Source organism: Alloprevotella sp. (assembly GCF_057240785.1).
Genome location: NZ_DBHHRH010000038.1, coordinates 115344 through 173014, shown reverse-complemented (window position 1 = coordinate 173014; position 57671 = coordinate 115344). Strand labels below are relative to the sequence as shown.

The window sequence follows — 57671 nt, the reverse complement described above, 5'->3', positions numbered from 1 at the left end:
AACTTACAACTTATGCAAGATCCACGACATATACACATCAAAGACTTTTCTTACGACTTGCCCGACGAGCGCATTGCAAAACATCCGCTCGAGAAAAGAGATGAGGCCAAGTTGCTCCTTTATAATCAAGAAGGCATCAGAGAAGATGTTTTCCACAATCTGACAAACTATCTACAGCCAGGACAACTCATTGTGTTCAATAATACGAAGGTGATCTATGCTCGTCTTCATTTTCGCAAGGCTACGGGTGCTCTCATCGAGGTCTTTTGTCTCGAACCGCACACGCCGTCCGACTATCAGGTGAACTTTTCCACCACGCGCCGTGTCACTTGGACTTGTCTCATCGGTAATATGAAGAAATGGAAAGAAGGACGTTTGGAGCAGGAAATCAAGGTAGGAGATAAGTTGCTCACGCTGACGGCCGAGCGCGGAGGAGTTTCTGGTACGGGCTTCGAAGTAACTTTCGATTGGAACGATGATACCGTTGCTTTCTCCGAGATTCTCGATGCGATAGGTGAATTGCCCATACCGCCATATTTGAACCGCGATACGGAACAACGGGATTTGGAAGAATACCAAACGGTCTATTCTAAGATAAAAGGTTCGGTGGCAGCTCCCACTGCTGGCCTTCATTTCACCGACGAGTTGTTGTCACAATTAGATGCCCACGGCATAGAGCGTGATGAGATTACGCTCCACGTAGGTGCTGGCACGTTTAAGCCTGTCAAGAGCGAAGAAATCGAAGGGCATACGATGCACAGTGAGTGGATTGCTGTGGCGCGCACTTCGATAGAGAAACTGATAGCTCACGGCGGGCAATGTATCGCTGTAGGTACTACATCGGTGCGCACCCTTGAGAGCCTTTACTATATAGGCGTAATCTTGCAGCAGCATCCTAATGCTACCGAGGAAGAATTGCGTGTGCCGCAATGGATGCCCTATGAATATGCAGCGCAAACTGTTGAACCGATCACCACCTTGCAGGCTTTGCAAAACATTCTCGACTATCTGGAGCGCAACAATCTACCTACGCTCCACACCAGCACGCAGATAATGATTGCTCCGAGCTATGAATACCACGTTGTGCGGACGATGATAACGAATTTCCACCAGCCGCAGTCCACTCTTCTCTTGCTCGTTTCGGCCTTTGTCAAAGGAGATTGGCGGCGCATCTACAACTATGCGCTGGAGCACGACTTCCGTTTCCTTTCCTACGGCGACGGCTGTTTGCTCAACTTTTGATGTGTTCTGCCTTCTTTGTCTTGCTGACGAAAGAAGGCATACCCAACTGCTGAAAAAATGGAAGAAAACAAAAACGAGATATTTCCCATAGTTAATGAAGCGGGGCATGTTGTTGGACAAGCCTCGCGCGGTCATTGCCACGATGGGTCTAAATTGCTCCACCCCGTGGTTCATCTCCATGTGTTCAATACAAAAGGAGAACTGTTCCTGCAAAGGCGTCCCGACTGGAAGGACATACAGCCAGGGAGATGGGATACGGCGTGTGGCGGACACGTAGATTTTGGCGAGAGTATAGAGGATGCTTTGGCGCGGGAGGTTTGGGAGGAATTGGGCCTTCGTCCTACGGATTACCAGCCCGAATTTGTGACCAGTTATATCTTTGAGTCCAGCCGAGAGCGCGAACTTGTGAATGTCTTTCGCACTACAACTGCTGCGCAGCCTCATCCTTCCGACGAATTGGACGGAGGGCGTTTCTTCTCACCTGAAGAAATCCAACAGCGTTTAGGTTCTGATTTTTTCACACCTAATTTTGAATCTGAATACACTACTAAATTGAATTCATAGGTTTGTACCTTTTTTAAAGCAGCTACTTCTTCTGAGGTAGCTGCTTTTGTTTTGTAAACAAACTTCTTATTTTATGGCTGTGAGAATGGCTTGTAATCCAAGTTCTCGTAAAGTAATTCTCCAATCAGTCCGCCTCTTCCGACCAGTCCGATAAAGATGTTTGAGAATACAATAAGGATGTTTGATAATTTCCTTATTGCGTCAGCCCACGCGATAAGGAAGTCGGCTGGCAGCCTTATTCTGTTTTTGGATGAGATAAGGCCAGAAAATCCTTAGACGAGGCTTTTAGTCCCTCTTTTTATGTTGTTGGCGCATATTTTTGAGGTGTGTTTTCAAAAATCAATCCTTTTTTGTTCGATTTTTGAGAAACGAATGAGCAGAAGGCAGCGATTCTGATTCTATTTTGTTCTATCCTGTTGTAAAAATATCGGGCAGTTTTCTATCTCTGTTTTGTTCCAGTTTTCAAGAAGAACGCCCACTGAAACATAGGGCATTTCAGCAGGCGTGAAGAAGTAATATAAGATTGAAATTATCTGTTTTGTGAGTGCTCTGTCTTTATCTGAGAATCAGAAAGAGAATGTCGCCGATGGTAAAGAGAAACCCACCGATGAGAAGGGCAAGACTGCGTTTCTCATAACCGCGACGGAACTCGTTAAGGCCAAAAAAGAAAGTGCTGACAGGGATAATCCACAGCAGGTTACTCAGAAGGTAGAACAGAAAGGAGAGAATGGCGTTTGGGCTATAGCCAATGGTGGCTCCCCCAAAGAGAAAGAACACGCTAAGCAGGGCCGGGATGAGATTGAAGAAGGCCAGCGCAAGCAAGTGTTTTGGAAATTCGTTCATGATAGGGATGTTTAGAACTGGAATGGATTCTGTGCCCGATAGCGTTGTTCCATCTTGTTTTCGATATTGGAGTATTCACCGTCAAGTTCTTTCGCGCTCTCCGGTTGGAGCTCTAAAGATTTCTTTAGGTCGTCTTCAGCGCCGAGTTTGTCGTTGAGCTGGAGCTTTACAGCCCCGCGAAGTTTGTAGGCAACGGCGTTGTCGGGCTGCAACTCTATGGCCTCATCGTAGAGAGCCAAAGCCTTATCCAACTGATGGTGGAGAGCATAGAATGCCCCTAATTTCTCCATCGCTTCCATACTGAAAGGATTCATTTCGCGCACTTTTAGATACGCCTCCTCGGCTTCTGTGTCGCGGCCTGTGCCTTGCAAAGCATCTGCATGAAGCAGAAGGTATTCTTCATTCTCATTGTCGAGCGCCAAAAGAGCTTCGGCATCGGCGAGCACTTCGTTGTATTGTCCCATAGAAGCCAGAATCTGCGCGCGAAGTAGGAGAGCGGCTGGATAATGTTCTTCCTGTTGAAGAGCCTGCGTGAGGAAAGCGATGGCCTGAAAGTCTTGTCCCAGCCCATGTGCAGCTTCGCCCGCAAAATAGAGGGCGCGAGGCTCATCGGGATGCTGCTCTCTGATTTTGTCGGTAAGAGCTTGTTCTGATTCGTAGTTCTTTGTCCGTCCGTAGGTGCTAGCCAAGAGGAGGGCTACTTCGAGATTGTCGGGGGCAGCATCCAGCAAATGTTGGAGTTGCGGCACTGCCTCGTCGTACTGTTGAAGAAGGATGAGCACTTCCACCAGATAGCTGCGCGTAGGTGCATCATCGCGAATCTCCAGAGCTTTTGTGAAGCACTGTTCTGCAAATTTGAGTTCACCCATGTTCTTGGCGCGCACGCCGTCGTCATGGAAAATATTGAACATCTTTTCTGTGTCGTTCTTTTGATCGGTTTCCGTTTTAGGTTCGGAAGTTCCAAAGAGGTTTTTGAAGAATCCCATTTAGTTTTATGTCTTTTCGTTCTATTATCAAATAAGAGTTGTCAGTAGGTAAATCCAATGCGCCACGAGAGCAGCTGCAATGCCGCCGAAAGTATGTGAGATGATAGCCTTCGACGTAAGCTCTCTGTAACCCAGTGAGTCAAGCATGGCCGTATGTGTGCTCAAGAATCCGCTCCAGCACATACCGATGGCCGTGAAAACGGCAATAGCATTTCCGTCGAGCCAACCGTGTTGTGCAAAATTAGGTACAAGTCCTAAGGCCGCTCCAACAGCTCCAAGTGCCGTGATAGGGAAAGCAATCTGATGGGGATCGGAAAAGCCGAAGAGCCAGTCAAAGAGCCAGTCCACTTTATCGGCCAGCATGGGCAGCAGTTGAGTTCCCTCGTAAGCTCCGCCAGAGTATTGGCCCGATGCAGCAGGGCCAAAGGTCAGCATCATAACGAGCGTGGAGATGATGAGTACGCCGGGGATAATGGCAATACCGATGTCGACGCCCGAACGCCCTCCGTCGAGCAGTGCATTCAGGGTGCGTAAGAATATGCCGTTTTCTTCTTGGTGTTCCACTTGTGCAGCCAAAGCGCGCTGGCCTTCGCGTGCTTCGGGGTTTACTACGGCGCTCTCTTCGGCAAAGTTGGGGTACTTCTTGATAATGAAGCGCTGCATTAGTCGTGTGGAAACGATGCACCCGCAGAAGGCACCGAAGAGTCCGATAAGAGGTTCGATGAAAAAGCCTTGCCCAATCATGAAGATGATAACGATGAGGCCCATTCCGAAGGCTGTACCGAAGTTGGTGAGGGAAATAAATTGGTATTTCTTAAAGTAGCTGGCAAACCGCTTGTCTTTGGACAGCGTGATGATGGCTGGATTGTCGGACAGGAAAGTCAAGACCGCTCCCAAAGAGGCCACGCCAGGCAAGTTGAATAGCGGACGCATGAGTGGACGCAAGAGTTTTTCGAGCATGTCCACTACGCCAAACTCCACAAAGAGTTTGCCGATAGCTCCCGTAATGACGCAGATGGCCATCAGGTAGAAGCACGTGTTGAGTAATAAGTCGTGCGCCGTCTTCATAATGGTGTTGAGCATATTTGCTGCACCCATTTTGCTGCCCATATAACAGAACAGAGCGGTGATAAGGACTAAGCAAATGACACCTGAAGGAATTTTGGTGAAGATACTTACTTTGGAGGTCTTTTTCATATTGGTATTTTATTTTTAGTCTTTCAGATTGATTGCCACGAGTAAGCTGTTAATGCGCAAAGCCTACCAGCGTTGAAACATTGCTGCTTATGGCTGCCGCTATCCTTGGGGTATCTTTGACTGTAAAGTTCCGATGAAGTGAGCGTTTCGGTTGTCTTCATTTCTTGCGTAAGGGAAGTTGACAAGATGATTAACATAGGCGCGAATTTACGAGATTATTTTTACTCGCATAATAATTCGGTCTAAAAATGAGAAAGAGATGCAACAAAATGTCACATCTCTTTTTGTAAGTTGGATTATGCGGCTTAGAAACCTCCGCCTTCTGTGCTTTCCTCTTCCTCTCCTGCTTGCGCACCGGGGAAGTCTCCCACGTTGTAGCGTATGTTGTCTTTCACGTATTTATTCTTCGGCTGAGCATCACCTTTAGGATGGCCGAGTGCAACAATGCAGAGTGGCTTCAGATTTGAAGGAAGTTTCAAAGTGTTACTAACTGAAGTTACGAGCGTCTCGGCTGGATAAACGCCCAACCATACTGCATCCAGTCCTAAACTATGTGCAGCGAGCAGCATGTTCTCTGTGGCTGCGGAGCAGTCCTCCACCCACCATTCCGTAGGTTTATGCTCTTTGTCCATGAGAGTAGGATCGCCACAAACAGCTATGGCTGCGGGAGCCGTTTTCAAAGCCTGAGCGTAGGGTAGAGCTTTAGTCAGTTCTTGCAGCACAGCTTTGTCGTCGATGACAACAAACTTCCAAGGGCGTTTGTCCATGGCTGTTGGAGCTGCCATAGCTGCGCGGCAGAGCGAATCAAGCATGGTGCGCGACACGGGCGCTGTGGTGTACTCTCGGATAGAGCTACGCGTCAATATGTTCTGAAATACAGCCTCGGAAGTGCTCACCTCTTGCGCATTATTACCCATGAAAAGGCGCGCTTCTGCTGCCAGCAGAGCGATGGCAAGGAAGAACGAAATGATTTTATACTTGTTCATATAGATTTGACGATTGTGTTTGAAGTTGTGATACTCTCAGTCGTTGTTGTGCGGCTTTATTTCTTCACTTTCTTTGTTGGGATGGTGCGATCTTCAGCTGTGTTGAGCAACATGCCTACGGGGCAGAGAGCTTGACACCAGAGGCGTGGGGCGAAGAGGCTCAGAACAACGAACGCGGCCGAGAAAATCACCACGCCGATAGGAGCGCTCGTGAACATAAAGGCTGTAAACGGTTCGTAGTTTAAGATTTCCGCACCTATGCCCATCCAAAGCATCAGCAGGATAATCCCCAGCACCACGATGCGCAGTTGTTTCATTCGGCGGAATACTTTTGCGTTTACTTTGATCTTGGGAAGCGGAAGCATCCAAGCCAGCTCCTGAAAACTACCATAAGGGCAAACCCATGTGCAATAGAAATTCTTACGACCAAAATAGGGGAGCAGAATGGCAAAAGCCACCATTGCTACAGCAGGAAGGGCACCTATCCAATCAACTCCGTTCTCCATCCAGCTTCGCAGGAGCGAGAGAGAAATAAACTGCCCCGTCCAAAAACCAAGTACAAGGACATTGAGCACCAACATCGTGATGCGCACGCGCTTGTTTCCTCTAAATTTCCATGCAGCAAGGATGCCGAACAGCATCACGGCAATGACCACCACCGTCTTTGTCCAGCCCAACAACGGAGCCTTACCTATTGCAGAACTTCCCGTTTCCAATGCCGAAAAAGTGGCTTGTACGTTACCGATAATAGCCCGCGACGAATAAGTGGCACCACTTATGGCGTCCACTTTCTGGCTCAGAGCTTCAGCCGGAGTCTTTCCATTCCAGGCGTGGAGCAACTGTGACGCTTGCCCGAAGTAACCTTCCGTTTCCTGGTTGGCTTGTGCTGTTATATGGAGTACTCGCCCGTTGGTGTCGGTCAGTATGAAGAGCGGTGTAGGACCTGCAAAGCCAATGATGTTCTTACCCCAGCGCGCCGAGTTGTAGAGTCTGCCGACGGATTTTCCATCACTTGTCGTTACATCCCATATAGCTGAATCGCGCTCGGATAGAGTTGCGTTCGGATACCCCAAATCTGCCAATTCCTGCGGCGTGGGCAAGGAGTAAGTAGGTGCGGCTTCCGCCTGCGATGTAGCTTTTGCTGTGATGTCTTTTCCAAAGAGCCGGCCCGATGTAAGGGCTACGGAGGCCAGCATCAAGAACACAATCATCAGCGAAACCGCTTGTGACAAAAGATCTGTCCAGCGCGTTTTGCCAGCAGTGCCTATCTGTTTCTTTTTTGGAATATTCATCCGTTAGACATTACTTGCAATACTTATTATAAGCTGCGAGAGCTGCCTGAACATTCTTATTCAAGGCATTGCTACTATAAGTAGCTCCACTGACAGCATCTACCTGCATGTTGGCATCCTTCTTGGCGCTAGCATCTTTCCATTTGATCAGATTAGCAGAAGCCATCTTAAAAAATTTGGGAGTTTCCTGATTGGGCAATGTATAGATGTGTTCCACCTTACCCGCCTTGTTGACGTAAACAAGTACGGGAGTGTATCCGTTGTAGCCGGTCACTTTCTTCGCGTAAGAGGAACTGTTGATGACGTACCCCGCTCTCTGGCCGTTTAGACTAACGCTCCAAATGCCTTTGCGTACTGAAGTGAGCTGCGCATTGGCCAAACCGAGGCGTTTTAACTGTTCGGCGCTGGGTTGATCGGATGTATTGTTTTGTGAAAGAGTTGTAGTAGCTTGTGCCACCTCCGTAGAGGGCAGCATGATACCTGCCAGCAAAGCTACGATAAGTACGATTTTTTTCATTGTTATATCTATTTTTAGTTTTCTGAATCAAAATGATGTCGGCTCTATTCCGACAGAATTCTCTCAGCCTTCTCGCAGAAAATCGAAGGCTTCAAACACTTCTTCTTTCGTGGCGTGTTGGTCGATGAGAATATCGCCCACATCACGCAGTAGGGTGAAGTTGATAACATTTCCCACATTCTTTTTGTCGTGAAGCATCAGCTGATAGAGATGTTCGTAGTCGTTGCAACTAAAAGGAAAATTTCCATAGTTTTCACGAATGTAGCGAACCGTTTGCCGCATCTTGTCGATAGGGAAACCTTGGGAGCAACTCAGATAGAGTTCGCAGATAAGTCCCCAAGCCACAAAGTAACCGTGAAGTCCCGTGCGCTGTTGCAACATCGCCAGCGATTCGAATGCATGACCGAAGGTGTGCCCCAAGTTGAGGGCTTTTCGGATGCCTTTCTCTGTTGGGTCTTTAGCCACAACGGCACGTTTCACCTCGATGCTTTGACGCACCATTTCTTGGAGCTGCACAAAATTAGGTTTGCAAAGGTCGAATGTTACATGACTTGCCCACATAGCGGTATCCTTCAGCAAGGAATGTTTCAGCATCTCAGCATAACCCGAACGCAGGTTCTGGCTGTCGAGCGATCGCAGGAAGGAAGTGTCGATAATAACCTCTCGAGCATCGCGGAAAACGCCTATTTCGTTTTTGAAGTCATTGAAATTGATGCCCGTCTTACCTCCAACGGCCGCGTCGACCATGGCAAGCAGCGTTGTGGGTATGTTAACGAAGTCTATCCCTCGTTTGAAGGTGGAGGCCGCAAAGCCTCCGAGGTCCGTGACCATACCTCCGCCCAGATTGATGAGCAGCGAGTGGCGACTGGCTTTGCGCTGTTGCAGTTCCGTCCATACTTTGCTGACGGTTTCCAATGTCTTGTTGTCGTCGCCAGCTGGGATAACGATGCTTTTCTCAAGGCCATTTATGTGTCCGAGTAAGGGGCGACAGAGTAGCTCCGTTGTGTCGTCTGTCAGGATAAACATCTGGTCGTAGTTCTCAGAGCAAAGTCGGTCGATGTCTTTGCGGATGTCCAGCGTATAGGTTATGACTTGTGACATGAGTGAAAGTTTAATTTTATAGGTAATGCCCTACTGGAGCAGGGCATTAGGAGAGGTTTTCTTATTTCTCGAGCGGGAATTTTGTATGTTCAAACTCCTCGATGGCACGGCGGAAAGAGTCGGGGACTTCTACCGAGATTTGGTCTTTTAGTGAGAAACACACCATAACAGAACGGCAATGGCAAACCACGTTGTTGTTTTTTCGGTTGATGGCCCTTTGCTCAAGCGTGAAACTCTTACGCCCCACATGGCTCACACAAGTTTCCATGACAATATCATCACCATAGAGAACAGGAGCTATGAAGTCCGCATTGATGTTAGCAATCACAGGTACTACATCCGGCTTCCCGTTGTAGATTTTCAAAACTAAATTGAAATAATCCACCTTGCCCAAATCATAGAAAGAGAAGTAGGCATTGTTATTCACATGGCCGTAGCGATCAACATCGTTGAAGCGAAGCTGAATAGGGAGTTGGTGGTGATATTTAATATTTTCTTCCATACTGTTTTTGATCTGTTAGTCATTAAAATAGTTTCGAGCCACGGCTCTGAGCCTTGCCCGGTTCACTTGTGTCTCAAGTGTGTCAACATCGATGTGCAGGAGATCGCGTAGCGCATAGATGTTGGCTTCCTCATCTGTGGCGCGCTCACCAGCAGAGCGGAACAAATGATTGCGGGCATCCACAATTTCCAACGCTTCATGCGTGTATTCGGCCGGTTCTAAGCTTTCGCGTAGAGCGGTATTGATGTAGCTTTCCAGCGCATCAATGAAATCCTGTATTTCTTCGTGCATAGTGCTGCGAAGTTAAGCAAAAGTTTGTTTCCTTCCTTTCTATTAACGTCTTTTACATGCAGAAATACCCCTAAAAGGCTACTATCTGTCAGTACATGAGAGAGGTTGAATGCTCTCTTTGGTGCGTATTATCTTTACATTGGTGAAACACAAAATAGATGTTAAGAAAATAAAAATGCGCGGTATCTGTTCAAAAATCCTCAAAGCGAAGCTATGAGGATGTGCGCAAAAAACTCTGTTTCGGAGGGAAAAAGACGCGTTTTTCTCCTTTTTGTTGAAAAATGCTCTATCCTCTTCCATCATTTTCCTTATCGTGTTCGCCAATATCCTTATTGTGTTAGCCGAAGCAATAAGGATGTTCGCGGATTGTCTTATTGTATCCTCAAACATCCTTAGTGGATGGGGCGGATGAGTCGGACAGGTCTGAGAATAACTTTGTTTCAAGTTGGATTTCGAGCCATTCTCAGGTCAATAGAATAAGAGATTTCTTGACGAAAATAGACAGAAGGCTTCTTTGTCATAAAGTGTTCTTGGGGCGAAAAGAGGAAAAGATAAGTTTCTTTAGGCTTTCTTAGAAAAAAAACTTGTTTTTGTTTGGTGCGTCCGTATGAAGTACTACCTTTGCAGCATTAACAAGTACATTCGATAGATATATGACACCCAATAAAGGTTTTAACTTTTACTTTTATTATTACTTTGCTGAACAAGTGAAGCGGGATGTCGTATGCATAAAATAAGAAAATGAAACCTATTAAATGTCCCGCCCGATAGAGCGGGATTTTTTATTATCTTTCAGTTCCTATCCACCACCGAAAGAAGACAAAGAAAATGAAACGAGTAGCGATACAAGGCATCAAAGGTTCTTTCCACGACATTGCAGCCCATCAGTTTTTTGCTGGTGAGGAGATAGAGCTCGTTTGCTGCGATACGTTTGAAAGTTTGTTTGCACAGACTCGGCAGGACAACGATTTGCTCGCACTGGTAGCCATAGAGAATACCATAGCAGGAAGTTTGCTCCACAACTACGAACTGCTCCAGCAGAGCGGCATGACCATTGTGGGAGAACACAAGCTCCATATAGAGCACAGTTTGATGTGTTTGCCCGACGATAGTCCTGAGATGCTGAAGGAAGTGAACTCACACCCTGTGGCTTTGGCCCAATGTCGCCACTTCCTTTCTCACCGTCCCCATCTGAAAGTGGTGGAGGCCGAAGATACGGCAGGTGCGGCGGAGAAAATAGCACGGATGCAACTCCATGGACACGCCGCCATCTGCCACGCCGATGCAGCCGAACTCTACGGCCTAAAAGTTCTGGAACGCTCCATAGAGGACAACAAGCACAACTACACCCGCTTCCTCGTGCTCAGTAATACTTGGGCCGCTGAGACCCTGCGGAATGTTCACCGCTCCACCAAAGCCTCCATCGTCTTTTCTCTGCCTCATGCTGAAGGCAGTTTGAGCCAGGTGTTGAGCATCTTTAGTTTCTATCACCTCAGTTTGACAAAGATTCAGTCGCTCCCCATCATTGGACGAGAATGGGAATACCTTTTCTATGTCGACGTGAGCTATTCCGATTTCCACCGCTACCGCCAAAGCATAGATGCCGTGCGCCCACTGACCCGACAGTTGAGGATTCTCGGAGAATACGAAGGAAAATAAAACAGACCAACACATAAACTACCGCACATTATGGATACTGCTCAGAAAGTTAAACCCGCCAACCGCCTTTCAGCAGTCAGTGAATACTACTTCTCGAGGAAATGCGCAGAAGTGGCACACATGAACGCCGAAGGAAAGGACGTGGTTTCGCTCGCAATAGGGAGTCCGGACAATCCGCCCTCAAAGGAAACCATCGAAGTGCTTTGCACCGAAGCGCGCAAAGCTTCAGCCCACGGCTATCAGCCCACCCGCGGCATACCAGAACTGCGCATGGCGATGGCCAACTTCTATGAGCGTTTTTATGGCGTTAGTCTGAATCCAGACACGGAGGTGCAACCGCTCATTGGCTCAAAGGAAGGCATTCTCCACGTTACGCTGGCTTTCTGCAATCCTGGCGATAAAATTCTTGTGCCCAATCCTGGTTATCCCACCTATACTGCTCTGCCCACGCTGCTGGGCGTTGAGGTGGTCTATTATAATCTGAAATCCGAGAATGATTGGCAGCCCGATTTCGACGAGCTGGAAAAAATGGATTTGACGGGCGTGAAGATGCTGTGGAGCAATTATCCCCACATGCCAACGGGAGCACCTGCTCTGCGGAATACTTACGAGCGTCTTGTTGACTTTGCTCGCCGTCACGCCATAGTAGTTGTCAATGACAATCCTTATAGTTTCATCCTGAACCACGAACCTATGAGCCTGCTCCAAGTGGAAGGAGCAAAAGAGCATTGTGTTGAATTCAATTCGATGTCGAAGAGCCACAACATGCCAGGCTGGCGCGTGGGAATGTGTGTGACCAACGCCGAGTGGACAAAATGGATATTGAAAGTAAAGAGTAATATAGACTCCGGCACATTCCGCGCCTTGCAGTTGGCGGCTGTTCAAGCCTTCGACAACTCCGATGAATGGCACAGCGAAAACAACTTCGCCACCTACGACCGCCGCCGTCGCTTGGCTTGGCAAATCATGGACACGCTCCGCTGCAAGTACGATACCGATTCCGTTGGTATGTTCGTTTGGGGGCGCATACCCGACGATTACGCCGATGTAGAAGATCTCACGGAAAAAGTACTCCACGAAGCCCGTGTGTTTCTGGCTCCCGGTTTTATCTTTGGCAGCAACGGACGCCGTTATATCCGCATCAGTTTGTGTGCGAAAGAAGAAAAGATGGCAGAAGCCCTTCGCCGAATCCAAGCCGTGTTTGAATAAATACAAATAGAAATAAATAACGATAGAATATGGAACTCGAATTAGCCCCTCTGAATCTGGAAGGAATAGATGCCACACATCGGCCCACCGTAATAGCCGGTCCTTGTTCGGCAGAAAGTGAGGAACAAGTGATGACCACGGCCAAACAATTGGCAGCTGAAGGCATACGCATATATCGTGCGGGAGTGTGGAAACCTCGCACAAAACCCGGAGGCTTTGAAGGTCACGGCGAACCAGCTTTGGAATGGCTCAAAGAAGTACACGAAGAAGTGGGGATGCTCACCGCTACGGAAGTGGCTACAGCTGCGCATGTGGAACTGGCCTTAAAATACGGCATCGACATCCTTTGGATAGGCGCGCGCACAATGGCCAACCCCTTCGCTGTGCAGGAGCTGGCCGATAGTTTGAAAGGCGTGGATGTCCCCATCCTTTGTAAAAACCCCGTTAATCCTGATTTGGAGCTCTGGATAGGCGGTCTGCTCCGCTTCAATCAAGCTGGCTTGAAACGCTTGGGCGTTATCCATCGCGGTTTCTCGACCTACGAGCAAACTCTCTACCGCAACCTGCCCATGTGGCACGTACCTATAGAATTGCGCCGCCGCATTCACAATCTGCCCATCTTTGGTGATCCCAGTCACATAGGCGGCCGCCGCGAACTCATTGCTCCACTCTCTCAGCAAGCTATGGATCTCGGTTTCGATGGTTTGATTATCGAATCGCATTGTAATCCCGATGCAGCGTGGAGCGATGCCAAGCAACAAGTGACTCCCGACGTACTCAACTTTATCCTTGACAAACTTGTGATTCGCGACTCTGCTGCCTCCACGGAGAACCTCGAAGCACTCCGCAAACAGATTGACCACATCGACAACGACCTCATCCGCCTGCTGGCAAAACGTATGCGCGTCAGCAGAGAGATTGGCGCTTACAAGAAAGACCACAATATGACCATCGTGCAAACGGCGCGCTACAGTGAGATTATCAACAAGCGCGGAGCGCAAGGCGTGTTGAGCGGTATGTCGAACGATTTTATGAAAACCGTTTTTGAAGCTATCCACGAAGAAAGCGTGCGCCAGCAAGTGGACATACTGAATCGAGAATAGAAAGGAGAAAATGCTCGCTCTCTTTTTATTGCATGAGAAGGGGAATAGCGTGTTCTTTATTGTGTTGTGGAAGCCATCCGTAGCTTTGAAGGGGTGGCGAGGAACATATACTTAGAATTATGAGGATTTTAGTTTTAGGTGCAGGCAAGATGGGATCGTTTTTTGTAGACCTTCTTAGTTTTGAGCACGAAACAGCGGTGTACGATATCAACCCCAAGCGGTTGCGCTTCATGTATAACACGCAGCGCTTCACGCAGTTGGAAGAAATCGATGCGTTTAAGCCCGAACTCGTTATCAATGCAGTGACGCTGAAATATACGTTGAGCGTTTTCGAGGAAGTATTACCGCATCTCACGCCCGACTGCATTATCTCCGATATAGCTTCAGTGAAAACAGGGCTACATGAATTCTACGAAAAGTGCGGACAACGCTATGTCAGCACACACCCCATGTTTGGCCCGACATTTGCCAACTTAGGAAAATTGACAGAAGAGAACGCCATCATTATCAATGAGGGCGACTACATGGGGCGTATCTTCTTTCGCGATCTGTACAGTCGGCTCGGTTTGCACATCTGCGAATATACATTCGAAGAACACGATGAAACGGTGGCTTACTCCTTGTCCATTCCGTTTGTCTCTACTTTCACCTTTGCTGCCGTAATGAAGCATCAAGATGCACCAGGCACCACCTTCAAACGCCATTTGGTCATTGCTCGAGGGGTGCTCAGTGAGGATGACACACTCCTGCGCGAAATTTTGTTTAACCCGCGCACAGGGCGGCAGGTGGAGAAAATCCGAACAGAACTCAAGGAACTGCTCGAAATTATAGACCGCCGCGACGAAGACGGCCTAAATGCTTATCTCTGCCGCATTCGCGAAAATATCAAATAGCAATACTTTTCTTATCCAGCAAGGGATTTGTCGAAACGTTGATTTATTCGACAAATCCCTTGCTTTTGTTTGCATAATATACGTATTATACTGATTTTGTGTGATTTTATTTTGTAGATTTTGCATCAATACAAACTCTTTCTTACCTTTGCCATAATGATTCAAAGATCTTTTTTATGAAAAAAACATTTTTGATAGCTGCTTTACTATCGTGTTCTATATTTGCTACGGCACAAGTAGCAGGTGATTATACTATTCATGGTGTTGTACAGGACTCACTGAGCCAACAGAAAGAGCCTTATGCCACAGTACGTCTCTTTCGCAAAGGAGAGGGAAAGCCTTTGGTTGTGGCGACTACGGATGCCCGTGGTAAGTTTACCTTGCACTATACAAAACCAGGAACATATATCTTGCAAACAGCCATTATTGGCAAGTTGCCAACAAAGAAAGAACTGGTGCTGGATGCAGACAAAGTGGTTGAACTCGGTACTATTCTGACTCAAGATGCAGGAAAGTCGTTGGCTACGGCAGAAGTAGTAGCTGCTCGTCCGTTGGTGAAAAGTCAGATAGACCGTTTGGTTTACAGTATGAGTGACGATCCTGATGCGCAGACCAATACCATGTTGGAAATGCTTCGGAAGGTGCCTCTCGTTACAGTAGATGGGCAAGACAAGATAACTGTCAATGGAAAAGCGAACTTTAAGGTTTACGTCAACGGAAAGCCCAATAAGATGATGAGCGATAATCCGTCGGTGGTTCTGAAGAGTTTTCCCGCCAGCGTAGTAAAGAAAGTGGAAGTTATCACCGATCCTGGTGCAAAATATGATGCGGAAGGCACATCGGGCATACTGAATATCGTCACTGCCACGGAGGCGACAACGACTGGTTATACTGTAACGCCTACGCTTTATTGGAGCAATCGCGGATGGGGAGGAAATTTTTTTGGTATGGCGCAGATAGGTAAACTGACGCTTTCTGCGCATGGAGGAGTAAATGGCGAAAATTCGTTGCGCAATACGACGGAATCTGAACGTGAACTCATCCTTGATCCTGTTAATCATTTGCTGAAAACAAAAGGAGAGTCCTATAATCATGGGACTTCTGGTTTTGGAGGCTTAGATGCCAGTTATGATATTTCGAAGCATGATTTGCTGAGTGTTAGTAGTAGTATTTATGCTGGCAGGCAGAAGGGACATGGCCTTTCTTCAACATTCCTGACGGGAAATGCAGGGACTGTTTATTCTTATGACAATGTGAACCATAGAGACAGTCGATATCATGGGATAAACACCAGTGTCGACTATCAGCATCAGTTTGGTAAAGAAAATCAGAATTTGACCGTTTCTTATCGGTTTAGTTCGGATTTGAGAAACAATAAGACTCTCAATGTTTACGACAATTTGCAAAGCGTGCCTTTCGCGCTGAAAGATCGCCGTATCGACCCTGATAATAAATCGCAAGAACACACAGCACAGATCGACTTTACCTCTCCGCTCGGAGAGAATCATACGCTGTCTGTCGGGGCAAAATACATCTATCGCCTGAATCGTTCTGATAATGAGGAATACTCTCGTTTGGCAGGGACAGCAACAGATTTCTTACCTGATGTCGCTCAAAGCTTGCTTTATCGCCATCGTACGGATATTTCGGCGGGCTACACGGAATACATCTATAGGTTGAAACGTTTCTCTCTCCGTTCGGGGCTTCGTTTTGAGAGTTCTCATATTCGTGTGACCTATCCCAATGGGACTCGTGCGGCTTTTTCTACGCGGCTCAATGACTGGGTTCCCAGTTTGAATCTGGGCTATAATCTAACCGATACACAGCTACTTCGTCTTGGCTATAACTTGCGTATCGGTCGTCCAGATATTTACTACCTTTCTCCGTATGTTAATCATCTTTCCCCCGAGAAAATAAGCTATGGTAACCCCAATTTGGAGAGTGAGACAGCGCATAATTTTCAACTGAATTATAGTCTGTTTAGTCAAAAGTTTAGTGTTAATTTTTCTGCAACTTATTCTACATCGTATAATGGTTTGACATTCTATAGTTTTATGAAAGATGGTGTGGAGCATTCAACAAGTGGCAATTTCCTACATTCTAAGCAATGGAGTTTTGATACTTATCTGAATGTGAACCCATGGAAATCGACAGCTTTTACATTGAACGGAAATCTGAAATACTCAGATTTGAAATCTTATAGGACAAGCGACCATAATTATGGCTTTTCGGGCAATATCTTTGCGATGCTTCGACAAGACTTACCCTGGAAACTAAAATTTGCTCTTGGTGCAGGTGCTACTTGGGGCGATATTAGTCTGCAAGGACAAGGTTCTGAGTTCAAATACTATTTCCTGGATCTTTCTCGCTCTTTTCTTGAGGAAGACCGTTTGACAGTTACACTCAATGGTTTCAATATCTTCAATCCTCGACAAACATTGAAAAATACGACTCAGACAACGATGTTCAGAAGTTCGGAGAGTTATGTGATTCACGGTCTTTCGAGAATTTCTCTTGGCATTAGTTGGCGCTTCGGCAAATTGCGAGCAGTGGTGAAGAAAACGGCTCGAAGCATTGAAAATTCAGATGTTAAGACGGGTAGTTCCTCACAAGAAAGCGGTTCTAATATGGGCAAATCTGGCGGCAATTAAACTCACGGACAGATGTGAGCGATTTTATTATCTTCTTCTATGAGGAGAAGCACGAAATGAATCTGCTCAAGCGCCTATATCCTTATTGCGTTTTCAGATACAATAAGGATATCCGCTGACATTCTTGTTGCGTCAGCTAACGCCATTAAGTAATTATATATCAATACTTTTCGCCCTCTGCGATAACGTGACAACAAAAAATAAGTTTTTCTGGGAGGGGAGAGTGAAAGATACAGCCGGTGGAGTTGTCAATAAGGACTATACACACAATGATAGATTGGAGGCGTGAGTAATCTTGCTCTTCTGTACCACTACTTCGATTGCAGCATACATCCTTTTTAGAACTTGCAGTCTGTGCATGTTTGGCCATGAGCAGAATCTTGTTGCAGCGATAGTCAAAATAAAACGTTAGAGGCGAAGGTTTGAGCATTTATTTTGTGAGACTAAAGTTTTTAACGTTCCGCTACTTTTTCGTTGAGACAAAAAAGTGGCCCGTTGCCTACGGGCCACTTTTGTTTTGAAAGGTCAATGAGAACTTCGCCTAAATTTTTTCTGCAGCGCGACGAATGCGGTTAGATAGATCGATAAGTGCATCACGCATCTGCTCGGCTTCTTGTGGGTTGAAGCCTCCTACACCTCCGTTGCCATCGATGCCGTCCATCTTATGATAAAACCAGGATGAAGATTTCTGAAAGTAGGTGCTGGCAAAGTCACGCCATGAAACCGACATCAGAATATCTTCTACTCTTTTTTTCATATCGGTAACTACTACGGGGGTTGTCCTTACTGTTCCCATTGCTATTGTGTTTATAGTATTTTATTTTATTCTACCTCTTCCTCTTTTTTAGAACAGACTACGGATGCAAAGATAAATCATGGGGAGCAAGAGAGAGGGAAGGAGATTAACCGTCTTGCAGTCCTTGATGTGGAGAACTCCCAGACCTGCTGCAGCGATAAGGACGCCGCCCACGATGTTGGTTTCGGTGATGATTTGTGCGCTCAAAGAGTCGGGCGACATAGAGATAGAGCCTTTGAACATCCATCCAATGAAATAGAAGAATGACATCCAAAGCAACACGGGGATGCTGGAGAGCGCCGAACCAAACCCATAGGTGGAAGCTACAATAACGAGGGTGACGAAGTCAAGCGTGGCATTGGTGTAAAGATAGGTGTCATCGCCATAGATTGCGCTGAGTATGGGGCCCATCATGGCAAGCGTGCCCACGCAGCAGAGCAATGTGGCTGTCGTAATACCTTCGGCCACCGAAGGGGCGCCATCTATTTTCGACTTTTTGCTCTGTATTTTTTTGCTTGCACGTTCCATGTTGCCGTCAAGGTTTAGCATGGTACCGATAAGGCCACCAGCCGCCAGACAAAAGATAAAAAGTACAGGGTTGTCACTCTTGCTCATATTTTGCATGGCTACATTGATACCCATCACTAAGATGGCGATACCCATACCCGTAGCAAGAGCATTGAGATACTTCACGTTGAGGCTGCGCTTGGTGATAGAACCAACAAAGCCACCTGCAATAATGGCGAGGACATTGATGAAAATTGCTAACATAGTTCTGATTTTGGCGCGAAGATACGATTATTTTGTGGAAACAAATATGGGAACTGACTGTGGAATATAAAAAACACGGAAAAGCAATTCTGCTCTTTCCGTGTTTTATATAGAGAGGGAAGTTGTACTTATTTATTTGGAAATAGCAACTTCGAGATTGTTCTGAATAACATCGTTGCCAGGATATCCGCCCTCAGTGAGGTTGGAGAAACCTACGCTACCATCCTTGTTGAGAAGGACATAAGCAGGAATACCAGGAATGTTGAGATCTGTGCAAAGGTTTTGCCACTGCTGCTTCGTGAGGCGGTAGTGATCGCCAGAGATGCTGGGAATCATAGCCTGCCATTTATCTTGAGGAGAGGTTTCGCCTGTGAGATAAACGAAGACAACGCCCTTGTTTTGATAGGTGGGTTTGATGGCGTCAATATCCTTGAGTGCTGCACGGCACGGAGGGCACCAAGTGGCCCAAATGTCGATGAGGACAACTTTGTTAGGATAGTTGGCTTTGATAGCATCAATGATTGCTTGTCCGCCAGTGATGCTTGTTGGGACTATTTTTACTGTAGAGGGAACGCCTGTAGTTGTTTCTACCTGCGTGGCTTCGGCTGCTTCAGCTTTTGGAGCTGTACGTGCACAACTGGTTGATGTGAAACCCAGTGCTACAGCCATGAGAATTAGAATCTTTTTCATTTTGTTCTTTCTTTTTTTGTCATGTATTGTAGGCGCAATAATGCGCACACTTATTGGTAAGACGGATATAGCGGAGAAAAGTTACAGTGGGTGACTCTTGTTGATTGCTTTCCCCCTTTGATGAGGTGAGGCAATATGGAGAGGTTTTTACACAAATCTTATATTCTATATCCAAAAGGTTGCGTTAATCAATGCGTTTCACCATTTCGCGGAAGATGTCTGCCATAAGTGGCTGCACAGCGTCTGCGGCGCGTTGCACTTCCTCATGAGTGATGTTTACAATCTTTCCTTCAACGCCCAAGTCGGTGATGACACTCACACCAAAGCAGCGAATGCCAGCATGGCGGGCAACGATGACTTCAGGAACTGTACTCATGCCGACAGCATCAGCACCGAGGATGCGGTACATCTTGTATTCTGCTGGCGTTTCATAGGTGGGGCCTTGATCGGCAAGATAAACGCCTTCGACAACTTTGATGCCTTTCTCACGCGCAATGCTGCGTGCCAATTCGAGGTACTCATGGTCGTAAGCTTCGTGCATGTCAAGAAAGCGAGGGCCACCGGGGTAGTTGGGGCCGTGTAGAGGATGTTCCGGTTGGAAGTTGATATGATCTGTGATCAGCATCAAATCGCCAATCTCAAAGTCTGGATTTGTACCTCCGCTGGCGTTGCTGACAAAGAGAGAGCGGATGCCGAGTTCTGCCATAACGCGTTGGGGGAAAGTGACCTGCTGCATGTTGTATCCCTCATAGTAGTGGAAACGTCCTTCAAGCGCCATCACCTCTTTGTCGCCGAGGTGGCCGAAGAGAAGGCGGCCGCTGTGTCCTTCCACTGTTGAAACGGGGAAGTTGGGGATTTGGTCGTAGGGAATCTCGTCTACAATATCAATTTCTTCAGCCAAGTGGCCGAGTCCAGTGCCGAGAACAATAGCTGTGAGAGGGCGCAACTTTGTGTGCTCCTTAATCCATTGTGCAGTCTCCTTAACTTGTTCGATGTAAATCTTAATGTTCATTATTATGATGATTATTTATTTTGTTTGTCGAGATATGAAAAGATGAGTTTCTTAAAAGCAGGTTCTCCTCCCAGGAGGAAGTCGACTTCAATAGGAAGAGCGAAGAGGTGAACTTTGAGTAGCGGACTGAGTCCTGCCATATCGCGTAAGCGAGCGGCATCCTTTTCTGTTGTGATAGCTAGGCAGGGAGGCTCCCATAGTTCGTTGAAAGTCTTGTTGATGCGATTGATGTCATTATCGCTGAAAGTGTGATGATCTGGAAAGGTTAACGGAGTGACTTCTGCGCCTTCTTCTTCCAATTGTTTGAACATGGGTTCAGGATGCGCAATGCCAGTGATGGCCAGTACACGACTTCCTTGCAGTGTTCCATCAGATTCTGCTCCGAAAACAGGGTAGGGGTGGCGGTAGCGAAAGGTGGTGAAGAACAAGTGTTGCTCTGGTTGTACGTGTAACTCTCGTCGAATGACCGCTGCTTCTTGTCTGCTTAGATCTTCAGGGCACTTTGTCACAATGATGATATTGCTGCGTTTAGCTCCTTGGGGGGCTTCGCGTAACCGGCCTGCAGGGAGAACGAGATCGCGAGTATAGAGCCGCGAATAGTCGGTGAGCAAAATGTTGAGCCCCGCTTGCACATAGCGGTGTTGCAGGGCATCATCGAGGATGAACACCTCTGGGATGGGAATGCGTGAAAGTAGTTGCTGAATTCCTCGACGCCGATTTTCATCCACTGCCACTGCCACGCAAGGAAATTTATGCTTCATCTGTAGCGGTTCGTCACCGCTCTCGGCAGCAGTACTTTCTTGTTCTACTATTCTGAATCCCTTGCTTTTTCTACCATATCCGCGACTAAGCGTAGCTACTCGGAACTTTTGTTCTAAGAGGCGGAGCAAGTACTCCGTGTGAGGCGTTTTCCCCGTACCACCTACCGCGAGATTCCCTACGGTAATAACAGGGACAGAGAAACGTTGCTGTGGCAACCACCCCCAATCGAAAGCTTTGTTTCGTAGGGTTGTCACAAACTCGTAGAGCCAACTTACAGGAAGTAGCCACGGCCATAATCGAGGGTGGGGCAGAGGGCGCATGGAGCCGTTTGTGTGTGTTATTTCAGGTTGGGCTCAAAGAACATACGCGCTTGGAGAGCGTCTCTGCCTCTTATACTTTCTGCAAAGCGCAGAGGATCATAGTATGTGCCCAATACTGTTTTTAATTTACGTTCCAGATAGTCCTCTTGTACGTTAGAAAGAAAATCACTGAAGAGGTTCGTTTCAATATCGGAAGTGGTTACTTCATAATCGATGAGTTTCGCGCGCTTAGCTGCTTCTACAATAGCGTCGTCAAGTGTTCCTAAGCGATCGACAAGTTTGAGTGCTAATGCTTGTTGACCAGTCCATACACGTCCTTGTCCTATTTCATTAACGCGTTGTGCTGTCATGTGTCGGCCTGCTGCAACACGACTGATGAAAAGTTTGTACCCTCTGTCAACATAGGCTTGCATAGCTGCACCTGCTGCTGGAGAAAGGTGTCCCGTTGCTGGTTCCAGATCATAGGCTTTATTGGTGCTGACAGCATCGAAATGTAAACCGAGTTTCCCTTCGAGCAAACCAGAAGCATCAGGAACCATACCAAAAATGCCAATACTACCTGTGAGTGTCGTAGGTTCGGAAATGATATAATCGGCACCGCAACTGATGTAGTAGCCGCCACTGGCAGCATAACCGCCCATAGAAACAACAACAGGTTTCTTCTTTTTGAGTAGTTCAACAGCGTGCCAAATTTGTTCTGAAGCATAAGCTGAACCTCCCGGTGAGTTCACGCGAAGTACAACGGCTTTTACATCCTTATCGTTAGCAAGAGCATCTAAATCTTCAACAACGTTCTTACCGATAATTTGCTCACCATTCAGTCCGTTCATATTCCCTTCCGCTCCAAAGATTTCTCCTGAAGCGTAATAAACAACAATTTTGGAGGACGAAGAACCTTCTTCATAGAGTTTCGCTAGTTCTGAAGCTTCAACAAGATTCACTTTCTGTCCGCCGAGCTGATCGCGCAAAGTTTTGCGTACTTCATCAATATAGGCCAAACCATCCACGAGTTTCTGCTTCACATAGTTGCTCGGCTCTGCTAAAGCTTGGTAGCGATCCGCATAAGCATTGAGACTGTCGATTGAGATATGTCGAGATGCGGATACCTCCTTGCAGATATTTCCCCATAGGCTGTTGAGCATAGATTGCGTCATTTCGCGATTGGCGGGGCTCATACCAGAGAGCATATAAGGTTCAACGGCACTCTTGTAAGTGCCAACACGGAAAATTTGCATCTTGACGCCCACTTTTTCCATGAGGTCTTTATAGAAGACGGGTTGAGCAGCGAGGCCGTGCCAATCCACCATTCCGCTAGGATTAACCAATACTTTATCGGCCACAGATGCCACATAGTAAGCTCCTTGTGTGTAGTTTTCGCCATAAGCAATGATAAACTTACCGCTCTCCTTGAAATCTAACAGAGCTTTGCGGAGTTCTTGCAGCGTGGCAAAGTCGGATTGGAGCATACCTCCTTCAATGTAGATACCTTTAATATCTTCGTCTTCGCTGGCCACTTTGATAGCTTTGATCATATCGTCAAGACCTTGTTGCTCAGCTAAGTCGTTGCCTAATAGTATCGCCCATGGATTGCTGCTGGCGCGATCTGAAATCGTTCCAGAAAGAGATATTCTCAAAATACTATTGTCTTCAATCATTGGTTTCTGATTGTCGGAGATAGCCAATGATACGAGCATCATGAGCCCCATAAAGAAAGAGAAAATCCCTACGAGCATAATGCCGACAACAGTTGCTAAAACATATTTGAAGAATTCTTTCATAGCTTGTTCTTATAATGTGGAAGGATAAAAAAGAGGAAAATTTCCCTCTGTTTGTCCTTGCTTATATATTTATGTATTACTTCAATACGACTTCAACTGGACAATGGTCCGAACCAAAAATCTCATTGTGGATGGAAGCTGAAACTAACTTGTCATTCAGACTGTTGGAGACGAGGAAATAGTCGATACGCCACCCCGCATTTTTTTCTCGAGCACGGAAGCGATAAGACCACCATGAGTAAGCTCCCGTCAAGTCGGGATTAAAAAAGCGGAAAGTATCAGTAAAGCCAGCATTAAGAAGCTGTGTCATCTTTTCGCGCTCTTCGTCCGTAAAACCTGCATTGCGACGATTGGTCTTCGGGTTTTTAAGATCTATTTCTTGGTGAGCTACATTCAAGTCGCCACAAACAATCACAGGCTTCTTCTTGTTCAACTCCAAGAGGTATTCTCGGAAAGCATCTTCCCAGGTCATGCGATAGTCAAGGCGGCGCAACCCATCTTGAGAGTTTGGAGTATAAACCGTAATTAGGAAAAAGTCGTCCATTTCCAGCGTGATAACACGTCCCTCATGGTCGTGTTCCTCACAGCCCAATCCGTAGGTCACATTGAGCGGATGATGTTTTGTAAAGATAGCCGTTCCCGAATAGCCTTTTTTCTCAGCGTAGTTCCAGTAACTTTCGTACCCTTCAAAGTTGATATCGAGTTGTCCCGCCTGCATTTTTGTTTCTTGCAAGCAAAAGAAGTCTGCGTCTAGGTTTCTAAAAGCTTCGCGGAAACCTTTTCCATCGCAAGCTCTTAGTCCATTCACATTCCAAGATATAAATTTCATACGTTTTTTTATAAGTGTAAGATTTCACTACCTCTACAGAGAGTGGGGTAAAATCTAAGTTTGAGAGAGTACAAAAATATGAAAGTTCTCTCATATTTGCAAAGTCACATGGCGAAAAATGACTAATTTTGCGCAGTACACAGTGTTCTGTGGCTTTTTATCAACCCGCAAAAGAAACAATGAGAAAGTATATATTTTTATCTCTTGCTGCAGCTCTTTTCTCCCTCGGGATGCAGGCTCAGCCAAGAATTAGTTTTTCTGAGACCCAGCACGATTTTGGTCAAATCATGTGGCGTAATCCAGCACAAACTATTTTTCGTGTTCGCAATACAGGCAACCAGCCATTGGAGATAAAGGCTGTGGAACCAGATTGCGGTTGCACGTTGGTGAGTTGGGACCAAACCTCGATAGCTCCAGGAGCGGAGGGCAAGATTATTGCTAAATATGACGCTGAACTTCTTGGACATTTCTATAAAGGTATTGCTGTTTATACCAATATAGGCGAGAATCCTTATTATCTCAATCTTGTTGGCCATGTGGTGATGCCAAGTGAAGGTAAAGCAGACAACTTTCCTGTTCACCTTGGCGACAAATGGCTCTCTACGGAGAATGTGGAGTTTGATGATGTGCGGCGTGGCGATCGTCCCGAACGTACCGTGGAGGTTTTCAATGCAGGGAAGAAACCTATGACGTTGGGGCTGATGCACCTCCCTCAGTATTTAGATGCTGATATTCAGCCCACAGTTCTTCATCCAGGTCGTAAAGCAAAAATAAGACTCACCTTAAAGTCGGATGCAGTTATGAGTATGGGCTTAACGCAGGCTTCCATTTATCTTTCCACTTATACGGGCGAGCGCATCAATCGTAACAACGAAATAAATGTGAGCGTCACGCTTCTTCCTGACAATAATTATTCGGAAGCTACTTTGGCATTAGCTCCCATTGCGCACTTGGATAGTACGCATGTAGAGCTCGGTTCGTTAGGAAACAAGAAACGACTTCATACTCAACTCTTTTTGTCGAATGAAGGGAAAAGTCCACTTTCTGTGAGTGCTTTGCAGGTGTATAATGCAGGAATCTCTGTCAGTCTCGACCGTCGAGAGATTAAACCAGGTGAGAAGGCAAAGATGAAAATTATTGTAAATAATTCAACACTACAGTTCAAAGGTCGCCGTCGTATTCTGCTCATTACCAATGACCCGAGAATACCGAAGTTAGCGATAGATGTGAACGTAAAAAAGTAAAGGAATAATTTGGTAGAACAAAAACAAAACTCTACTTTTGCACCCGCAATCGGAAAGTAGCGCAGTTGGTAGCGCACTACGTTCGGGACGTAGGGGTCGGGCGTTCGAGTCGCCTCTTTCCGACAAAACGCGGCAGAAGCTTTGAAGAAAAGTGGACGCCGCGTTTTTTGTTTTACTTTTTGAGTTCCTTCTTTCTGGTGGAAGAGTTTCTTTGATAAGGCGAATTGCTTCTAATATGTTAGCTTTGTACTCCGCTATGGTATCGCCCGCTCCAAAGATACCATCACAATTGCTGGAGTAAGCTCCGAAACTATCCCTGCGCGCACATATTGTGATAATTAACGTTTTCATTTATTTTTAGACGATAATGCGTTGCAAGATTTCTGCTTTTGTTAAAAAGCAGAAATCTATGTCCGTTATATCTTTATCCTCTTGCAGTCTCCTCCTTACCAGAAAAAACAACATATAAGGGAGGGAGAGAATCCTCCTATATTCCACATTCCTCCATTCCCTCTCTGCTACAATAAGCGAGTTGGCTGACGCAATAAGGCTATCGGCTCACATCCTTATTGAATCTCCATACGCAATAAGGATATTTATGCTCACCACACTTCTTCTCCAGAAAATGTTTGGGACAAGCTCAAGGAGAAGTCATAATGAAGTTACGGCTCTTATTCAGAAGGTGTATGCTTTTGTTTTCTGTATAAGTTGATTTTGTCGAGTGGTAGCTGTTTCGAAATATTGTTTTGGATGGACTGTTTTGGGGGAGAGTATACTTTCAGTTGGGAAGAATAGAGAGCTGTAAATTTGTAAAAGTCAGCTATTTTTCGGATATTTGCGGACGAAGTGTTATATTTTAAACCTCTCAGAGCAGTTTATGATGAAACGTATTCTCAATATTCTCTTTCTGTTTATAAGCATAGCGGCAAGTTGTCAAGCAGCATTGCCTGATTCTATTGCGAATCGCTGTGCAATGTTAGCAGCACGTGGAGAAGTGAGGCAGTTGCGCCCTCTCTATCGTCAACATAAGGCAGAACTCCCTACCTATGTGCGTCTTTTCTGCGATTTGTCCATTGCGCGTGCTGAGGGAGATAATCATCGCACGAATCAGTGTGTGGATTCACTTGTTAATAATTTTCCAAAACAAGTGGGGTCGGTAGGGCGCTTGGCCTTGACCGAACTGAAAGCAGAGAATCTTCTCAACGATGGACTTTATGAAGAGTTACAGGCGTATGCCGATCAGCAAATTCGCTATCTTAAACGTCATAATTTTAGAGCCGTACGCATCGATGTGTTTCGCGACTATGCGCAAAAGGCCGTTCGCTATGGAAGTAGCGGATCGAGTGGACGCATCTTAGGATTGGCCGAGCGCAGAAGCGATTTTGAGTTGCTAAAAGCTTATCGCTCCGAACCATCGCTCACGGCCTTTGCTCGACTCACCGCGCGAGCAGAACTGGCGCGTGCATTTAATCGTCCCGATGTGGCGTGTGCGTCGGCCGATAGTTTGCTGCGTTTTTATGCTGATTCGCTGAATGCTGAAGTGCAAACCACTTATGCTACAACTTGCATAGAAAATTATATCTCTCAAGGGCTTTGGGAGAAGTTTGCTGATTTCTGCGAATTTGCCACAACACTCCCCCAGTTGCGCGCTGTTCCTATGGAGACTTTCGCGAGTATCGCTCGCGAATTGCGCAATGAACAACCTTTTGTTCTTGAGCAACCCTCAACGCCAACATCCGTCCCCACTACGCGCGACTGGCCTTTGCTTCTGCCTGCATCTATTAACGGAGGAAGTAATGTGTATTTTCACCTCAACACTGGACAGCATCGGACCATTATCACCGAAGCCGATGCTCGACAATTTGGAGCGCGCGTGCTCAATGTGACATTAAGCGTGAACACCATGTTTGGGAAAGTGGATGTTCGGCCAGCTTTCCTGCGCGAGCTTCGTGTGGGGAGCGTTCGCTTCCGGAATCTTTTGGTCTATGTATTTCCAGCAGCGGCAATGACTGCAGATATAAAGCCCGAAACCTGTCGTATTCTGGGCAATCGTGAGTTGATGCGCTTGGGCGAGATATGTATCTATCCAGAAAAGATTGTGTTTGCTCCTTCTCGGATGGATTTTAGTAAGAGCCAACCCAATTTGCGTCTTAATGATAATTACAGACTTCAGCTTCAGGCTGAATACGAGGGTGCAACTTGCGGTTTGAGTTTGGAAAGCGGTTCGCCGGGTAATGTGTTGTCAGCAGTGGTATTTCCTCCTGAAGAAACCGATACGCTCGATTTCCACCTTACGCTCAATGGTGAGTGCGCCCTTGTGCCAGCAGTAGAACTCAGTGAGGTAAAAGATGGAAACTCTTGCGGTATTTTAGGCTTGCCCTTCCTGCGTGGTTTTTCTCTTGTACGCTTCGACTTCGGCGGGATGAAACTCACGATTGAAGGAAAGCAACAGTACAACCAAAGATACTTGGCCGACTATACCGCAGATGGAGATCTTTTCGGGTTAGAACGTAACGCCCCTGCTTTGCAGGTCGTGGCCGATGATTCTGTGACGTCTGATTTTCTCCGATTTTTGGTGGATAAAGGAAAGAATGTTCCCAATTCTGTCATTTCGTTAGCACGTCGTCTTGAGCCAGCTTTGTTCGGAAGTAGGACAGAAGAAGAACTGCTCATGGTAGAAACCGAAAAAGTGCGCGCTTTAGGGGTTATAGGGCATTATGCGGAAGCCTCCGCAGATTGCCGTAAGTTGCTTGATAATAACGCCTTTTCGGGTTCTGCCCGATTGAAGATACAGCGCTATGAGCAGTTGCTCCGCGCTGCTATTCCATTTGGTGTTCCACAATATCTCTCCACGGTCGATTCCCTTACAGTGCCTTTCAATCAAACGGATAAAACAGTGAGTGTACAAGTAGGGGCGAAGCCTTATGCTGCCTGCATTGATATCACACAGCCAATAACAACCATATCGATGAAAGCCGTTCAGAAATTAGGCGCTCATATCTTTTTCCACGATGCTCATGACACCTACGCTATATTGCCTGAATTAAGCATCGGTACGGCGCGCTTCCGTAATATATTCTGTAAGGTCGTTGATGGTAAAGATATTAAAATTGTGTTAGGTTTCAATCTCTTCCGTTTGGTTCCGCAACTCACATTAACGCAAAACCAACTTATCTTGAGCAAACGGCAAACGAGAAATGGTATTCCTTTGCGTTTCGATAAATACCTCTGTGCACAAGGTGAAACCAATGCAGGCTATGTGACATTGCGGTTAAAGATGAATGGGCAGAACTCACTTCTGTATATGAAAGAGACTCCCGTGAGTGTGGCAGGAGCGAAGATTCAAGCCTCTGATGCAGTGCCTGGCGACTACAATGAACAGGAAAATCCCTATCAAGGCGAAATCTCTATCGACTATCTCATCAACCGACAAGGACGCGTTACATTCGACTGGGAAAAGATGAAAATGGAGTAGGGGAGATGCGGCAATGGATTATAGAACCCATAAGTTGTCCTCCCATAGAAAAAAGAAAAAGAGTATCTTTGCAGAAGAAATAAAAATAGCAATAATGAGAACATTGAATATCTTGTGCTTTGTCACTTTGTGTTTCCTTTTTAGCACTCCAGTTGTTGCACAGCATCAATCAAAAATGCAGGCGATGCCTAAAACTTATCGCTTCCGCGTGACGCTTACGGATAAGAAAAATAATACATATTCGCTCAAGCGCCCCCAGGAATTTCTCTCAGCAAAAGCTCTTGAGCGTCGTCAACGCTATAAGATAAAGGTGGATCACTATGATCTTCCCGTTTCGCCCAACTATCTCCAAGTGTTGCGCCAAGAAGGACTGAAAATCCACAATGTGTCAAAATGGAACAACACAGTGGTGGTAGAAACTACTGATACGCTGAAAATGGCCGCCATTCGGATGCTTCCTTTTGTCAAAGCAACGCGTCTTGTCTGGATTGGTCCAGACTCAATAGATGCTTCCTCCAATGAAGAACGTTATGAACTTATAAAAAATATAGAAACAGACACGCTCGACAATTTTTATGGTTATGCACAAGAACAAGTGGAGATGCTCAACACGCAGAAGCTTCATCAAGCAGGATTTCGTGGAGAAGGTATGACGATAGCTGTACTTGATGGAGGCTTTCTCAATACCGATATTATACCAGGTCTTCGTAGTGCAAAGATTCTTGGTACACGCAACTTTGCTGAGCCGGGCAAGTCTGTTTACGACTGGCAATCTCATGGAACAATGGTTCTTTCATGTATTGCTACTAATCATCCCCATTTCCTTGTTGGTACTGCTCCTGAAGCCAGTTTTTATTTGCTTCAGAGTGAAGACTCTAAGACGGAACAACTTGTGGAAGAGGACAATTATGCAGCAGCTCTTGAATATGCCGATAGTTTGGGTGTTGATGTGGTGACAGCTTCTTTGGGTTACTATAATTTCGACTATCCCGAGATGAATCATACTTATGCCGATCTGAATGGTCGCACAGCTGTTAATAGTATTGCAGCATCATTGGCAGCTTCTCGTGGTTTGCTCGTTCTCAACTCTGCGGGAAATGAAGGTAACGGCCGATGGAAGAAAATCAACTTTCCCTCTGATGCTACCGACATCTTGACGGTTGGCGCAGTAGCTGCAGATAGTATCAATACAAATTTCTCTTCTTTGGGTTATACTGCTGATGGGCGCGTGAAACCTGATGCGATGGCGATGGGGCGTGATTGTGCACTTTTCTATCCCAGCGGAAATGTAGATACGGCAAACGGAACAAGTTTCTCTTGTCCTATCCTTGCTGGTGCTGTCACTTGTCTCTGGCAAGCTCATCGCGATAAAACTCCGCTTGAGATCATGAAAGCGGTTCGTGAAGCGGGCAACTATTACAAAAAGCCGAATGAAGTTTTCGGTTATGGTATTCCTGATTTGTGGAAAGCTAATCAAGCTCTTAAATAAAACGTTGCTTAATGCGTTAATTAAGTATATGTCAAAAAATAGCATTAACACATTAACACATTAACACATTAACACATTAACACATTAACACATTAACTTCTCCTTATGACTTCCATTTCCCTTTCCGAACTTAACGCCCTTGTGAGGGATACCCTGCACTACCAGATGCCAGATAGCTATTGGGTTGTGGCTGAAATCGCCAGTGTTAGTGTGAGGGGAAATGGGCATTGTTATCTGGAGTTTGTGGAGCGCGATCCCCACGATGGCTTAGTTGCTAAAGCTTCGGCTCATATTTGGCGTAATACCTTTGCACTGCTTCGCTCCCACTTTGAGCGTGCCACGGGGCAAACTTTAGCAGCAGGAATGAAGGTGCTTGTTGAGGTAGAGGTAGACTTTCATGAAGTATATGGTTATAGTCTGAATATTCTTGATATTGACCCAACCTACACAATGGGAGATATGGCACGTCGTCGCCAAGAAATTTTAGAACAGTTGCGAGAAGATGGCGTGTTGGAAATGAACAAAGCACTCGTGCTCCCACGCCCGCTGAGTCGTATCGCTGTTATTTCGAGCGAGACAGCAGCTGGATATGGCGACTTCTGCAACCAAATGAATCAAAAGCCCTATAAGTTTACGTTAAAACTCTTCCCGGCTATCATGCAGGGAAATACTGTTGAGAATAGCGTGATTGCAGCTTTGGAGAAGATAGCTGCCGAAGAGGAAAAATGGGATGCTGTAGCAATTATTCGCGGTGGAGGTGCAGTGAGCGACCTTAACGGTTTCGATTCCTACTTGCTGGCTGCTAATGTGGCACAATTTCCTCTTCCCATCCTTACAGGTATCGGCCATGAGCGTGATGATACGGTTATTGACTTTGTTGCACACACACGATTGAAGACACCAACAGCTGTCGCGGCTTTTCTCCTTGACGCGCGTGAAAAAGAAATCCGAGAGGTGGAAGCGTTGGAAGAGACTTTGCAGCGTGCAGCTACTCTCTTTCTGCGTGATTGCAACGAACATTTCCAACAATTGGCCCATCGTTTCCAGTTGGCTTCCGAGCAGTTTTCCAATTTGCGCCGCGAACGCTTGCTTCGTCTGATGGGGCGACTCGAATTACTCACGCAACAACGTTTGCAGAATGAGCAGCATCGTCTCGATCTCATTCCCGAACGTATTACTGCAGCGATAGAACATCGCTTGGAGCGCGAAGACCGAACATTGAAACTGTTAGAGCAAAATGTGCGACTGGCCAGTCCGGAACGCATTTTGAAATTAGGTTTCAGTATAACAACGCTCAACGGGAAAGTCGTAAGGAAAGCATCCCAACTGAAACCTGGCGACCGCTTACAAACGCAGTTTGAGGATGGAGCAGTAAGCAGCATTGTTGAATAAAAAAAGAAAGCTATACGACATAAGAAATATGGCAAAAGAACAAACTTACGAAACGGCATTGGCGCGATTGGAAGAAATCGTGGAGAGTTTCGAGCAGAATACGCTCGAACTGGATGAGCTGAGTGTTCGCCTCAAAGAGGCACAAAAACTTCTTAAGTTCTGCAAGGACAAACTTGTCAAAACTGATGCAGATGTAAAAAAGATACTTGCAGATGGGAAAGAATAAACTGGCGAAATTCGCCGATATGGAACGTTTTGAGAATGTGTTTCAATGTCCAGAGCGCGAACTCTGTAATGGAGTGTCGATGACCAATCCTGTTTACGATTTGAAACCGGGACATTGGCACGATACGTATTTCAAGAACAGCAACCCCATCGTTCTTGAATTGGGGTGTGGACGTGGAGAATACACGGTGGGCTTGGCACGACTTTTTCCCGATAAAAACTTCATTGGTGTGGACATCAAAGGTTCGCGGATGTGGACTGGTGCAAAGGATTCGTTGGAGAATAATTTGAGGAATGTGGCATTCTTGCGTACAGGGATAGAATTTATTGATCGTTTCTTTGAGGCTGGCGAAGTGAGTGAAATCTGGCTGACATTCTCAGACCCTCAAATGAAGAAGCCCACAAAGCGTCTCACTTCTACTTACTTCCTGGAGCGCTATCGCCGTATCTTGAAAGATAGCGGCATTGTTCATGTGAAGACGGATAGCAACTTCCTCTTTACCTATACGAAGTATATGATTGCTGCTAATAATCTCCCCGTGGACTATCGCACCGAAGATCTTTATCAAACAGAACTCAGCGAGGAGGACAAAGCAATTTTAGGTATTCAGACTTATTACGAGCAGCAATGGCTCAGTCGTGGTTTCACGATTAAATACCTCAAATTCCATCTTCCGCAAGAAGGTGAACTCCAAGAGCCAGATGTAGAAATCGAACTGGACTCTTACCGCTCCTACAATCGTAACAAGCGTTCCGGACTCACGACCGCAAAATAATATTTTAGAACATAACAAATAGAACATGACATTATATCCCAAAATGATTACCGATGTTTTGGAAAAAGTTCACTATCCAGGCAATGGTAAAAACCTCGTTGAGGCTAATATGGTAGAGGATGATATTCGCATCAACGGAATGAACGTCTCCTTCTCCCTTATTTTTGAAAAGAGTACAGATCCCTTTATTAAATCCGTCGTAAAGTCGGCTGAATCAACCATTCACGCGTTTGTAAGTAAGGATGTAAATGTGGCGATCAGTGTGAAGAGTTTGCAAGCAGCACGTCCCGAACCTGGTAAGATGCTACCAGGCGTGAAGAATGTCATCGCGGTGAGCAGCGGTAAAGGCGGAGTAGGCAAAAGTACTGTATCGGCCAACTTAGCCGTAGCTCTGGCGCAGATGGGCTATAAGGTAGGACTTCTCGACGCAGATATTTTTGGACCGAGTGTACCGAAGATGTTTCATGTAGAAGGTGCGCAGATTTTTATGGAGAAGAAAGAAGGGCGCGAACTCATCATTCCTGCCGAGAAATATGGTGTAAAACTTCTCTCCATCGGTTTCTTTGTCAATCCAGATACTGCAACGCTTTGGCGAGGCGGTATGGCTTCCAACGCTCTTAAGCAACTTATAGCTGATGCCGATTGGGGCGATCTCGACTATTTTGTGCTGGACACGCCGCCGGGCACAAGCGACATTCACTTAACGCTACTTCAATCTTTGGCCATCACGGGAGCCGTAATCGTTTCCACGCCGCAGAATGTGGCTCTAGCAGATGCGCGCAAGGGTATTGATATGTATCAAAACGATAAAGTGAATGTTCCTATCTTAGGACTTGTAGAAAATATGGCTTGGTTTACACCTGCCGAACTCCCCGAAAATCGCTACTATATTTTTGGTAAAGAGGGGGTGAAACGTTTGGCAGAAGAGATGAACGTTCCACTACTTGGCCAAATTCCCATTGTGCAGAGCATTTGCAATAGTGGAGATGAAGGCGAACCCGTAGCCGTTCATGCTGATAGCCTCACAGGTACAGCCTTTCGCAACCTTGCTGAAGCTGTGGTGCGCGAAACGGAACGCCGCAATGCAGAGTTGAAGCCCACAGAAATTGTGAAGATAACAACGAAATAAAGCTCCATAGTAGTTTAAATTCCTATGTAAACACAAACCCTCCACACTGAGTGCAGGAGGTTTGTGTTTTTATAACCGTTTGTCCAAGAAGTGATGATCTGAATAACGTGAGTTCAACGAACTCACGTTAGATACATAAGTATAAAATATGAAAGCAGTTAAATTAATATTTTTACTGACCTTGAGCCTTGTGCTTGTTGAAATTCAAGCTCAAGAGACTAAAGATCACTATTTTTATGGTGGTGTTTTTGATGTCCTTACTCGCCAAATTGTAGATAGTGTAACGGTTGATTTATTGGACATTGACGGAAATGTGTCAAGAAGTATGACTACTAAAAAAGATGTTATAGTTGGTTATGACAATGCTACTTGGTATTTTTATTGTAATCAACATACGCAAAAACAAAGAGCTCGTTTTTCTGCAAAAGGGTATGAAAGCAAAGAAGTAGATATACCCGCTTTACATTTTTCCAAGCGTGAATTTAGCCGTCAATTATTTAATGTTTATCTCCACCGTTCTAGGGAACAACAACTCGGAGAAGCAACCATTGTTGCCACCAAAATAAAATTCTATCATCGTGGTGACACATTAATATATAATGCTGATGCCTTTCAACTGGGAGAAGGTTCTATGTTAGATGTTCTGATTCGTCAACTTCCAGGGACAACATTAAAGAAAGATGGGCGCATATTCGTTAATGGCCGCCAAGTGGAATCTCTTCTTTTGAATGGAGAAGATTTCTTTGGAAAAGATGGAGGCATTTTACTGAATAATTTGCCTGCTTACATGGTTAAGCAAGTACAAGTCTTTGAAAAACAAGGAAAACTAAATGAGCGCGTTGGTAAAGATGTGGAAAAACGTGAATTTGTAATGGACGTGCGTTTGAAAAAACAATATAATATTGGCTGGGTAGGCCAAATTCTTGCAGGTCTTGGCACAAATGAACGCTATCTTTCTCGACTTTTTGCACTACGCTTTACCCCTCAATCACGACTCTCTTTTTATGGAAACGCAAACAATCTAAGTACGTTACGGCAGCCTGGTCAAGATGACGGCTGGACGCCTGATGATATGGACGACAATAGAATTACTACACAGCAAGTAGGAATAGACTTATTGGTTAACGGTCGTGATGGGCGTTTCTCTGTAAATAGTAATACTAAAGTAGAACATCAGTTGACCAATGGTTTAGAAATTATTAGTCAAGAGTTATTTTTGCCACAAGGCAATTCTTTTAAGCAGAGTTGGAATAATAGCCACACCAACAGGCTATCTTTTTCTTCCGAAAATAGATTAGAGTTACATCCTTACAAACAAACATGGTACAATGTTTCGTATAATTTATCATACGGCAAAAGACATCAAAACAGCGCTGGGACTAATGCAACTTTCTTAGAAAAACCGAATAATTCTTTCTCGTACAAGTTACGCGATTCACTACGATTACAGTCGCTTCCCGAATACATAAGAAAAAACACACTAAATCGTAACTATCAAGAAAATATAGGTAGCAATCGAGACTTTGCTACGTCTGGTCAAGTGACGATGCAGAAAAGAGTTTTCTCAAATGATATGATATATCTCTCGGGAAGTATTTCGTATGCCCAAGCAAAGGGGAAAACTTTTGAAACGTTATTAACAGATATGCCTTATAGCTATCTGCTAAATACGGATTTCCGAAACCGCTATGCGAATCACTCACCTAATCGGACTACTAACTTTAATTTCACGACCTTTTACTTCTATTGGCTAAATAACAATGTTGTCTTGATACCTCATTATAGCATTGATGCGCAAACCTCGCGCTCTCGTTACGCATTATACAACTTACATAAGCTACCCGGATACGCTTATCCCACATATCCAACACTTGGAACGATTCCCAATGATGATTTTTCAAATACGATAGACACACAAAACTCCTACTGCTTAAAAGAACACACTCTTTTACAGACATTTAAGGTTTCCACGAAATGGCAAACGATATCTTGGTTTGCGCAATTGGAACTTCCTCTAAAAATAACAAATAAACACCTCACTTATGCCAAAGGTTCTTTCGATAATACATTTACAAAAAACTATTGCTTTTTTGAACCAACTCTGGATATATATTATAAATGGGGAGAACAAATTAAACGTAAACTTGAATTCAAGTACGTTTGGCAGCATAACCTTCCGCTAATGACGGATTACGTAGAAGAGATAAACAACGCAAATCCTCTTGTTCATTATATCGGTAATGTCTCTATAAAGAATAGCGATGAACATTCGTTGGAGTTTACTTATGAAAAGAACAACGAAACAACGAAAAGAAGTATCAGAACAGGTTTGCAAGTACTATTTAGTCCAACAGACATAAGCGATATAACTTCTTTCGATTACACATCTGGTATCACGCTCTACCAAAAAGGAAACACACACGGCAGTTATTGGCTTTGTCATACCCTTTCTTATACATCGCCAATTAGCTCTCCAAATTCTCCTTGGAGTTTCCAAAACGATTGGTTGCTACAATATGTACACGGAGTTGATCTAGCTCAACAAAACAAAAAAAATATTCGAAGCATTGTACGCACAACTTGGTTAACTAACAATGCCTCATTAGATTATACTAAAGGGGAATGGCATTTCTCTTTGAATCTTGGGGGAGAATGGAATAGTGCAATTAGCAAGCAGCAGAATTTTTCTACTATCAACATTGGTAATTTAAAGTATGGCCTTAGCCTTACTATTCCAAAGATTTATGGCATTCAATTGTCTACAGATTTCTTTGTTTACAATCGTTTTGGTTATACGCAATCTTTGAAAAAACCTGAATATATTTGGAACGCAAGACTTAGCCGTAGCTTTGGAGAAAACTGGTTAGTCTACTTCGACGGCTTTGATTTGTTGCACCAATTATCAGGTATCTCTCAAACTATCAATTCACAAGGACGAACTGAAACTGTCCGCTATCCGATCAGTCGTTATGGTATGTTTCACCTTGTTCATAAGTTTAATCCATCAAGAAGGAAGAAATGAAGGTTCATCCCCTAATTGTGCTGGTACTTTTCTTTGCTCATAAATACCTGTACAATTCGGGGATGAACCAAAAATATCCTTATTGCTTTTGAGGATGCAATAAGGAAATGAGCTGAGAGGCTTATTGTGTCAGCTGATACGCTTATTGTAGTTGGGGATATGATAAGTAATACGAAAACCAACTCCTCCTTACATATTGCTTTTTGTTGTCACGTCGTCACACTTCTTAGTTAACGTATAGAAATAGTATCTGTTATAGGCGTGACAATGGTATAAAAACAGCGTGACAATGAAATTTTGTTGTCATACTGTATAATATTTTGGTTATCAGAGTGCTCTCTCCTTTGTGACGACGTGACAACAAAAAATGAGTTTTTTAGGTAGGAGTAAAATAGGATGAGAAGAAAGAAAGGAAAACATTGTATATTCCAGTTTTCAATATAGCGAAAGTAAAGGGCAGAGAACGCGAAAAACGAGTGTACAATCTTGATTGCTAAAATAAATTGTTAAATTCGCGTCCAAATAATAGATTGTAATATATGACAGCAAAACGTAAAATCCAGTTCAGCCTTGTCTATCGTGACATGTTCCAGTCCTACGGTAAATTTCAGCCGCGCAAGGACCAGTTGGAACGCATTGCACCTGTTATCATCAAGATGGGGTGTTTTGCTCGTGTAGAAACCAATGGTGGTGCTTTTGAGCAAGTGAATCTTCTCTACGGCGAGAATCCCAACGATGCAGTACGCGCGTTTACAAAGCCTTTTAACGAAGTGGGCATTAAAACGCACATGCTCGACCGCGGTCTCAACGCTCTCCGTATGTTTCCCTGTCCTGACGATCTCCGTCAGTTGCAGTACAAGGTGAAGCACGCACAAGGTGTTGACATCACACGCATATTCTGCGGCTTGAACGATGTTCGTAATATTATCCCCAGTATCAAATGGGCTCTTGAAGCAGGTATGACCCCGCAGGCAACGCTCTGTATCACTAATTCTCCGATTCATACGGTAGAATACTACAGCGGCATTGCAGACCAACTCATTGAAGCTGGTGCTCCTGAAATCTGCTTGAAAGATATGGCAGGTATTGGTCAGCCAGCATTGCTCGGAAAGTTGACCAATGTTATCAAGACCAAGCACCCAGATATTATCATCGAGTATCATAGCCATTCCGGTCCAGGTCTGAATATGGCCAGCATTTTGGAGGTTTGTAAGAATGGTGCCGATATTATTGATGTGGCCATGGAACCTCTGTCATGGGGTAAAGGTCATGCCGATGTTATCTCCGTGCAGAGTATGCTGAAGAATTATGGTTTCGATGTTCCCGAAATCAATATGCAAGCTTACATGGAAGCACGCGCTTTGACGCAAGAGTTTGTTGACGACTTCTTGGGCTATTTCATGAATCCTCAAAACCACTTCATGAGTTCATTGCTCTTAGGTTGTGGTCTGCCGGGCGGTATGATGGGTTCAATGATGGCCGATCTCAAAGGCGCGATGCAAGCTATCAATAACAATCGCGAAAAGAACGGCGAGCCAGCTTACACCGAGGACGAACTGCTCATCAAGCTCTTTGATGAAGTGGGCTATGTATGGCCTCGCGTAGGTTATCCTCCTTTGGTAACACCTTTCAGCCAGTATGTTAAAAACATTGCCTTGATGAACCTCCTTACGGAATCAATGGGCAAACCACGTTTCTCCATGATGGACGAAAATATGTGGGGTATGATTCTCGGTAAGTCTGGTAAGTTGCCTGGAGAGGTTGCTCCCGAGATTATTGCGCTTGCAAAAGAGCAGAACCGTGAGTTCTATACAGGCAATCCGCGTGAACTCTATCCAAACTGTCTCGATAAGTTCCGTAAGGAAATGGAAGAGAATGGATGGGAACTCGGATCTGATGATGAAGAGCTCTACGAGTTTGCCATGCATGAGACACAGTATCGCGCTTACAAGGACGGTTCAGCTAAGAAGCAATTCCTCGCCGATTTGCAAGCAGCCAAGGATAAGGCCATGAGCAAGGGTGTTTCTCCCGAAGAAGCTTTGGCTTTGAAGCACGCTAACGCAGATGCCGTTGTGGCTCCAGAGGCAGGTATCGTTCTGTGGGAAATCAATGGCGATGGCGAAAACGTTCAGAGCATTGAGCCTTACATTGGTAAACAATACAAGGAAGGCGATTTCTTCTGCTACATTGAGAACAACCACGGCCAGATTCTTGAAATCCCCGCAGCTCTCGGCGGTAAGTTAGTAGAGATTGCTGCTAAGCAAGGCGGTCATGTAGCCAAAGGCGATGTATTAGCATACATTCAGCGATAAGATAGTATTAGGCTTTTGCCTTGTAAAAAATAACGAGACACAAACTACAGCGAAAATTCGCAATGAGTTTGTGTCTCGTTGTTTTTTGTCTTACTCTCGATAGGAGAGGGGGCTACTTACACTTGTTAACCAATAATGACCATTGTTGCCCCATATCCATATTCGCGGAAGCTGGCGTCTTGGTAGCGACATTCTTTGTAGTGTGAGCGCAACTCTTTGAGGAGTGCATTTCGCAGAACTCCTTCTCCTTTGCCATGGATGAACACGATCTTTTGTCCTTTGTGCTTCTTTTCTTGTTCCATTGTTTCGCGGAATACTTTTAGCTGATAGTCAAGAATATCTTTTGGTTCCATTCCGCGCGTGCTGTCGAGAATCTCTTCTGCATGGAGATCAACCTCAATAGGCCCATCTGCTGCTTGAGTCTTTGTGCGCGCAGGTTGGCGCAGAATGTGTTCGGGCTGCTTTGTCTCTATAATCGCCTCTTTTATATCATCCGCATCTATGAATATACTGCGTGCAGGTTTGTCATCGCGCACGACATCGAAAATGAGAGCAGGCAGATTGAAGAAATCGTTATGTGTAAAGGTGTGTAGCTTATAGAATTTTGCACCTTCCAAACGCAAAGAAACGTCAATAGGTTTCTTCAAGCGATAAGGCTTATCCTGCTTGTAAGCAATGGCCTGTATTGTCACCTTTTCCCACTCATTGAGTTCGGTGCGTAGAAATTCCTCCAAGAAAAGTTTTGTGTTCGGCTCAATCAGACCGGCGTGACGAACAGTGAATGCCTTTCCATCTTGATTGAGCAAAATGAATTGAATGTATAGGTTGCTATCATTGATGAGATAAGCTTCAAACGAGGTGTCTGGAGCATCTAAACCTTTCGGAGCAACAAAAGCTAAGAAGAGATTAAGAACATCAGCTCCTCGGCGTTCCAAGGGGCGCGGGCGAAAGGTGATAGGTCTGTCGTCCTCTTCTTCCTCCTCCTCATTGTCGTCACTGTGAATATACGTGTCTGGTTGTTTAGTTTCAGATTGTTTTTTAGCCTTCGCTTCCTCTTTGGGAGTCCGAACAATATTATAGCCGTCTGTCTCAACAACTACCACATCTGTAACTAAAACGGGAATGTCAAAACCACTCTCATCTGTGACGAGTACAGTTTTCTTACTGGGAAAGCCAGCAATAATGCCTCCTCCCACTTCGTTGAGAAACCTAACGCGATCTCCTATTTTCATATTTCTCTTATTTTATTATTTGCACAAAAATACACCTTTTATATAAAATATAAGTGTTGCGTTCAGTTCTATTTTCAAACAGTTCCGTATCCGTGATGGTCAGAGTTCTTTTAGAAAAATTGTTACAATCGCACAAAATAGGCCGCAATGCGCAAAAAAGAAAGGGGAAACTTGCTCTGCTTATATAAAATGCGTAATTTTGCGCCGAATTAATTCGATAGTTTTAGATAAATCAACTAACAACTTTTAATATGAGTCTTAAAATCGTTGTACTTGCCAAACAAGTACCCGACACTCGCAACGTGGGCCCCGATGCCATGACGCCGCAAGGCACAGTGAATCGTGCAGCCCTCCCTGCTATTTTCAATCCTGAGGATTTGAACGCCCTTGAGCAGGCCCTGCGTCTTAAAGATCAGAATCCAGGTTCAACCATTCATATTTTGACAATGGGGCCTCCCCGTGCCACAGAAGTGATTCGTGAAGGTCTCTATCGTGGAACTGATGGCGGCTATCTGCTGACAGATAGAGCTTTTGCCGGTGCAGATACACTTGCAACGAGCTATGCTCTTTCTATGGCTATTCGCAAGATTGGTGTGCCCGATCTTATCATTGGTGGACGCCAAGCTATTGATGGTGATACGGCTCAGGTAGGTCCGCAGGTGGCTCAGAAACTCGGACTAAACCAAATCACTTATGTCACGAGTATCGACGAAATTAAAGATGGTCAGATTACTGTTACACGTCATATCGATGGCGGTGTAGAACGTGTTCAGGCACCGCTACCTCTCTTGCTCACTGTGAATGGTGACGCGGCTCCTTGTCGTCCACGCAATGCTAAACTTGTGATGAAGTACAAGCGCGCTACAGCTCCTATGGAGCGCCCCGCAGAGGGCTTACCCTATGCAGAAGAATACGATAAGAAACCTTATTTGACTGTAACGCAATGGGGTGTTGCAGATGTTGATGGCGACCTTGAACAGTGCGGTCTCGCAGGTTCTCCTACAAAGGTGAAAGCCGTTCAGAATATTGTGTTCAAGGCAAAAGAAAGCAAGCAACTCACAGCTGCTGATGCCGATGTCGAGAGTCTTGTTAAGGAATTGTTAGATAGCCATACAATCGGATAATTAAAAAAGGAAACAATGAATAACGTATTTGTATATTGCGAAATAGATAAGACTACGGTAGAGGAAGTTTCCTTTGAACTTCTGACAAAAGGCCGTAAGTTGGCAAATCAGTTAGGTGTACAGCTCGAAGCTATTGTTGCTGGTGCTGGCATTAAGGGACATGTAGAGAAAGAAATTCTTTCTTATGGTGTTGACAAACTCCACGTGTTTGATGCAGAAGGTCTTTATCCATACACAACGAAGCCCCACACGGACATCCTCGTGAATCTCTTCAAGCAAGAGAAACCACAGGTTTGTTTGATGGGTGCTACTGTTATCGGACGTGATCTCGGCCCCTGCGTTTCAAGTTCTCTTACTAGCGGTCTTACGGCTGATTGTACAGCACTTGAGATCGGCGATTATGACGATAAGAAAGCAGGTAAGCACTACGATAATCTGCTCTATCAGATTCGTCCTGCTTTTGGTGGTAACATTGTTGCAACGATTGTTAATCCCGATCACCGTCCTCAAATGGCTACGGTGCGTAGTGGCGTGATGAAAGCTGAAGTAGTGGATCCCGAATACAAGGGAGAAGTTATCTATGAAGATGTTGCTAAGTTTGTACCTGCGGAAGATTATATCGTAAAAGTTCTGGAGCGTCATGTAGAGAAGGCTAAGAACAATCTGAAATCCTCTCCAATTGTTGTAGCTGGTGGTTATGGCGTTGGTAGCAAGGAAGGTTTCGACTTACTTCGCAAATTGGCTGAAGAGCTTCATGGTGAAGTTGGTGCCAGTCGTGCTGCTGTCGATGCAGGTTTTTGCGAACACGAACTACAGATTGGTCAGACTGGTGTAACGGTACGTCCCAAAGTATATTTTGCTTGCGGTATCAGCGGTGCCATTCAGCACGTTGCAGGTATGCAAGAGAGTGGCATCATCATCTCTATCAATACCGATCCTGAAGCACCTATCAATAAAATCGCTGATTACGTTATCACGGGTGCAGTAGAGGAAGTAGTTCCCAAACTTATTAAGTATTACAAAGAAAATAGCAAGTAAGAGATATGGCAAATTGTTATAGCGATCATGAGGAACTGAAGTTCGAGCTGAACCATCCTCTTATGAAGCGCATCGTTGAGTTGAAAGAACGCAACTTTGCAGACAAAGATAAATTTGATTACGCACCGCTGGACTATGCCGATACGATGGATAGTTACGATCGCGTGCTCGACATAGTTGGCGACATAACAGCTACTACCATTGCCGATAATGCTGAGGGAGTAGACCTTGAAGGTCCTCACCATGAAGGCGACCGCGTTCGTTATGCTTCGGGAACAGAAGCTAATCTGAAGGCGATGGTGAGCGCAGGTATGAACGGTATGACGATGCCGCGTCGCTTTGGCGGTCTCAATTTCTCCATCACTCCTTACACGATGTGTGCTGAAATTGTTGCAGCAAAAGATGCAGCTTTCGGTAATATCTGGAGCTTGCAAGATTGTATCGAGACGCTCTATGAGTTTGGTAATGAAGATCAGCACTCTCGCTTTATTCCTCGTGTGTGTGCAGGTGAGACCATGTCAATGGACTTGACTGAACCCGATGCAGGTTCTGACTTACAGCGCGTTATGCTGAAGGCTACTTATAGTGAAGAGGAGGGTTGCTGGTTACTCAATGGTGTGAAGCGTTTTATCACCAATGGCGATGCAGATATCCACCTCGTTTTGGCTCGTTCAGAAGAAGGCACGACGGATGGTCGTGGTCTCTCTATGTTTATATATGATAAGCGTCAAGGTGGCGTAAATGTACGTCGTATTGAGAATAAATTGGGTATTCACGGAAGCCCCACTTGCGAACTTGTGTATAAGAATGCACATGCCGAACTTTGCGGTGATCGCAAACTCGGACTTATCAAGTATGTCATGGCGCTGATGAATGGTGCTCGTCTAGGTATTGCTGCCCAGAGTGTAGGTATCTCTCAAGGCGCATACGATGAGGCACTTTCTTATGCTAAAGATCGTGAGCAGTTTGGTAAGAAGATTATCAACTTCCCAGCTGTCTACGATATGCTGGCACTGATGAAAGCTAAATTGGATGCTGGTCGTGCATTGCTCTATCAGTGCAGTCGCTATGTTGATATCTACAAAACTCTTGAAGATATTGCTCGCGAACGCAAGCTCGAACCAGAAGAGCGTAAAGAGCAGAAAGCTTATGCAAAACTTGCTGATAGTCTCACACCGCTGGCAAAGGGTATGAACTCTGAATATGCTAACCAAAATACCTACGATGGCATCCAGATTCTCGGTGGCTCTGGTTTCATGATGGATTATGCTCTTCAGCGCTACTATCGCGATGCACGTATTACAAGCATCTATGAAGGTACAACGCAGTTGCAAGTAGTTGCTGCCATTCGCTACGTCACCAATGGTTCTTATTTAGCTCAATGCCGTGAGTTCGAAGCTACTCAGCTGAGTGTCGATCTCCAACCTCTGCAAAACATTGCTAAAACGATGGCTGATAAGCTAGAAGAAGCTACTGCTAAGGTGAAGGAAGCCGCAAATCAGGAGCTCCACGATATCTGTGCACGTCATCTCGTAGAGATCGCTGCGGATACTATTATGCTCCACCTCTTGCTTTACAATGCTAACGAACGCCCAGACCTCTTCGCTAAGAGTGCACACGTTTATGCTAATCATGTTGCAGCAGAAGTTGCTAAACACCATGCTTTCATCATGAATATGACTCCAGAGCAACTTGCTTATTATCGTCAGACAGCTCCTGCTGCTGAAGCAGAGTAAATTGTTTAGATACAGATAAAGTTTAAGGGTCTCTACACAAATAAGTGTGGAGACCTTTTTATAAAAAATAGTACAAGAAAAAAATCCGCAACGCCCTGTAGAAGGCATTGCGGATGAAAAGAAGGTTTAGAGCTTTATTGGAAAATTATAAAACTCCAATGTTTCTAGTAGAAGCTACTTATTCATTGTTACATTGCTGCTACCGATCATTTGACCGTCGCAGAAGATATAAGCAGAATAGGTTCCAGGTTCTAAGTATTCGTTTGCTGGTACATAGATGGAAACGTGCGTGTCTTGACCAGTATATTCCACTTGGCGAGAAGCGCTAAATTGTATATTCTTATTCTCGTATTTGAAACTCCCAGAGACTCCTAAAACGTTTTGACTCGGTTTCAAAAGGCGAACGTAAACTGTGCGGTTACCAGTTTTAGCAGTGACATTGCGTGCAATATTAAAGTTGATGACAAAGTTCTTAATATCCTTTGTGTTCTTTGCCGGTTTTCCGTTCTTTTTGATTGGTGTGACACTAATGCTTGTTGCATTGAGCTGTGCTGCCACTTCAACTGTTTCTTTGAGTTGCTGATTGCTTGTTGTTAGCGCTTCATTTTGTTGGTGAGAAAGAGCTGCATCAGCACGTGCCGCATCGCGTTCAGAAGTTAAGCGAATATTCTTTTGTTGAAGAGAGTCAACCTGTCGAATATAGTCGCGCAAGACTGCGCGTACTGTTGCCAATTCTTTCTTGAGTCGGAGAATTTCAGCAGAACTTGTTGCTTTTGTATTCTTGAGTTCTGCTAACAGGCGTTCGGCGCGTAGCTGCTCCGCGTTGAGACGAGCTTGAAGGGTATCGTCCTTGATCGTCTTCTTCATCTCGCCGTATTGTGCAGCATATTCGGCATACTGATTTTCCATCTCTCGGCGATCCAGTTCAGCCAACTGTCGGAGTTCCGCCAGTTCTTTCTCCTTATCGCTCTTCTGCCCGTTACAAGCAGGCAAAAGAACGGAAGCGGCTAAAAGACCTATTATGAGCGTAGGATATTTCATCTTTAATTGTTTTACTCTGGTGTGGAGATTTTGCAAATTCAGTGGTTAATCTAGAACAGTGACCCATCCGTGGCGATCTTCTTCTATACCGTATTGAATGTTGCGCAATGTGGTGTAGAGTTTTGTTGAGATAGGGCCTGGTTCTCCATCTTTTGCAATCTGATATTGGAGCCCCTTCTCGAGGTCGTCAATGCGATTGATTGGGCTGATGACTGCTGCTGTTCCACATGCACCAGCTTCTTCAAAGGTGGCGAGTTCTTCTTCTGGAATTTGGCGTGCTTCCACTTTTAAGCCTAAGTCGAGAGCAATCTGCTGAAGACTCTTATTTGTAATGGATGGCAGAATGCTAGAAGATTTAGGTGTGATGTAGGTATTATTCTTTATACCAAAGAAATTAGCTGCTCCACATTCATCTATATACTTTTTTTCTTTTGCGTCAAGATAGAATTCTCCTGCGTAACCAGCTTTATGAGCCGTAACGTTTGCTTTCAAGCTAGCAGCATAGTTGCCGCCTACCTTGTAGCATCCAGTTCCAAGGGGAGCCGCACGGTCATAATCACGCATAATAACATAATTGTTAGTTGCAAATCCTCCTTTGAAGTAGGGCCCAACGGGAGTGGTGAATATAATGAATAAAAAATCTTGTGCAGGCTTCACTCCAACATCTGGTGTTATACCTATGAGTAATGGACGGATATAAAGAGCTGCGCCACTCTCGTAGGGAGGTATGAAACGCTCATTGAGATGTACAACCTTTTTTACCATCTCGCAGAACTTATCGGTAGGCATTTCTGCCATTTCGATACCTCGACTTGTGGATTGCATACGTGCTGCATTTTCTTCCATGCGGAAAATGCGTACTTTTCCATCTGGGCAACGGAAAGCCTTGAGACCTTCAAAAGCTTCCTGTCCATAATGGAGACATATAGCCGCCATATGAAGCGAGATATTTTCATCAGAACTTACCTCAATCTCACCCCACTCTCCATTGTGATAGTAGCAACGAACGTTGTAGTCCGTCTTCATGTAACCAAATTTCAAGTTCGACCAGTCGATCTTTTCCATAACAATTCTAATTTTGTTAGATTTTACAGGGCAAAGATACTGTTTTTTTGAAATATTGCTGTTTGCTAATGCTCACTAAGTCATAAATCTGATTTTACAACACGGTTTTATGAATAATGCGAATACTTTTGAAATCCACTCTTTGAATTAATAATAATTTGTTCGAGGTATCTTATGTATTTCTATAAAAACATTCTTGAAATCTAATTTTATAGATAAGTGAGTTTAAAGCATAAACAAAGAGAATAAAAAAACTTATACTTTTTAAGACAGAGTTTGCAATATGTATGAAAGTTTATGTATATTTGCTTCCAATTATTGGCTGCTGTTAAGGCTGTCGAGATTCTAAATGATTAAAAGACAATATAATTAATTTATAATTAACTAAATTCTAAAAACAAAATGGCAACAACAAATGCTACCGCACCACAAGGTGCAACCGCTCCTAAGAGCGCTCCCAAGGCTTCTCAGTCTAAGGGCTTCACGGGCATTAAGTCCGGTTTTGCAGTGATTCTTTGCTGCTTCGTGATTGCAATTTGCATCTTCCTCTTTGTGTTTGGTGCAGTTAGTCACTTCCAGGGTGGTGTTGAAACTGGTAAGAGTTTCATGTTCCAGGTTGATGGTGAACTTCAGCCTATCACAGGTGACTTGATTGGTACTGTCTACAAAGGTGGTTTCATTGTGCCTCTGATTTGGACAATGCTTCTCTCTGTTTTGGCTTTTGCTATTGAGCGTTTCTTCGCTATTCGCAACGCTTATGGCCGCACTAGCCTTGCTAAGTTCGTTGCTGACATCAAGGTTGCTCTTCAGCAGAAGGATCTTGCAAAGGCTCAGGCTCTTTGCGACAAGCAGCGTGGTTCTGTTGCTAACGTTGTTGGTGCAACGCTTGCAAAGTATAAGGAAATGGACGCAAACACTGAGTTAGACAAGGATCAGAAAGTTCTCTCTATTCAGAAAGCTCTCGATGAGGCTACAGCTCTCGAAATGCCAATGTTGCAGGAAAACCTCCCCATCGTTGGTTCTATCGTAACGCTGGGTACGTTGACCGGTCTTCTTGGTACCGTTGTTGGTATGATCCGTTCTTTCTCTGCCATGGGTGGTGGCGAAGGTGGTGCTGACTCTTCTGCCCTTGCAACAGGTATCTCTGAGGCACTTGTAAATACTGCTTCTGGTATTGCAACTGGTGCTCTCTCAGTTATTACTTATAACTACTATACAAACAAGATTGACCGTCTGACTTTTGCTCTCGACGAAGTCGGCTTCTCTATTGTTCAAACTTTCAACGCAACGCACTAAATCATAAATAAGGTAACTGGTTGGCGAACGCTGTCGGCCATATTTTAATAGTAAAGGCTGACAACCTCTATCAATCAAAAGCAAATAACAATGGGACGATTTAAAGTAAAAAAACAAGACACGTTCATAGATATGACACCTATGAGCGACGTCATGGTCCTGCTGCTTACCTTCTTTATGCTTACTGCAACGTTCGTAAAGCAAGAACCTATTAAGGTACAGACTCCGGGTTCTGTTTCAGAAATTAAAATTCCTGAGAAGAATTTGCTTACCATCTTTGTAAATCCCCAAGGTAAGGTCTTTATGACTATGGACGACCCCTCGCGGTTGACGGCCTTGGCAGACGAGATGGTTTCGGAAGGCAAACTTCCTACACTGAATGCAGCTGAAAAGAAAGCATTTGCTAACGCTCCAACGTTTGGCGCTCCGCTAAACTTGATTAAGAGCTGGCTTGATGCTCCCGAAGCTCAGCGCAACACCTTGTTGGAAGACCCCTCAGCAGGCATTCCATGCGATAGTGTGAATGACGAACTGAGTGTCTGGGTCAAAGCAGCCCGTACCACGGCTGGTGAAGGAATGGGTATTGCCATTAAGGCAGACCAGAAAACTTCTTATGCTGTAATTAAACAGGTTATGAATTCACTTCGCAGCATTGAAGAGAACCGTTATAATCTTATTACGGATCTCAAAAACGTTAGCGACTAACACACATGAATGATTATGGCTGGAAGTAAACAAAAGAAAATGAATGCCCGCGTCGACTTTACGCCGATGGTGGATATGATCATGTTGCTCGTGACATTCTTTATGTTGTGTACAACTTTGATGAAGCCGCAGACGATGCAACTCATAATGCCTTCAGATAAGGAGAATATCAATGAGCAGAATCGCTCTCAGATCGCAGAATCTAAGGCTATCACAATTCTTATTGGTGAGAATCGTGAACTCTACTATTTTAAGGGTAAGCCAACAGCAGACAATCTGCAGAAAACAGCGTATGGTAAGGATGGTATTCGTGCTGTCCTGATGGAAGCAAACGCAGCTGCCCAACAGCGCGTGAAAGCTTTGAAAGCTAAATTTGATACGCAGCAAAGTTCAGACCCCAAGAAGGCTCTCGCAGCTAAGCAACAGTACAAAGCAGCTCTCGAAGAAATTCGTAACTCTGATGATACGCCAAGCATCATCATTAAGCCTTCTGATAAGGCTTCTTATAAAGACCTTATTGATGTGCTCGATGAAATGCAGATTTGCAGCATTGGTAAGTATGTAATTGATAAATTCGATGGTTCGGATCAAGCTAAGATCGATCGTCTGAATGGTAAGTAAAACGATAAGTAAAATCAAAAAACTATGTCTAAAGTCAATTTGACCGCCAAAGATTGGTGCGACCTGGTATTTGAGGGACGTAATAAAGACTACGGTGCTTATCGTCTGCGTGCCAAGTCGGGAAGTCGACAATTAAAATCTGTGCTTATTGTAATCCTCGTCCTCGTAGCAATTATCGTTGGAGCCTTTGTTCGTGCAGAGGTGAAGAAGGCTATGAAAGCAGACTTGGGTGACAATGAACAAGTTACAGCTCTTAGTCAGCTAAAGAAAGAAGACCCGAAGAAAGAAGAAAAAAAGATCGAGAAACCCAAAGAGGAACCGAAACCAGATGTTCAGAAAGTTGCTGTAAAGGCTTCTATCGGTTTTACTGTTCCAAAGATTGTTGACGATAATCTCGTTGATAAGTCTAAGGAGTTGAAGACGCAGAAAGAACTGGGTAAGTCCAACTTCGCCATTGCATCTCAAGACTACGCTGGCGACTCTAAGAACGGTATCAATATTGACGACTTGAAGGACAACCAGCGCACTGGTGGTACTACTATTCCTCCCAAACAGGAAGAAGTTGTTGATAATGCCCTCGTAGAAGTTCAGGCAAGTTTCCCTGGTGGTGAAGCAGCTCTTATCAGCTACGTTAATAGCCACGTGAAGTATCCCGAAATTGCTCTTGAGCAAGAATTGCAAGGTACTGTAGTTCTTCGTTTCAAGGTTGATAAGGATGGTTCTGTTAGTGACGTAATGGTAAAGAAGAGCCTCTCTCGTGAGTGCGATCAAGCAGCTATCAAGACTGTTCGTTCTCTCCCGCGCTTCATTCCTGCAAAATCTCAGGGTCATCCCGTACCTGTTTGGTACACGCTCCCTGTACGTTTCAAGATTAACTAATCTGACTCATCTTTATATTAAGAACAGTTCTCTTTTGAGGACTGTTCTTTTTTTTGAAATCTAAGCTATTGCTATTACTTACAAATAAATATGTAAATTTGCGGCAAACAAATAAATTTTAGAGTATGAAGAAAATTTTGTTGCTTGCTGCTACTCTTCTGCTTCTAGCATCCTGTGGCGGTAAAAAGAAAGCTGATAATAGTTGGCTAACATCTAATGATGTCAAGATTGCGATAGATGAAACGTTTCAGCCTATAATGGCAGAGCAGTTGCAGCAGTTTGGCTTGTCTCATGTTCAAGCTAATTTGTTGCCCCTGTATTGCAGCGAAGATTCTGCCATTCGTTTGCTCGTCGACGACTCTCTGCGTTCAATAGTAGTAACTCGCAAATTAACAGCGCGCGAGCTACAGAAAATACAGCAAGCGGGCCATAGTGCCTCACAATCTATGATTGCCAGTGAAGCTTTTGCGCTTATTATAAATAAGAATAATCCCGATAGTACCATTCGTCTTAGTGAAGTTAAGAAGATTGTGAGTGGACAGATTACTGATTGGAGCCAGCTTCGCGATAGTAAGAAAAAAGGTAAGTTAAGTCTAGTTTTTGATAATTCAGGGTCAAGCACTGTTCGTTATATGCGCGATAGCCTTTGTGGTGGCAAAGGGCTCAAGGGAAATCTTTATGCTCAAGGTACTAATACGGCAGTTATTGAAGCAGTCAAGGAAAATCCAAATGCAATTGGTGTTGTTGGTACTGACTGGTTGCGCGGAAAGAGCGAGAACGTATTGCCCAATTTCAATTCCCTCGATGTCAGAGTGATGCTGGTGACAAGTTCCGATGACGCATATCCACAGTTCTATCGTCCTTACCAATACTGTATAGCTATGGGGCAATATCCTCTGGTCCGTTCTGTCTATGCAATCACTACCGATCCCCGCGAACGCTCTATGTCTAAGCTCCTATATTTCTGGTTGAAAGGACAAAAAGGACAGTTGATATTCTGCAACAATAGTCAGTTGCTTCCTGTTATGCCAGTACAGATTCGCAGCGTGAATGTCAACTAAAGATTTTGTTAAATTCTATAACTCCGTACACTGCTCAAGAATCAGTGGATAAGCGTTATAAAGTTCAAAAAAACTCTCAAACCTTATTCACTACGAAGATTTTTACTACTTTTGCAGCTATATCTTCAGCGAAAAGAATACAAAGCGCATGAACTATAGTTATTCTTAACGTTTGTGAGGATAAAACGGACTTATTGTGGAACAATAAATTTTTAAGATAGTATGAAAAGTAATTTCCTGAAAGGTTTAGCACTCGCAGCGATGCTCTTCGTTGGCGTATCCGCAAGTGCACAGATGGACAAGGGCTATACAGCTAGCCCGCTTAGCGGCGAATTGGAAGCTCAAGCGCAACAGGTTCTTGAACTTCAACTTAGCGATCCCGACAAGGCCTTCACTGTTTTCCAAAAGATGATGAGGAGCGTTAAGAGCAACAATCAAAAGCTGATTGATGTGGGCGACTTTTTCCTGAATGCAAAGATTTATCCTTGCGCCAATATGTGTGCAAAGCAAATCTATCAGAACGATCCAAAATTCGTTCCAGGACTTTTCTTTGCAGGACAGGTAGCAATGCTTCGTAAGGATTATGGTGGTGCAGGCCAGAAGTATGACGAGATACTCGCTTATGAGCCTAACAATATTACAGCTATGCGTGCCAATGCTTTTGTTTATAAGAACGTAAACCCCGCGGTTGCTGTTGATATGCTCAATAAAATTAAAGCTCTCGATCCTAACGATGTTGACGTTGACAAGCAGTTGGGCGACATCAACTATAATCTTGATAAATTCAAGGATGCAGTAGCCAATTATAAAGCATATTTTGCAGCTGTAAAACCAGAAAATATCGACGTTCGTGCAGCTGAGAACTATTGTTTGAGTCTGTATTCTACTGCTGAATTCTTCGATTTGAAAGAAAAGGCAGTGCAGTTTGCTCCGCTCGATCCGAAAGATATCATTTTCCCTCGTATGCAGTTCTTTGCTGATGTTAACAACTATGAGCTCGACAAAGCAAAGGAGAGTATCAAATATATCACAGAGAAGCGTTTCGCTGACTCTCTCTACATCTCTCTAGACTACGAATACGCAGCAAACTATGCCTCAGAGAGCAACGATATTCCTATGGCCATTGCAAACTATAAGAAGGCTATCGAAAAAGATTCAACAAAAGCAACCAGTTATAAGGAATTGGCAATGCTCTATCGTCGCGATCATCAGCCAGAAGCAGCTCTAGGCGCTTTCCAAAAGTATCTGCAAATTCTTGGTGATAAGGCACAAATGGCAGACAGCTTCCGCCTCGGCGAAATCTATGCTGCAGCGAGCCAAGAGAAGTCTGTTAGCCCAGAAAAGAAGGCTGAGTACTTCAAAGCTGGTGATGAACTCTTCCAGACCATTGCAGATCGCACTCCAGACAATTATCAAGCAGTTTTGATGCGTGCTCGTATCAATATCACCGATTCAAGCAAACCGCAGGATAAGGTTCGCGAACTCTACGAAGAAGTTCTCAAGCGCGCTGGTAAGAGTGAAGACGTGAAGAGTGCCCGCACAGAAGCAGATCGTTATTTGATTTTCTATTACATCAATAAAGATATGTTGCAGGATGCACGTCGTGTTACCAATGACCTGCTGTCTATTGACCCCACGAATGCTGTTGCTAAAAATGCTGAAGCTTATCTCAAACAGCAAGGAGTCTAAGTAGTACAAAGCAATCCAATCACAATTATACGTTTAGCCGCTTCCCTATGGAGGCGGCTTTTTCTATATATGATATGTCTCTATTTTTGATGCCATATATGAGGCCTCCTTTTAACTATTCTTTGACGACGAACATCTATACGATGTTCTGAAACATATATGATTTGTAGTTAAAGAACTTTTGTGCCAGGACATAAAAGTCCCATCTTAAAGGAGTATTTATTTATTTTTGCTAACTTTGCACTTAAGTTTATGTCCGAATGTGTTATTCGGTCACTTTTTAGCTCCCAAAGAATATGAAACATATCAAGACCATTCGCTTGCATCATGAAGGAAATCTCACGCTCATTGTAGGTTTCTGCATCTTGGCGCTTATCAACGGCCTTCTTTACTACTTTTTGAAAGAAACTTCTTTAATTCCTTTTTACATTTCTTTTGCGATAAGCCTCATCGTTTATGGCATTATTATCAATTTTTTCCGTTGTCCCATCCGTGTATTTACGGGCGAGCCTGAGAATAATGTGGTAGCAGGTGCTGACGGTAAAATTGTAGTAGTAGAAGAAGTTGAGGAAAATGAATATTTTCATGACCGCCGCATAATGGTTAGTATCTTCATGTCGCTCTTCAACGTTCATGCCAATTGGTTTCCAGTACAAGGCATTGTGAAGATGGTCAAGCACCATGATGGAAACTTCTATAAAGCATGGTTGCCTAAGTCCTCCACAGAAAACGAACGTAGTACCATTGTCATTGAGACTCCCGAAGGTCAGGAAGTTCTTGTTCGTCAAATTGCAGGTGCAGTAGCTCGTCGGATTGTAACCTATGCCCATGAGAATGAAGAGTGCTATATTGACGAACACATGGGCTTTATTAAGTTTGGTTCACGCGTCGATGTTTTCCTACCTTTAGGCACTACCATCAACGTAGAAGTTGGGCAAACTGTTACAGGTAATCAAACCATTATTGGAAAGCTCAATCCCTAAGACATATTTATTTTATCATGCGGAAAAGGTTGCCTATGCAACCTTTTTTGCATCATTTTATTCATTATATAGTACAATAAAGAAATGAAGAAGCACATTCCAAACACCATCACTTGTTGTAATCTCATCTCAGGCTGTATTGCCACTTATTTCGCTTTTAAAGGAGAATATAGTACAGCTCTAACATTTATCATCGTTGGTGCAATCTTCGATTTCTTCGATGGTTTTGCCGCACGCCTACTGAAAGTATCCTCCCCTATAGGGAAAGAACTTGATTCGCTTGCTGATGTCATAACATTTGGTTTTGCTCCTGCAGCCTTTATCTTCTCCAAGCTTGGTTTTTATTTCACTGCTGAAAGTGGAGAACTTCTTGTTCATGTCCCCTGCTTGGCCTTCCTCGTTGCAGCCTTCAGTGCTTTGCGATTAGCTAAGTTTAATCTTGACGAACGCCAAACTATGGGGTTTATCGGACTTCCCACACCTGCCAATGCTCTTTTCTGGGCCACGCTCATCGTTAGTCTGCCCACTTCGTTGTCCACTGCATCATGGCTCCCCTACGCCTTGATTGTGGGTATCTTCATTAGTTGTTGGTTGCTCGTAAGCGAAATTCCTATGTTTGCCCTCAAGTTTAAGAGTTTCGGGTGGAAGCACAACGAGCTACGCTATGTGTTCATTCTTCTCAGTGCTGTTCTGATTGCTATTTTAGGTCTTGCTGCATTTGTGACAATCATTCCGCTTTATATTATTGTTTCTGTAATAAACAATAAGTTTTCTAAACAATAGTGCTCCTCCTTTGGCATGTGATTTGTTTTTTTTGTATGGACAAATACACCATTTAGAAATTAGATTATGACACAACTATTAGGCTGTTTAGGTGCGATTTTTCTCGCTCTCTTCGCTCTCGTTCTTTTGCCAGTACTTCGCTTGGGGCATTTCCTTTTTGGAATGAACAAGCAAACGCGCCGATTCACAGGAGAGAATACACGTGAAGATCAGCATACTCATCAGCAAGAGTCGCACCAGAAAGAACAGAAAATATATCAACGAGATGAGGGAGAATACGTTGATTTTGAAGATGTGAAATAGGTCTTTATCCAACATTCTGACTAAACTTTAATCCCGAAGAGTAAACATTCTTCGGGATTCTTTATGCTTGTTTATCAGTGAGTTAGAAGCATGTGAGAATACAATACTCGCGTTTGGAAATATCCTTATTGCGTCAGCTGACATCCTTATTGTGCCCGCTGACACAATAAGGATATTTTTGAATAGGTATATATCTGTTTTTAGAGTAGAATAAAAGGATAATTTTTATCTTGACTTAGAGGAGAGAATTCTGCCAACAATTGTGTGGCCGAAAAGGAAGGTAAAAACTTTGTCATGTTTCAATTGTCTTTGTATCTTTGCGTTTATGAAGTATTCGTTCATCATTCCGGTTTACAACCGTCCTGACGAAGTCGATGAATTGTTGGCTTCGCTCTGCGAACAGACCTTAAAGGATTTTGAAGTCATAGTCGTTGAAGACGGCTCCACTATTCCGTGTCACGATGTTGTGGAAAACTATGCGGGACGGCTTGACGTACACTATTTCCAAAAACCTAATTCTGGCCCAGGCCAAACGCGCAACTATGGCGTTGAGCGAGCACACGGAGAATATGTACTTATTCTTGATTCCGATGTGGTGCTTCCAGTTGACTACCTATCTGCTGTTGAAACTGAACTCACGCAGCATCCTTGTGATGCCTTTGGCGGTCCAGATCGTGCCCACGAGAGTTTCAGTCCGATGCAGAAAGCCATCAACTATGCTATGACATCATTCTTTACAACAGGCGGTATTCGTGGCGGAAAAAAGAAGATGGACAAGTTCTATCCTCGCTCGTTCAATATGGGCGTACGTACTGATGTTTACCAGAAGCTCGAAGGCTTCAGCAAAATGCGCTTTGGAGAAGATATTGACTTTTCCACCCGCATTTTCGAGAATGGTTACAAAGCCCACCTTTTTCCCACGGCATGGGTATGGCACAAGCGTCGGACCGATTTGAAGAAGTTTTTCAAGCAAGTTCATAATTCAGGTATTGCACGTATCAATCTGACCAAGCGTCACCCTGGTACGCTCAAACTTGTACACCTGCTCCCCATGGTCTTCACTCTGGGCGTAGGTTTCTTGTTGCTTCTTGTCCTGGTCGGTCTTCTCCTCATGGCTTCGGGCGCGCTGGTTTGCCACTCAACGGATTGTCCCGTGGCTGCATCTTTCAATAATTGTAGCTTCCTTGGTGAGTATCTCGTTTTCATTGGAGCGCTTCCCCTCGTGCTTTATTCGCTCATTATTTGCGTTGATTCAACTCTGCAAAACAAGAGTTTGGGTGTGGGGCTGCGCTCTATTGCGGCTGCTTTTGTTCAACTCACAGGATACGGTAGCGGTTTTATTCGTGCCTGGTGGCAACGTTGCGTGTTGGGCAGAGGAGAATTTGAAGCTTTCAAGAAGAATTTTTATAAATAGTACATGCAGCCTTTTGGCCGTAGGAATCTAAAGACGAATGAAGCCTGAAGTAAGCATCGACATTCCAGCCGTAGCACTTCCCCAAAGCCAGCAGGGATTGTCTTCTTCTGACAAAGATCACTCGCTCACTATTCGGAATTGGGACGAAGCCGACCGACCGCGCGAAAAATTGTCTGCGCGAGGTGCAGATAGCTTGACACCCGCCGAGCTCCTTGCCATACTCATTGGTAGTGGTACACCGCAGGAGAGTGCCGTGAGCTTGATGCAGCGCATCATGAAGGATTGCAACGGTAGTCTTCGCAGGTTGGGGCGTATGTCTATTGCTGAGTTATGCCGCTACAAAGGAATAGGGGAGGCGAAAGCTATTACCATCCTTGCTGCATGCGAATTGGGGAAGAGGAGAGCGCAAGAACCCGCTTCGGCCGATGTGGTGCTCAACAGTCCTGAGGTGCTTTACGAATACTTCCTTCCGCGCATGGAGGACCTTGCAGTGGAAGAATTTCACATTCTGCTCCTCCGTCAAAACCTCTCTCTCATCTCCGATATCTGCATCGGGCGTGGTGGACTGACGGCTACGGCCGTGGATGTTCGAGTGTTGCTACGCGAAGCCTTACTGGCTAAGGCTACTGCCCTTGTGATGTGTCACAATCATCCCAGTGGAAGTACTAATCCGAGTCAGCAAGATGATCTTCTCACAATGAAAGTGAAACGTGCGGCAGATCTGATGGATATTCACCTTATCGACCATATCATTATGGGCGATCGCACTTTTTTTAGTTACAACCAAGCAGGACGGCTTTGATGGCTTTCTGCTCTATATACAGATTATAATGACACAAGAAGAAAAGACCAAGATTGAAGAACGTATCGTGGAGGTTCTCAAAACTGTTTACGACCCTGAAATTCCCGTAAATATCTACGACCTCGGCCTGATATATCGCATAGATTTGCAGGAAAATGGCCAGCTGGATGTGGACATGACATTCACAGCACCCAGTTGTCCCGCAGCCGACTTTATATTGGAAGATGTTCAGACAAAGCTCAATGCTGTTGAGGGCGTGAAACAAGCTCTTGTCAACGTAGTTTTCGAACCCGAATGGGACAGAGACATGATGACGGAAGAAGCAAAACTCGAATTAGGTTTGATGTAAAATATTGCGAAATGAAGAACGTCTATTTTCTGTCTGATGCACACTTGGGCAGCTGGGCCATACCACACCGCCGTATGCACGAGCGTCGCATCGTCAACTTTCTCGACTCTATTAAGAACAAAGCCGAGGCGATCTACATTTTAGGCGATCTCTTCGACTTTTGGCACGAGTATAAATATGTGGTGCCAAAAGGCTATACGCGCTTGTTGGGAAAAATTAGCGAGCTGACGGATAATGGTGTGGAAGTGCACTTCTTCACAGGCAACCACGACTTGTGGGTACACAACTATTTTGAAGAAGAATGTGGAATGATTGTTCATCGAGATATTGCCTGTGTGACAGAGATTGCAGGGCGTTTGTTCTATCTGGCTCATGGTGATGGCATTGGCTCTTCCGATAGGAAATATATGCTGCTCCGCCGAGTATTTCATAATAGCCTTTGTCAGCGTCTCTTTGCTAGCATTCATCCCCGTTGGGGTATGTGGTTTGGCA

The 57671-nt window shown here is 44.7% G+C and carries 51 protein-coding genes and 1 tRNA gene (1 of these 52 only partly in view); 33 read left to right on the top strand and 19 right to left on the bottom strand.

Translation table 11 applies throughout. From position 1 onward, the window contains the following. The first annotated feature begins 12 nt into the window (after nt 1-12). Together ACO4R2_RS09860 and ACO4R2_RS09855 are read left to right on the top strand one after the other, a co-directional pair. On the top strand, nt 13-1242 hold the full coding sequence (locus tag ACO4R2_RS09860) for an S-adenosylmethionine:tRNA ribosyltransferase-isomerase (RefSeq protein ID WP_484770044.1): 1230 nt from the start codon (nt 13-15) through the stop codon (nt 1240-1242). 57 nt (nt 1243-1299) lie between these two features. Further along, entirely contained in the window at nt 1300-1806 is a 507-nt protein-coding gene (locus tag ACO4R2_RS09855; RefSeq protein WP_484770043.1) for an NUDIX hydrolase, read from the top strand. A 555-nt stretch (nt 1807-2361) separates the two neighbouring features. On the opposite strand, the gene ACO4R2_RS09850 is transcribed toward ACO4R2_RS09855, so the two are convergent. From ACO4R2_RS09850 to ACO4R2_RS09810, 9 genes are all read right to left on the bottom strand, one after another. Beyond that, nucleotides 2362-2649: a hypothetical protein gene (locus tag ACO4R2_RS09850; protein WP_484770042.1), complete on the bottom strand. Its 288-nt coding sequence runs from the start codon at nt 2647-2649 to the stop codon at nt 2362-2364. A gap of 11 nt (nt 2650-2660) precedes the next feature. Further along, complete coding sequence (locus tag ACO4R2_RS09845; RefSeq protein ID WP_484770041.1) at nt 2661-3635, bottom strand: tetratricopeptide repeat protein; 975 nt, start codon at nt 3633-3635, stop codon at nt 2661-2663. Nucleotides 3636-3662: 27 nt separating this feature from the next. Then, complete coding sequence (locus tag ACO4R2_RS09840; protein ID WP_484770040.1) at nt 3663-4832, bottom strand: CD0519/CD1768 family membrane protein; 1170 nt, start codon at nt 4830-4832, stop codon at nt 3663-3665. A gap of 305 nt (nt 4833-5137) precedes the next feature. After that, on the bottom strand, nt 5138-5818 hold the full coding sequence (locus ACO4R2_RS09835; RefSeq protein ID WP_484770039.1) for a nitroreductase family protein: 681 nt from the start codon (nt 5816-5818) through the stop codon (nt 5138-5140). Between the two features lie 56 nt (nt 5819-5874). Continuing rightward, a complete protein-coding gene (locus ACO4R2_RS09830; protein WP_484770038.1) occupies nt 5875-7110 on the bottom strand; it encodes a 4Fe-4S binding protein in 1236 nt (411 codons plus the stop codon). Between the two features lie 10 nt (nt 7111-7120). Then, on the bottom strand, nt 7121-7627 hold the full coding sequence (locus tag ACO4R2_RS09825) for an FMN-binding protein (protein WP_484770037.1): 507 nt from the start codon (nt 7625-7627) through the stop codon (nt 7121-7123). Between the two features lie 63 nt (nt 7628-7690). Beyond that, nucleotides 7691-8728, bottom strand: coding sequence for a 3-dehydroquinate synthase (gene aroB / locus ACO4R2_RS09820; RefSeq protein ID WP_484770036.1), 1038 nt, complete (start codon nt 8726-8728; stop codon nt 7691-7693). Nucleotides 8729-8789: 61 nt separating this feature from the next. Then, nucleotides 8790-9230 carry an acyl-CoA thioesterase gene (locus tag ACO4R2_RS09815; RefSeq protein WP_315089847.1) on the bottom strand — a complete coding sequence of 147 codons (441 nt, stop codon included), beginning with the start codon at nt 9228-9230 and terminating at the stop codon, nt 8790-8792. A gap of 15 nt (nt 9231-9245) precedes the next feature. Then, nucleotides 9246-9521, bottom strand: a complete 276-nt coding sequence (locus ACO4R2_RS09810; protein ID WP_315089849.1) for a hypothetical protein — start codon at nt 9519-9521, stop codon at nt 9246-9248. Nucleotides 9522-10349: 828 nt separating this feature from the next. Between ACO4R2_RS09810 and ACO4R2_RS09805 the strand changes: the two genes are divergently transcribed. The 5 genes from ACO4R2_RS09805 (at nt 10350) to ACO4R2_RS09785 (ending at nt 17036) form a co-directional block, all read left to right on the top strand. Then, the gene (locus tag ACO4R2_RS09805) at nt 10350-11180 is read left to right on the top strand and encodes a prephenate dehydratase (protein ID WP_484770035.1); all 831 of its coding nucleotides are present in this window, start codon (nt 10350-10352) and stop codon (nt 11178-11180) included. Nucleotides 11181-11210: 30 nt separating this feature from the next. Next, nucleotides 11211-12389, top strand: coding sequence for a pyridoxal phosphate-dependent aminotransferase (locus tag ACO4R2_RS09800; protein WP_484770034.1), 1179 nt, complete (start codon nt 11211-11213; stop codon nt 12387-12389). A 29-nt stretch (nt 12390-12418) separates the two neighbouring features. Then, nucleotides 12419-13492 (top strand): chorismate mutase, encoded by a 1074-nt coding sequence (locus tag ACO4R2_RS09795; RefSeq protein WP_484770033.1) that lies wholly within the window; start codon nt 12419-12421, stop codon nt 13490-13492. Between the two features lie 119 nt (nt 13493-13611). Further along, nucleotides 13612-14385, top strand: coding sequence for a prephenate dehydrogenase (locus ACO4R2_RS09790; RefSeq protein ID WP_484770032.1), 774 nt, complete (start codon nt 13612-13614; stop codon nt 14383-14385). Between the two features lie 176 nt (nt 14386-14561). Continuing rightward, nucleotides 14562-17036, top strand: coding sequence for a TonB-dependent receptor domain-containing protein (locus ACO4R2_RS09785; RefSeq protein WP_484770031.1), 2475 nt, complete (start codon nt 14562-14564; stop codon nt 17034-17036). Nucleotides 17037-17577: 541 nt separating this feature from the next. On the opposite strand, the gene ACO4R2_RS09780 is transcribed toward ACO4R2_RS09785, so the two are convergent. The 7 genes from ACO4R2_RS09780 to ACO4R2_RS09750 form a co-directional block, all read right to left on the bottom strand. Next, on the bottom strand, nt 17578-17832 hold the full coding sequence (locus ACO4R2_RS09780) for a DUF5053 domain-containing protein (protein WP_315089861.1): 255 nt from the start codon (nt 17830-17832) through the stop codon (nt 17578-17580). Nucleotides 17833-17880: 48 nt separating this feature from the next. Further along, nucleotides 17881-18603 carry a DUF554 family protein gene (locus ACO4R2_RS09775; RefSeq protein WP_311490655.1) on the bottom strand — a complete coding sequence of 241 codons (723 nt, stop codon included), beginning with the start codon at nt 18601-18603 and terminating at the stop codon, nt 17881-17883. A gap of 132 nt (nt 18604-18735) precedes the next feature. Then, nucleotides 18736-19293, bottom strand: coding sequence for a TlpA family protein disulfide reductase (locus tag ACO4R2_RS09770; protein ID WP_311490656.1), 558 nt, complete (start codon nt 19291-19293; stop codon nt 18736-18738). Between the two features lie 184 nt (nt 19294-19477). Continuing rightward, nucleotides 19478-20305 carry a purine-nucleoside phosphorylase gene (locus ACO4R2_RS09765; protein ID WP_484770030.1) on the bottom strand — a complete coding sequence of 276 codons (828 nt, stop codon included), beginning with the start codon at nt 20303-20305 and terminating at the stop codon, nt 19478-19480. Nucleotides 20306-20316: 11 nt separating this feature from the next. Next, nucleotides 20317-21387, bottom strand: a complete 1071-nt coding sequence (gene lpxK, locus ACO4R2_RS09760) for a tetraacyldisaccharide 4'-kinase (RefSeq protein WP_484770029.1) — start codon at nt 21385-21387, stop codon at nt 20317-20319. 17 nt (nt 21388-21404) lie between these two features. Then, the gene (gene sppA / locus ACO4R2_RS09755) at nt 21405-23165 is read right to left on the bottom strand and encodes a signal peptide peptidase SppA (RefSeq protein WP_484770028.1); all 1761 of its coding nucleotides are present in this window, start codon (nt 23163-23165) and stop codon (nt 21405-21407) included. A 76-nt stretch (nt 23166-23241) separates the two neighbouring features. Then, a complete protein-coding gene (locus ACO4R2_RS09750; protein ID WP_484770027.1) occupies nt 23242-23994 on the bottom strand; it encodes an exodeoxyribonuclease III in 753 nt (250 codons plus the stop codon). A 179-nt stretch (nt 23995-24173) separates the two neighbouring features. On the opposite strand from ACO4R2_RS09750, the gene ACO4R2_RS09745 reads away from it, so the two are divergent. From ACO4R2_RS09745 to ACO4R2_RS09700, 10 genes are all read left to right on the top strand, one after another. Beyond that, nucleotides 24174-25238 carry a DUF1573 domain-containing protein gene (locus ACO4R2_RS09745; protein WP_484770026.1) on the top strand — a complete coding sequence of 355 codons (1065 nt, stop codon included), beginning with the start codon at nt 24174-24176 and terminating at the stop codon, nt 25236-25238. 50 nt (nt 25239-25288) lie between these two features. Beyond that, a tRNA-Pro gene (locus ACO4R2_RS09740) sits at nt 25289-25361 on the top strand. A 754-nt stretch (nt 25362-26115) separates the two neighbouring features. Next, nucleotides 26116-28713 carry a retropepsin-like aspartic protease gene (locus ACO4R2_RS09735; RefSeq protein WP_484770025.1) on the top strand — a complete coding sequence of 866 codons (2598 nt, stop codon included), beginning with the start codon at nt 26116-26118 and terminating at the stop codon, nt 28711-28713. Between the two features lie 184 nt (nt 28714-28897). Then, nucleotides 28898-30202, top strand: a complete 1305-nt coding sequence (locus ACO4R2_RS09730; protein WP_484770024.1) for a S8 family serine peptidase — start codon at nt 28898-28900, stop codon at nt 30200-30202. 105 nt (nt 30203-30307) lie between these two features. Further along, complete coding sequence (xseA, locus tag ACO4R2_RS09725; protein WP_484770023.1) at nt 30308-31594, top strand: exodeoxyribonuclease VII large subunit; 1287 nt, start codon at nt 30308-30310, stop codon at nt 31592-31594. 28 nt (nt 31595-31622) lie between these two features. Beyond that, entirely contained in the window at nt 31623-31820 is a 198-nt protein-coding gene (gene xseB, locus ACO4R2_RS09720; RefSeq protein ID WP_009347436.1) for an exodeoxyribonuclease VII small subunit, read from the top strand. After that, nucleotides 31807-32595, top strand: coding sequence for a tRNA (guanosine(46)-N7)-methyltransferase TrmB (gene trmB, locus ACO4R2_RS09715; RefSeq protein WP_484770022.1), 789 nt, complete (start codon nt 31807-31809; stop codon nt 32593-32595). The genes xseB and trmB overlap by 14 nt, the downstream gene beginning before the upstream one ends. 25 nt (nt 32596-32620) lie before the next feature. Beyond that, a complete protein-coding gene (locus ACO4R2_RS09710; protein ID WP_484770021.1) occupies nt 32621-33724 on the top strand; it encodes an Mrp/NBP35 family ATP-binding protein in 1104 nt (367 codons plus the stop codon). A gap of 148 nt (nt 33725-33872) precedes the next feature. Then, nucleotides 33873-36746 carry a hypothetical protein gene (locus ACO4R2_RS09705; RefSeq protein WP_484770020.1) on the top strand — a complete coding sequence of 958 codons (2874 nt, stop codon included), beginning with the start codon at nt 33873-33875 and terminating at the stop codon, nt 36744-36746. 539 nt (nt 36747-37285) lie between these two features. After that, on the top strand, nt 37286-39058 hold the full coding sequence (locus ACO4R2_RS09700; RefSeq protein WP_484770019.1) for an oxaloacetate decarboxylase: 1773 nt from the start codon (nt 37286-37288) through the stop codon (nt 39056-39058). A 125-nt stretch (nt 39059-39183) separates the two neighbouring features. On the opposite strand, the gene ACO4R2_RS09695 is transcribed toward ACO4R2_RS09700, so the two are convergent. Then, entirely contained in the window at nt 39184-40290 is a 1107-nt protein-coding gene (locus ACO4R2_RS09695; RefSeq protein WP_484770018.1) for a DUF2027 domain-containing protein, read from the bottom strand. A gap of 251 nt (nt 40291-40541) precedes the next feature. Between ACO4R2_RS09695 and ACO4R2_RS09690 the strand changes: the two genes are divergently transcribed. Genes ACO4R2_RS09690 through ACO4R2_RS09680 form a run of 3 tightly spaced genes read left to right on the top strand, consistent with a single transcriptional unit; the run spans nt 40542 to nt 44188 of the window. Further along, nucleotides 40542-41414 (top strand): electron transfer flavoprotein subunit beta/FixA family protein, encoded by an 873-nt coding sequence (locus ACO4R2_RS09690; RefSeq protein ID WP_311490541.1) that lies wholly within the window; start codon nt 40542-40544, stop codon nt 41412-41414. A gap of 15 nt (nt 41415-41429) precedes the next feature. Then, nucleotides 41430-42452 (top strand): FAD-binding protein, encoded by a 1023-nt coding sequence (locus tag ACO4R2_RS09685; RefSeq protein ID WP_311490540.1) that lies wholly within the window; start codon nt 41430-41432, stop codon nt 42450-42452. Between the two features lie 5 nt (nt 42453-42457). Beyond that, on the top strand, nt 42458-44188 hold the full coding sequence (locus ACO4R2_RS09680; RefSeq protein WP_484770017.1) for an acyl-CoA dehydrogenase family protein: 1731 nt from the start codon (nt 42458-42460) through the stop codon (nt 44186-44188). Between the two features lie 174 nt (nt 44189-44362). Here the strand turns inward: ACO4R2_RS09680 and ACO4R2_RS09675 are convergent, their stop codons facing one another. Continuing rightward, nucleotides 44363-45229 carry a hypothetical protein gene (locus ACO4R2_RS09675; protein ID WP_484770016.1) on the bottom strand — a complete coding sequence of 289 codons (867 nt, stop codon included), beginning with the start codon at nt 45227-45229 and terminating at the stop codon, nt 44363-44365. A gap of 45 nt (nt 45230-45274) precedes the next feature. Next, nucleotides 45275-46306 (bottom strand): branched-chain amino acid aminotransferase, encoded by a 1032-nt coding sequence (locus ACO4R2_RS09670; protein ID WP_484770065.1) that lies wholly within the window; start codon nt 46304-46306, stop codon nt 45275-45277. Nucleotides 46307-46696: 390 nt separating this feature from the next. Here ACO4R2_RS09670 and ACO4R2_RS09665 point away from each other — a divergent pair, with 390 nt between their 5' ends. From ACO4R2_RS09665 to ACO4R2_RS09605, 13 genes are all read left to right on the top strand, one after another. After that, nucleotides 46697-47590, top strand: coding sequence for a MotA/TolQ/ExbB proton channel family protein (locus ACO4R2_RS09665; protein ID WP_311490537.1), 894 nt, complete (start codon nt 46697-46699; stop codon nt 47588-47590). Between the two features lie 90 nt (nt 47591-47680). Then, entirely contained in the window at nt 47681-48295 is a 615-nt protein-coding gene (locus ACO4R2_RS09660; RefSeq protein ID WP_315090297.1) for a biopolymer transporter ExbD, read from the top strand. A gap of 9 nt (nt 48296-48304) precedes the next feature. Further along, entirely contained in the window at nt 48305-48916 is a 612-nt protein-coding gene (locus ACO4R2_RS09655; protein WP_484770015.1) for an ExbD/TolR family protein, read from the top strand. A gap of 24 nt (nt 48917-48940) precedes the next feature. Then, complete coding sequence (locus tag ACO4R2_RS09650; RefSeq protein WP_484770014.1) at nt 48941-49795, top strand: energy transducer TonB; 855 nt, start codon at nt 48941-48943, stop codon at nt 49793-49795. A 125-nt stretch (nt 49796-49920) separates the two neighbouring features. Then, nucleotides 49921-50856, top strand: a complete 936-nt coding sequence (locus ACO4R2_RS09645; protein WP_484770013.1) for a PstS family phosphate ABC transporter substrate-binding protein — start codon at nt 49921-49923, stop codon at nt 50854-50856. A 222-nt stretch (nt 50857-51078) separates the two neighbouring features. Beyond that, nucleotides 51079-52545, top strand: coding sequence for a tetratricopeptide repeat protein (locus tag ACO4R2_RS09640; protein WP_484770012.1), 1467 nt, complete (start codon nt 51079-51081; stop codon nt 52543-52545). A 296-nt stretch (nt 52546-52841) separates the two neighbouring features. Beyond that, the gene (locus tag ACO4R2_RS09635) at nt 52842-53528 is read left to right on the top strand and encodes a phosphatidylserine decarboxylase family protein (protein ID WP_315090303.1); all 687 of its coding nucleotides are present in this window, start codon (nt 52842-52844) and stop codon (nt 53526-53528) included. Between the two features lie 84 nt (nt 53529-53612). Further along, nucleotides 53613-54311, top strand: a complete 699-nt coding sequence (locus tag ACO4R2_RS09630) for a CDP-alcohol phosphatidyltransferase family protein (RefSeq protein ID WP_315090306.1) — start codon at nt 53613-53615, stop codon at nt 54309-54311. A gap of 66 nt (nt 54312-54377) precedes the next feature. Beyond that, a complete protein-coding gene (locus ACO4R2_RS09625; protein ID WP_484770011.1) occupies nt 54378-54614 on the top strand; it encodes a DUF4834 family protein in 237 nt (78 codons plus the stop codon). Between the two features lie 325 nt (nt 54615-54939). Continuing rightward, nucleotides 54940-56028, top strand: a complete 1089-nt coding sequence (locus ACO4R2_RS09620; RefSeq protein ID WP_484770010.1) for a glycosyltransferase family 2 protein — start codon at nt 54940-54942, stop codon at nt 56026-56028. A 37-nt stretch (nt 56029-56065) separates the two neighbouring features. Next, a complete protein-coding gene (radC, locus tag ACO4R2_RS09615; RefSeq protein ID WP_484770009.1) occupies nt 56066-56830 on the top strand; it encodes a RadC family protein in 765 nt (254 codons plus the stop codon). 28 nt (nt 56831-56858) lie between these two features. Beyond that, nucleotides 56859-57179, top strand: coding sequence for a metal-sulfur cluster assembly factor (locus ACO4R2_RS09610; protein WP_311490526.1), 321 nt, complete (start codon nt 56859-56861; stop codon nt 57177-57179). An 11-nt stretch (nt 57180-57190) separates the two neighbouring features. Then, nucleotides 57191-57671 carry the 5' portion of a UDP-2,3-diacylglucosamine diphosphatase gene (locus tag ACO4R2_RS09605; protein WP_311490525.1) on the top strand. The gene runs 290 nt beyond the window's last position, so 481 of the gene's 771 nt are visible here — the first part of the coding sequence; it begins with the start codon at nt 57191-57193; its stop codon lies beyond the right edge, outside the window.

What these genes read in the sequence shown, in the direction of transcription:
- ACO4R2_RS09860 (WP_484770044.1), top strand. Translation starts at nt 13, where the DNA reads ATGCAAGATCCACGACATATACACATCAAAGACTTTTCTTACGACTTG.
- ACO4R2_RS09855 (WP_484770043.1), top strand. Translation starts at nt 1,300, where the DNA reads ATGGAAGAAAACAAAAACGAGATATTTCCCATAGTTAATGAAGCGGGG.
- ACO4R2_RS09850 (WP_484770042.1), bottom strand. Translation starts at nt 2,649, where the DNA reads ATGAACGAATTTCCAAAACACTTGCTTGCGCTGGCCTTCTTCAATCTC.
- ACO4R2_RS09845 (WP_484770041.1), bottom strand. Translation starts at nt 3,635, where the DNA reads ATGGGATTCTTCAAAAACCTCTTTGGAACTTCCGAACCTAAAACGGAA.
- ACO4R2_RS09840 (WP_484770040.1), bottom strand. Translation starts at nt 4,832, where the DNA reads ATGAAAAAGACCTCCAAAGTAAGTATCTTCACCAAAATTCCTTCAGGT.
- ACO4R2_RS09835 (WP_484770039.1), bottom strand. Translation starts at nt 5,818, where the DNA reads ATGAACAAGTATAAAATCATTTCGTTCTTCCTTGCCATCGCTCTGCTG.
- ACO4R2_RS09830 (WP_484770038.1), bottom strand. Translation starts at nt 7,110, where the DNA reads ATGAATATTCCAAAAAAGAAACAGATAGGCACTGCTGGCAAAACGCGC.
- ACO4R2_RS09825 (WP_484770037.1), bottom strand. Translation starts at nt 7,627, where the DNA reads ATGAAAAAAATCGTACTTATCGTAGCTTTGCTGGCAGGTATCATGCTG.
- aroB (WP_484770036.1), bottom strand. Translation starts at nt 8,728, where the DNA reads ATGTCACAAGTCATAACCTATACGCTGGACATCCGCAAAGACATCGAC.
- ACO4R2_RS09815 (WP_315089847.1), bottom strand. Translation starts at nt 9,230, where the DNA reads ATGGAAGAAAATATTAAATATCACCACCAACTCCCTATTCAGCTTCGC.
- ACO4R2_RS09810 (WP_315089849.1), bottom strand. Translation starts at nt 9,521, where the DNA reads ATGCACGAAGAAATACAGGATTTCATTGATGCGCTGGAAAGCTACATC.
- ACO4R2_RS09805 (WP_484770035.1), top strand. Translation starts at nt 10,350, where the DNA reads ATGAAACGAGTAGCGATACAAGGCATCAAAGGTTCTTTCCACGACATT.
- ACO4R2_RS09800 (WP_484770034.1), top strand. Translation starts at nt 11,211, where the DNA reads ATGGATACTGCTCAGAAAGTTAAACCCGCCAACCGCCTTTCAGCAGTC.
- ACO4R2_RS09795 (WP_484770033.1), top strand. Translation starts at nt 12,419, where the DNA reads ATGGAACTCGAATTAGCCCCTCTGAATCTGGAAGGAATAGATGCCACA.
- ACO4R2_RS09790 (WP_484770032.1), top strand. Translation starts at nt 13,612, where the DNA reads ATGAGGATTTTAGTTTTAGGTGCAGGCAAGATGGGATCGTTTTTTGTA.
- ACO4R2_RS09785 (WP_484770031.1), top strand. Translation starts at nt 14,562, where the DNA reads ATGAAAAAAACATTTTTGATAGCTGCTTTACTATCGTGTTCTATATTT.
- ACO4R2_RS09780 (WP_315089861.1), bottom strand. Translation starts at nt 17,832, where the DNA reads ATGGGAACAGTAAGGACAACCCCCGTAGTAGTTACCGATATGAAAAAA.
- ACO4R2_RS09775 (WP_311490655.1), bottom strand. Translation starts at nt 18,603, where the DNA reads ATGTTAGCAATTTTCATCAATGTCCTCGCCATTATTGCAGGTGGCTTT.
- ACO4R2_RS09770 (WP_311490656.1), bottom strand. Translation starts at nt 19,293, where the DNA reads ATGAAAAAGATTCTAATTCTCATGGCTGTAGCACTGGGTTTCACATCA.
- ACO4R2_RS09765 (WP_484770030.1), bottom strand. Translation starts at nt 20,305, where the DNA reads ATGAACATTAAGATTTACATCGAACAAGTTAAGGAGACTGCACAATGG.
- lpxK (WP_484770029.1), bottom strand. Translation starts at nt 21,387, where the DNA reads ATGCGCCCTCTGCCCCACCCTCGATTATGGCCGTGGCTACTTCCTGTA.
- sppA (WP_484770028.1), bottom strand. Translation starts at nt 23,165, where the DNA reads ATGAAAGAATTCTTCAAATATGTTTTAGCAACTGTTGTCGGCATTATG.
- ACO4R2_RS09750 (WP_484770027.1), bottom strand. Translation starts at nt 23,994, where the DNA reads ATGAAATTTATATCTTGGAATGTGAATGGACTAAGAGCTTGCGATGGA.
- ACO4R2_RS09745 (WP_484770026.1), top strand. Translation starts at nt 24,174, where the DNA reads ATGAGAAAGTATATATTTTTATCTCTTGCTGCAGCTCTTTTCTCCCTC.
- ACO4R2_RS09735 (WP_484770025.1), top strand. Translation starts at nt 26,116, where the DNA reads ATGATGAAACGTATTCTCAATATTCTCTTTCTGTTTATAAGCATAGCG.
- ACO4R2_RS09730 (WP_484770024.1), top strand. Translation starts at nt 28,898, where the DNA reads ATGCCTAAAACTTATCGCTTCCGCGTGACGCTTACGGATAAGAAAAAT.
- xseA (WP_484770023.1), top strand. Translation starts at nt 30,308, where the DNA reads ATGACTTCCATTTCCCTTTCCGAACTTAACGCCCTTGTGAGGGATACC.
- xseB (WP_009347436.1), top strand. Translation starts at nt 31,623, where the DNA reads ATGGCAAAAGAACAAACTTACGAAACGGCATTGGCGCGATTGGAAGAA.
- trmB (WP_484770022.1), top strand. Translation starts at nt 31,807, where the DNA reads ATGGGAAAGAATAAACTGGCGAAATTCGCCGATATGGAACGTTTTGAG.
- ACO4R2_RS09710 (WP_484770021.1), top strand. Translation starts at nt 32,621, where the DNA reads ATGACATTATATCCCAAAATGATTACCGATGTTTTGGAAAAAGTTCAC.
- ACO4R2_RS09705 (WP_484770020.1), top strand. Translation starts at nt 33,873, where the DNA reads ATGAAAGCAGTTAAATTAATATTTTTACTGACCTTGAGCCTTGTGCTT.
- ACO4R2_RS09700 (WP_484770019.1), top strand. Translation starts at nt 37,286, where the DNA reads ATGACAGCAAAACGTAAAATCCAGTTCAGCCTTGTCTATCGTGACATG.
- ACO4R2_RS09695 (WP_484770018.1), bottom strand. Translation starts at nt 40,290, where the DNA reads ATGAAAATAGGAGATCGCGTTAGGTTTCTCAACGAAGTGGGAGGAGGC.
- ACO4R2_RS09690 (WP_311490541.1), top strand. Translation starts at nt 40,542, where the DNA reads ATGAGTCTTAAAATCGTTGTACTTGCCAAACAAGTACCCGACACTCGC.
- ACO4R2_RS09685 (WP_311490540.1), top strand. Translation starts at nt 41,430, where the DNA reads ATGAATAACGTATTTGTATATTGCGAAATAGATAAGACTACGGTAGAG.
- ACO4R2_RS09680 (WP_484770017.1), top strand. Translation starts at nt 42,458, where the DNA reads ATGGCAAATTGTTATAGCGATCATGAGGAACTGAAGTTCGAGCTGAAC.
- ACO4R2_RS09675 (WP_484770016.1), bottom strand. Translation starts at nt 45,229, where the DNA reads ATGAAATATCCTACGCTCATAATAGGTCTTTTAGCCGCTTCCGTTCTT.
- ACO4R2_RS09665 (WP_311490537.1), top strand. Translation starts at nt 46,697, where the DNA reads ATGGCAACAACAAATGCTACCGCACCACAAGGTGCAACCGCTCCTAAG.
- ACO4R2_RS09660 (WP_315090297.1), top strand. Translation starts at nt 47,681, where the DNA reads ATGGGACGATTTAAAGTAAAAAAACAAGACACGTTCATAGATATGACA.
- ACO4R2_RS09655 (WP_484770015.1), top strand. Translation starts at nt 48,305, where the DNA reads ATGATTATGGCTGGAAGTAAACAAAAGAAAATGAATGCCCGCGTCGAC.
- ACO4R2_RS09650 (WP_484770014.1), top strand. Translation starts at nt 48,941, where the DNA reads ATGTCTAAAGTCAATTTGACCGCCAAAGATTGGTGCGACCTGGTATTT.
- ACO4R2_RS09645 (WP_484770013.1), top strand. Translation starts at nt 49,921, where the DNA reads ATGAAGAAAATTTTGTTGCTTGCTGCTACTCTTCTGCTTCTAGCATCC.
- ACO4R2_RS09640 (WP_484770012.1), top strand. Translation starts at nt 51,079, where the DNA reads ATGAAAAGTAATTTCCTGAAAGGTTTAGCACTCGCAGCGATGCTCTTC.
- ACO4R2_RS09635 (WP_315090303.1), top strand. Translation starts at nt 52,842, where the DNA reads ATGAAACATATCAAGACCATTCGCTTGCATCATGAAGGAAATCTCACG.
- ACO4R2_RS09630 (WP_315090306.1), top strand. Translation starts at nt 53,613, where the DNA reads ATGAAGAAGCACATTCCAAACACCATCACTTGTTGTAATCTCATCTCA.
- ACO4R2_RS09625 (WP_484770011.1), top strand. Translation starts at nt 54,378, where the DNA reads ATGACACAACTATTAGGCTGTTTAGGTGCGATTTTTCTCGCTCTCTTC.
- ACO4R2_RS09620 (WP_484770010.1), top strand. Translation starts at nt 54,940, where the DNA reads ATGAAGTATTCGTTCATCATTCCGGTTTACAACCGTCCTGACGAAGTC.
- radC (WP_484770009.1), top strand. Translation starts at nt 56,066, where the DNA reads ATGAAGCCTGAAGTAAGCATCGACATTCCAGCCGTAGCACTTCCCCAA.
- ACO4R2_RS09610 (WP_311490526.1), top strand. Translation starts at nt 56,859, where the DNA reads ATGACACAAGAAGAAAAGACCAAGATTGAAGAACGTATCGTGGAGGTT.